57 protein-coding genes (2 of these 57 running past the window's edge) are annotated in these 57671 nt (G+C 38.2%); 38 read left to right on the plus strand and 19 right to left on the minus strand.

From position 1 onward, the window contains the following. Positions 1-332, plus strand: partial view of a sensor domain-containing protein gene (locus EHQ59_RS13610; RefSeq protein WP_135620187.1) — the end only. 2125 nt of this gene lie to the left of the window's left edge; only the last 332 of its 2457 coding nucleotides appear in the window; its start codon lies off the left edge, out of view; its stop codon occupies positions 330-332. 12 nt (positions 333-344) lie between these two features. Next, on the plus strand, positions 345-1319 hold the full coding sequence (locus EHQ59_RS13615) for a M23 family metallopeptidase (RefSeq protein ID WP_135620188.1): 975 nt from the start codon (positions 345-347) through the stop codon (positions 1317-1319). On the opposite strand, the gene EHQ59_RS13620 is transcribed toward EHQ59_RS13615, so the two are convergent. Next, the gene (locus EHQ59_RS13620; protein ID WP_135620189.1) at positions 1293-2339 is read right to left on the minus strand and encodes a hypothetical protein; all 1047 of its coding nucleotides are present in this window, start codon (positions 2337-2339) and stop codon (positions 1293-1295) included. The genes EHQ59_RS13615 and EHQ59_RS13620 overlap by 27 nt on opposite strands. Here EHQ59_RS13620 and EHQ59_RS13625 point away from each other — a divergent pair. Then, positions 2338-2964, plus strand: coding sequence for a hypothetical protein (locus EHQ59_RS13625; RefSeq protein ID WP_135620190.1), 627 nt, complete (start codon positions 2338-2340; stop codon positions 2962-2964). The two genes, EHQ59_RS13620 and EHQ59_RS13625, sit on opposite strands and share 2 nt — an antisense overlap. A gap of 3 nt (positions 2965-2967) precedes the next feature. Here EHQ59_RS13625 and EHQ59_RS13630 read toward each other — a convergent pair whose 3' ends face one another. Further along, on the minus strand, positions 2968-3972 hold the full coding sequence (locus EHQ59_RS13630; protein ID WP_208652395.1) for an MBL fold metallo-hydrolase: 1005 nt from the start codon (positions 3970-3972) through the stop codon (positions 2968-2970). Between the two features lie 78 nt (positions 3973-4050). Beyond that, a complete protein-coding gene (locus EHQ59_RS13635; RefSeq protein WP_135620191.1) occupies positions 4051-4647 on the minus strand; it encodes a TetR/AcrR family transcriptional regulator in 597 nt (198 codons plus the stop codon). 249 nt (positions 4648-4896) lie between these two features. Here EHQ59_RS13635 and fliG point away from each other — a divergent pair, with 249 nt between their 5' ends. Further along, positions 4897-5910, plus strand: coding sequence for a flagellar motor switch protein FliG (fliG, locus tag EHQ59_RS13640; protein WP_004785217.1), 1014 nt, complete (start codon positions 4897-4899; stop codon positions 5908-5910). Positions 5911-5939: 29 nt separating this feature from the next. Here the strand turns inward: fliG and EHQ59_RS13645 are convergent, their stop codons facing one another. After that, complete coding sequence (locus EHQ59_RS13645; protein WP_135620192.1) at positions 5940-6428, minus strand: helix-turn-helix domain-containing protein; 489 nt, start codon at positions 6426-6428, stop codon at positions 5940-5942. 362 nt (positions 6429-6790) lie between these two features. On the opposite strand from EHQ59_RS13645, the gene EHQ59_RS13650 reads away from it, so the two are divergent. Further along, positions 6791-7747 carry a glycerophosphodiester phosphodiesterase gene (locus EHQ59_RS13650; RefSeq protein WP_135620193.1) on the plus strand — a complete coding sequence of 319 codons (957 nt, stop codon included), beginning with the start codon at positions 6791-6793 and terminating at the stop codon, positions 7745-7747. Here EHQ59_RS13650 and EHQ59_RS13655 read toward each other — a convergent pair. From EHQ59_RS13655 to EHQ59_RS13670, 4 genes are read right to left on the minus strand one after another with little or no spacing between them, the layout of a single operon-like run. Next, positions 7744-8088, minus strand: coding sequence for a TRL domain-containing protein (locus EHQ59_RS13655; protein ID WP_135620194.1), 345 nt, complete (start codon positions 8086-8088; stop codon positions 7744-7746). The genes EHQ59_RS13650 and EHQ59_RS13655 overlap by 4 nt on opposite strands. Further along, entirely contained in the window at positions 8085-8465 is a 381-nt protein-coding gene (locus EHQ59_RS13660; protein ID WP_135620195.1) for a TRL-like family protein, read from the minus strand. Before EHQ59_RS13660 ends, EHQ59_RS13655 begins: the two co-directional genes overlap by 4 nt. Continuing rightward, positions 8420-11062: an aminopeptidase N gene (pepN, locus tag EHQ59_RS13665; RefSeq protein WP_135620196.1), complete on the minus strand. Its 2643-nt coding sequence runs from the start codon at positions 11060-11062 to the stop codon at positions 8420-8422. The genes EHQ59_RS13660 and pepN overlap by 46 nt, the downstream gene beginning before the upstream one ends. A 13-nt stretch (positions 11063-11075) precedes the next feature. Further along, the gene (locus EHQ59_RS13670; protein WP_135620257.1) at positions 11076-12500 is read right to left on the minus strand and encodes a peptidoglycan recognition protein family protein; all 1425 of its coding nucleotides are present in this window, start codon (positions 12498-12500) and stop codon (positions 11076-11078) included. Here EHQ59_RS13670 and EHQ59_RS13675 point away from each other — a divergent pair. Genes EHQ59_RS13675 through EHQ59_RS13685 form a run of 3 tightly spaced genes read left to right on the plus strand, consistent with a single transcriptional unit; the run spans position 12442 to position 16227 of the window. Continuing rightward, positions 12442-12948, plus strand: a complete 507-nt coding sequence (locus EHQ59_RS13675) for a hypothetical protein (RefSeq protein WP_208652397.1) — start codon at positions 12442-12444, stop codon at positions 12946-12948. The two genes, EHQ59_RS13670 and EHQ59_RS13675, sit on opposite strands and share 59 nt — an antisense overlap. A 10-nt stretch (positions 12949-12958) precedes the next feature. Next, the gene (locus EHQ59_RS13680) at positions 12959-14566 is read left to right on the plus strand and encodes a GMC family oxidoreductase N-terminal domain-containing protein (protein WP_135620198.1); all 1608 of its coding nucleotides are present in this window, start codon (positions 12959-12961) and stop codon (positions 14564-14566) included. A gap of 44 nt (positions 14567-14610) precedes the next feature. Then, positions 14611-16227, plus strand: a complete 1617-nt coding sequence (locus EHQ59_RS13685; protein WP_135620199.1) for a tetratricopeptide repeat protein — start codon at positions 14611-14613, stop codon at positions 16225-16227. A 9-nt stretch (positions 16228-16236) separates the two neighbouring features. On the opposite strand, the gene EHQ59_RS13690 is transcribed toward EHQ59_RS13685, so the two are convergent. The 4 genes from EHQ59_RS13690 to EHQ59_RS13705 are packed head-to-tail and all read right to left on the minus strand — an operon-like array spanning position 16237 to position 18942. Further along, on the minus strand, positions 16237-16944 hold the full coding sequence (locus EHQ59_RS13690; RefSeq protein ID WP_135620200.1) for a type I 3-dehydroquinate dehydratase: 708 nt from the start codon (positions 16942-16944) through the stop codon (positions 16237-16239). A 3-nt stretch (positions 16945-16947) separates the two neighbouring features. Beyond that, the gene (locus EHQ59_RS13695; protein ID WP_135620201.1) at positions 16948-17922 is read right to left on the minus strand and encodes a KpsF/GutQ family sugar-phosphate isomerase; all 975 of its coding nucleotides are present in this window, start codon (positions 17920-17922) and stop codon (positions 16948-16950) included. Continuing rightward, positions 17919-18458: a UpxY family transcription antiterminator gene (locus EHQ59_RS13700; RefSeq protein ID WP_135620202.1), complete on the minus strand. Its 540-nt coding sequence runs from the start codon at positions 18456-18458 to the stop codon at positions 17919-17921. The genes EHQ59_RS13695 and EHQ59_RS13700 overlap by 4 nt, the downstream gene beginning before the upstream one ends. Beyond that, complete coding sequence (locus tag EHQ59_RS13705) at positions 18445-18942, minus strand: LIC_10042 family TonB-like protein (RefSeq protein ID WP_244245542.1); 498 nt, start codon at positions 18940-18942, stop codon at positions 18445-18447. The genes EHQ59_RS13700 and EHQ59_RS13705 overlap by 14 nt, the downstream gene beginning before the upstream one ends. A 59-nt stretch (positions 18943-19001) precedes the next feature. Here EHQ59_RS13705 and aroC point away from each other — a divergent pair, with 59 nt between their 5' ends. The 12 genes from aroC (at position 19002) to EHQ59_RS13765 (ending at position 28822) form a co-directional block, all read left to right on the plus strand. Next, entirely contained in the window at positions 19002-20138 is a 1137-nt protein-coding gene (aroC, locus tag EHQ59_RS13710) for a chorismate synthase (protein ID WP_135620204.1), read from the plus strand. 15 nt (positions 20139-20153) lie between these two features. Next, a complete protein-coding gene (locus EHQ59_RS13715; RefSeq protein WP_135620205.1) occupies positions 20154-20894 on the plus strand; it encodes a response regulator transcription factor in 741 nt (246 codons plus the stop codon). Positions 20895-20948: 54 nt separating this feature from the next. Beyond that, positions 20949-22397, plus strand: coding sequence for an NADH-quinone oxidoreductase subunit G (locus tag EHQ59_RS13720; protein ID WP_135620206.1), 1449 nt, complete (start codon positions 20949-20951; stop codon positions 22395-22397). Next, complete coding sequence (locus EHQ59_RS13725) at positions 22384-22911, plus strand: NuoI/complex I 23 kDa subunit family protein (RefSeq protein ID WP_100725660.1); 528 nt, start codon at positions 22384-22386, stop codon at positions 22909-22911. The genes EHQ59_RS13720 and EHQ59_RS13725 overlap by 14 nt, the downstream gene beginning before the upstream one ends. A gap of 47 nt (positions 22912-22958) precedes the next feature. Beyond that, a complete protein-coding gene (locus EHQ59_RS13730; RefSeq protein ID WP_425270148.1) occupies positions 22959-24173 on the plus strand; it encodes a hypothetical protein in 1215 nt (404 codons plus the stop codon). A 71-nt stretch (positions 24174-24244) separates the two neighbouring features. Then, complete coding sequence (locus tag EHQ59_RS13735) at positions 24245-25459, plus strand: acetyl-CoA C-acetyltransferase (protein WP_100720297.1); 1215 nt, start codon at positions 24245-24247, stop codon at positions 25457-25459. A gap of 317 nt (positions 25460-25776) precedes the next feature. Beyond that, positions 25777-25977, plus strand: a complete 201-nt coding sequence (locus tag EHQ59_RS13740; protein WP_208652399.1) for a type II toxin-antitoxin system VapB family antitoxin — start codon at positions 25777-25779, stop codon at positions 25975-25977. After that, on the plus strand, positions 25974-26363 hold the full coding sequence (locus EHQ59_RS13745) for a PIN domain-containing protein (protein WP_135620208.1): 390 nt from the start codon (positions 25974-25976) through the stop codon (positions 26361-26363). The genes EHQ59_RS13740 and EHQ59_RS13745 overlap by 4 nt, the downstream gene beginning before the upstream one ends. Before the next feature lie 129 nt (positions 26364-26492). Next, positions 26493-26786 carry a hypothetical protein gene (locus EHQ59_RS13750; RefSeq protein WP_135620209.1) on the plus strand — a complete coding sequence of 98 codons (294 nt, stop codon included), beginning with the start codon at positions 26493-26495 and terminating at the stop codon, positions 26784-26786. Positions 26787-26808: 22 nt separating this feature from the next. Continuing rightward, positions 26809-27096 carry a hypothetical protein gene (locus tag EHQ59_RS13755; protein WP_135620210.1) on the plus strand — a complete coding sequence of 96 codons (288 nt, stop codon included), beginning with the start codon at positions 26809-26811 and terminating at the stop codon, positions 27094-27096. Positions 27097-27204: 108 nt separating this feature from the next. Beyond that, positions 27205-28380: an SH3 domain-containing protein gene (locus tag EHQ59_RS13760; RefSeq protein ID WP_135620211.1), complete on the plus strand. Its 1176-nt coding sequence runs from the start codon at positions 27205-27207 to the stop codon at positions 28378-28380. 67 nt (positions 28381-28447) lie between these two features. Next, on the plus strand, positions 28448-28822 hold the full coding sequence (locus EHQ59_RS13765) for a nuclear transport factor 2 family protein (RefSeq protein WP_135620212.1): 375 nt from the start codon (positions 28448-28450) through the stop codon (positions 28820-28822). Positions 28823-28865: 43 nt separating this feature from the next. Here the strand turns inward: EHQ59_RS13765 and EHQ59_RS13770 are convergent, their stop codons facing one another. Next, entirely contained in the window at positions 28866-29267 is a 402-nt protein-coding gene (locus EHQ59_RS13770; RefSeq protein ID WP_135620213.1) for a winged helix-turn-helix transcriptional regulator, read from the minus strand. A gap of 63 nt (positions 29268-29330) precedes the next feature. On the opposite strand from EHQ59_RS13770, the gene EHQ59_RS13775 reads away from it, so the two are divergent. The 5 genes from EHQ59_RS13775 to EHQ59_RS13795 all read left to right on the plus strand — a co-directional run bounded on the left by EHQ59_RS13775 (position 29331) and on the right by EHQ59_RS13795 (position 33995). Beyond that, on the plus strand, positions 29331-30335 hold the full coding sequence (locus EHQ59_RS13775) for an NADP-dependent oxidoreductase (RefSeq protein ID WP_135620214.1): 1005 nt from the start codon (positions 29331-29333) through the stop codon (positions 30333-30335). Between the two features lie 104 nt (positions 30336-30439). After that, positions 30440-30775: a Zn-ribbon domain-containing OB-fold protein gene (locus EHQ59_RS13780; protein WP_135620215.1), complete on the plus strand. Its 336-nt coding sequence runs from the start codon at positions 30440-30442 to the stop codon at positions 30773-30775. A 21-nt stretch (positions 30776-30796) separates the two neighbouring features. Beyond that, positions 30797-31240: a hypothetical protein gene (locus EHQ59_RS13785; protein ID WP_135620216.1), complete on the plus strand. Its 444-nt coding sequence runs from the start codon at positions 30797-30799 to the stop codon at positions 31238-31240. A gap of 311 nt (positions 31241-31551) precedes the next feature. Then, the gene (locus EHQ59_RS13790) at positions 31552-33300 is read left to right on the plus strand and encodes a hypothetical protein (RefSeq protein WP_135620217.1); all 1749 of its coding nucleotides are present in this window, start codon (positions 31552-31554) and stop codon (positions 33298-33300) included. Between the two features lie 86 nt (positions 33301-33386). Further along, the gene (locus tag EHQ59_RS13795) at positions 33387-33995 is read left to right on the plus strand and encodes a hypothetical protein (RefSeq protein WP_135620218.1); all 609 of its coding nucleotides are present in this window, start codon (positions 33387-33389) and stop codon (positions 33993-33995) included. Between the two features lie 140 nt (positions 33996-34135). Here EHQ59_RS13795 and EHQ59_RS13800 read toward each other — a convergent pair whose 3' ends face one another. From EHQ59_RS13800 to EHQ59_RS13825, 6 genes are all read right to left on the minus strand, one after another. Continuing rightward, the gene (locus EHQ59_RS13800; RefSeq protein WP_135620219.1) at positions 34136-35563 is read right to left on the minus strand and encodes a TolC family protein; all 1428 of its coding nucleotides are present in this window, start codon (positions 35561-35563) and stop codon (positions 34136-34138) included. After that, positions 35560-38769 (minus strand): efflux RND transporter permease subunit, encoded by a 3210-nt coding sequence (locus EHQ59_RS13805; RefSeq protein WP_135620220.1) that lies wholly within the window; start codon positions 38767-38769, stop codon positions 35560-35562. Before EHQ59_RS13805 ends, EHQ59_RS13800 begins: the two co-directional genes overlap by 4 nt. Positions 38770-38780: 11 nt before the next feature. After that, positions 38781-39893: an efflux RND transporter periplasmic adaptor subunit gene (locus tag EHQ59_RS13810; RefSeq protein ID WP_135620221.1), complete on the minus strand. Its 1113-nt coding sequence runs from the start codon at positions 39891-39893 to the stop codon at positions 38781-38783. 120 nt (positions 39894-40013) lie between these two features. Further along, positions 40014-40337, minus strand: coding sequence for a hypothetical protein (locus EHQ59_RS13815; protein ID WP_244245544.1), 324 nt, complete (start codon positions 40335-40337; stop codon positions 40014-40016). Between the two features lie 171 nt (positions 40338-40508). After that, complete coding sequence (locus EHQ59_RS13820; protein ID WP_135620222.1) at positions 40509-42137, minus strand: alpha-glucosidase; 1629 nt, start codon at positions 42135-42137, stop codon at positions 40509-40511. Position 42138: 1 nt separating this feature from the next. Beyond that, complete coding sequence (locus tag EHQ59_RS13825) at positions 42139-44691, minus strand: [protein-PII] uridylyltransferase family protein (RefSeq protein ID WP_135620223.1); 2553 nt, start codon at positions 44689-44691, stop codon at positions 42139-42141. A 30-nt stretch (positions 44692-44721) separates the two neighbouring features. Between EHQ59_RS13825 and EHQ59_RS13830 the strand changes: the two genes are divergently transcribed. The 13 genes from EHQ59_RS13830 to EHQ59_RS13890 all read left to right on the plus strand — a co-directional run. After that, positions 44722-45192 carry a hypothetical protein gene (locus EHQ59_RS13830; protein ID WP_135620224.1) on the plus strand — a complete coding sequence of 157 codons (471 nt, stop codon included), beginning with the start codon at positions 44722-44724 and terminating at the stop codon, positions 45190-45192. A 106-nt stretch (positions 45193-45298) separates the two neighbouring features. Continuing rightward, complete coding sequence (locus tag EHQ59_RS13835; protein WP_341867151.1) at positions 45299-46474, plus strand: glycoside hydrolase family 172 protein; 1176 nt, start codon at positions 45299-45301, stop codon at positions 46472-46474. Continuing rightward, complete coding sequence (locus EHQ59_RS13840; RefSeq protein ID WP_135620225.1) at positions 46467-47381, plus strand: sensor domain-containing diguanylate cyclase; 915 nt, start codon at positions 46467-46469, stop codon at positions 47379-47381. Before EHQ59_RS13835 ends, EHQ59_RS13840 begins: the two co-directional genes overlap by 8 nt. Positions 47382-47526: 145 nt before the next feature. Continuing rightward, the gene (gene hrcA / locus EHQ59_RS13845) at positions 47527-48558 is read left to right on the plus strand and encodes a heat-inducible transcriptional repressor HrcA (protein WP_135620226.1); all 1032 of its coding nucleotides are present in this window, start codon (positions 47527-47529) and stop codon (positions 48556-48558) included. Positions 48559-48569: 11 nt separating this feature from the next. Then, the gene (gene grpE, locus EHQ59_RS13850) at positions 48570-49142 is read left to right on the plus strand and encodes a nucleotide exchange factor GrpE (protein ID WP_135620227.1); all 573 of its coding nucleotides are present in this window, start codon (positions 48570-48572) and stop codon (positions 49140-49142) included. A 23-nt stretch (positions 49143-49165) separates the two neighbouring features. After that, positions 49166-51100 (plus strand): molecular chaperone DnaK, encoded by a 1935-nt coding sequence (gene dnaK / locus EHQ59_RS13855; RefSeq protein ID WP_135620228.1) that lies wholly within the window; start codon positions 49166-49168, stop codon positions 51098-51100. Positions 51101-51122: 22 nt separating this feature from the next. Further along, entirely contained in the window at positions 51123-52247 is a 1125-nt protein-coding gene (dnaJ, locus tag EHQ59_RS13860; RefSeq protein WP_135620229.1) for a molecular chaperone DnaJ, read from the plus strand. Positions 52248-52271: 24 nt separating this feature from the next. After that, positions 52272-53234, plus strand: coding sequence for a Gfo/Idh/MocA family protein (locus tag EHQ59_RS13865; protein WP_135620230.1), 963 nt, complete (start codon positions 52272-52274; stop codon positions 53232-53234). Continuing rightward, positions 53234-53800, plus strand: a complete 567-nt coding sequence (locus EHQ59_RS13870) for a YqgE/AlgH family protein (RefSeq protein ID WP_135620231.1) — start codon at positions 53234-53236, stop codon at positions 53798-53800. Before EHQ59_RS13865 ends, EHQ59_RS13870 begins: the two co-directional genes overlap by 1 nt. Positions 53801-53824: 24 nt before the next feature. Further along, positions 53825-54574, plus strand: coding sequence for an SDR family NAD(P)-dependent oxidoreductase (locus EHQ59_RS13875; protein WP_135620232.1), 750 nt, complete (start codon positions 53825-53827; stop codon positions 54572-54574). Between the two features lie 177 nt (positions 54575-54751). Next, positions 54752-56176: a circularly permuted type 2 ATP-grasp protein gene (locus tag EHQ59_RS13880; protein WP_135620233.1), complete on the plus strand. Its 1425-nt coding sequence runs from the start codon at positions 54752-54754 to the stop codon at positions 56174-56176. Between the two features lie 9 nt (positions 56177-56185). Beyond that, the gene (locus EHQ59_RS13885) at positions 56186-57154 is read left to right on the plus strand and encodes an alpha-E domain-containing protein (RefSeq protein WP_135620234.1); all 969 of its coding nucleotides are present in this window, start codon (positions 56186-56188) and stop codon (positions 57152-57154) included. A 2-nt stretch (positions 57155-57156) separates the two neighbouring features. After that, positions 57157-57671, plus strand: partial view of a transglutaminase family protein gene (locus EHQ59_RS13890; RefSeq protein ID WP_135620235.1) — the start only. The gene runs 2743 nt beyond the window's last position; only the first 515 of its 3258 coding nucleotides appear in the window; the start codon lies at positions 57157-57159; its stop codon lies beyond the right edge, outside the window.

Raw genomic sequence — 57671 nt, forward strand, 5'->3', positions numbered from 1 at the left:
TCAAGGTTTCCATTGATGATTTTGGAACGGGTTATAGTTCCTTAAGTTATCTCAAAAAAATCGATGCAGATGTGATCAAAATTGACAGATCCTTTGTTGTTGATTTGGAACTGAATGAAGATGACCGAGCAATTTGTAAGGCCATCATCAATATGGCCCATTCCCTCGGTTTGGAAGTGATTGCAGAAGGTGTCGAAAACGCTGCGCAAAGGGATTTGTTACATGATTTGGGTTGTCATATGATCCAAGGTTATCTGTATAGCAAACCGTTACCAGTTGAAGAATTTGTTGTCTTTGTAAAAAAATTTAACGAATCCGCTAAAACAAAATAGCCGAAATTGAAGATGATGGTTCGTTATCTTTTTATTTTATCGACTATATTCTTTTTTGTCCAAGTGGTTCCGGCTGAATCCCGTGAGGTCAAAAAGAAATCACCGAAACCAGTTTCTGCACTAGGAAACTATTTTGTCAAAAAGGAAGAAAAAAACTTTTCCTTACTTATGGAAGCTCGTCGTTTCACAAGAGGCGAAGTTATTTTTCTAAAACTCACTCCAAAAGACAAAAAATGGATCAATGAATCATACAAAGTGAGTTGGTTAGGAAAAGATGTGATTCTTACCAAACGGGAAAATAGTATGATTGCTTTTTTGCCCATCTCACCTGATACACCTGCTGGTGCCATGACCTTAGAAATCGTTTCCAAAATTCTATTTGTGAAACGAGGTCAAAAACAATACCAAATCATCTTAGAACCAACCAAGTTCCAAGTGATCAAAAAAAACCAACAAATCAAAGTGGATGAAAAGTTCGTCACCAAAGAACTTCCCAAAGAAATTTTGGATTTTATCCAAGAATGTAAAAATGCAAAGGAAACTGCTTTTGCGAAAACGAGTCCTTTACAATTCCAAAAGAATTTCAAAAATCCTTTAGAAACGATTTATATCACAAGTAAGTTTTATGTTAGGCGAGATTATAATAACAAACAAGGCCGACCTCATGGTGGAGTAGATTTTCGTGGAAAAACAGGAACTCCTGTTTATGCCATCCAGGATGGGACAGTTGTTTTAGCTCAAAAAACGTATTACGAAGGAAATTTTACCATCCTAGATCATGGGAATAAAATATTTTCCTTTTATATGCACCAAGACGAAATCAAAGTCAAAGTAGGGGATGTAGTCAAACAAGGCCAACAAATTGGAACCGTTGGATCCACTGGAATGTCAACAGGACCTCATTTACATTTAGGTGCAAAGATCAATGGAGTGTTAGTTGATCCATTATCTCTCATTGCATTACAATCCATTTCGGAAACGAATTGATGCTAAGAATTCACGAATCACTTGTTCGTGAATTTCACCTTTTTCTAAGTTTTCAGTCATGTGAAATAAAAGTTTGTCGTGGTTGGAGTTTTCCAAAATCATAAAACCTGTTTTGGAATATCTAGGTCGCAAGAGATCATAAAACGTCCAAAACTTAGAAACCAGGATAAAATCTTGGATTTCCTTTTGTTGGATTTCTTGCAGGTCTTCGATATCTCCCTTACTTACTTGGATTTGTAAAAATTCAGAAAATTCTTGGATCGCCTGTTCTTTTCGAAAACCTAAATAATCAGGAAAATAAAAGATCCGAACAAATGGATATCGTTCCGCATCATGATCGCTAAAGGAAAGTATACCAGCGATTTGTCCCACACCCGTTTTGTTTTCTAAGGTTAAATCTTCAGGTTTGTAAAAAAACATCCCTTCTGGTAATGTAAAACCAAATTGAAGTTCTTCGTTCCAATACTCTTTGTCGTTTTTCACTTCCCAGTTGTTTAAATCTTTTTCTTCAATTTGGTATTTATTTTTGAATAAAAGATAAGCAGATAAAATTTCGGCACCTTGTAAGGCTTTAAATGAGATAAGAGCATTACTTGTTACCAAACAAAATGCAAGTAAGAGTCTTGCGTACTCAGTAAGTTGTAAAATCCGAATGAAAAAAGCAATGGTGATAAAGATGAATAAAAAGACAATCCCCGCTTCAAAGAGGATCACTTGGGTCAGCCAAAGGGCAAAAATAAAAAGTAACAAAACTCCAATTTCAATCAAAGGGTGAAAGGTTTCTTTCCAATACAATTGGATAATATATAAACTTATGTAGGTAATGAGAAGCCCAACCACAAGGGAGACTAAACACAAAACTAAAATATAATGCCAGGGCAAATGGGCTTCGTGGTACACGAAGAAAGGCACAACGAGAACAGTATAGAGGATTAGAATATTTCGCGTGGTACTAGGTGTGAGAAATTGAGAAAAGAAACCACTTGCCTGATTTTTGATTTTGCTTAGTTTTTGGTTCATGTCAGCGATTACAGACTTCTTTCAAAAAATCCAAAACCAAATTGTTGAAATCCAAACCACGATCAACCAGATCAAAACGAGTTGGGAGAACTTTCAAAAGTTTTGGGATTTGTTTTTTACATTAGTCCCTTGGGAAGTTCTCCTGTTACTGATCTTTTCTGTCATCCTCCTTTCTATTTTTAGCTCCATCTCACCAAGTACACCCAAAGCCAATTTGACAATTTCTGTTGTGTTTCTGGCCTTTCTTTGGCTTTATTTTTGGAGTTTATTTTCCAAGGAAGTTTCGTATAGCAAGGTAATCTTTTCCTCGTTATATATCCTGATACCATTACATGCGATTGGTGTGGGGCAGTGGGTCTATGGTTTTGGCAAAAAGATGTATTGGAAAAAACGAAGAGTCTCTCCTAAACAATGGGAAGCTGCCCTTCATCAAATTTCTTTGGACTACCATAATTTTATGGGAAAGGCACATGGATTTCACAATGCCATTCCCGAAAATCGAGAAACAATCGAGTTGGAGCTCAATCGACTAGAAACTTCGTTACAAGGAATCAAAACCTTACTATCGAATCGTAAGTCAATGGAGGCAACAAAGGGAGATTTAGATTCGAAGACAGTTTCTTAAGGATTAAAAAATTAATTTTGGATAAAATCCATAAGGCTCTTGTGTATCGTGATCATGTGCAGGAATTACATGTAATTTAGGATTCTTTTGGAGGAGATGGTGCACTCGAGAAATTTCTTCTCCAAGAGACAAAACATCATAATCAACGATCCATCTCGCACCTCTTGGTTTGTGTTTGAGATCCAAAAATCCCTCTTTTCTCCAGACAATATCACCGGTTAAAAAATACACTTCTCCGTTTTCGGTATGCAAAAACAAACCCACGGAGGCTTCACTATGGCCTTTCATCGGAACGAACACGGCCGTTCCATCCCCAAACCAATCCAAACTCTTCGCATAAGTAGCGTAAGGTTTGTCAGAAAATTGAAGATGATTCCATTGGACATTTTCCCCATCATACTGAGAAGGAATATAACCTAACTCAATTTTTGCATGATTCAACTCGTCTTTCCCGCTATGGATTTTAGCATTGGGAAAATCTTTTAATCCACTCGCATGGTCCCAGTGTAAGTGAGAAAAAAATACATCTCGAATCGAATTGGGATCAACACCATTGTTTGTGAGTTGTGATTTGGCAGTTTCAATTAATTTATATTCCATCAAAACTTTTAAGTACAAGGGAAATACTTCAAACTGTTCTTTGACGTTGGTTCCAAGACCTGTATCAAATAAAAAATTACCTTTTGGGTGTTGGATGTAAAATGCAGAATGGTTGACTGTTACCAATTTCAAAACAGATCCACCTTCAATCACAAAGGCTTCTAAGGTTTTTGCTTCCCCCGTTTTGAGAATGGAAAACACCAAATTGGATTTTCCATTTGGTTTGGGAATGAGTTCTGGATTTTCCTTTGCATTAGCTGTTACAATCTCATTTTTATCTTCAACTTGTTTGGAGAGATCGAAACTTGGAATGGTTTCTCTAGGATAACCTAGAAAGTACATGGTAAAACTGATTGATACAGCTAATATAAGTAAGGTAATTCCTTTTTTTCCTGAGATAGATTTCATTTTAGAGTTTCCTTTTGTTCAATTTGTTTGTGAATACGATTGCAAATGTTGTCATTTTATTTCGAATTTAAATTTTTGTTATGACGACATTGTTTGATTCCATTTATGTCGGAGAAGAAGTTCGGCCGTTTTTTCTGCCATTCGTAAGGGCTCAGGTGACTTTTGTAATTTTGCAAGTAACAAGGCTCCTTCCCAAAGTGAGAGCAGAGAAAGGGAAACCTGTTTGGCGATGCGGTTGGAAAATCCATTTTGTACTAAATACGTTTCAAAGGTTTTTAACCATAAAGTATACACTTCATGACAAGCAAGAGAAACCCATTGGCTACTATTTGCGGTTTCCATAGCCGTGGTGGCAATGGGGCATCCTTTTTGGAACTGACTTGCCACAATCCTTTCTTCTAAGACATGAAACACTTGTTTGATGGCATGAATCGGTGATTCTGCTTTGCTGAAAACAGATTGGAAAAAACCATTCAGCTCTTCTCCCGAATGACGGATGGCAAAACTGGCAAGTTCCTCTTTTCCACCAGGAAAATGGAAATAGAGGGAACCTTTGGGTGTTTCCGTTTCTTTGCCTAGTTCCGTAAGCCCTGCTCTCTCATATCCTTCTCGTTCCAGAAGTTCTGCCATGGCCTCGATCATTTTCTGTTTGGTTTCTAAACCTTTTTTACCCACAAAACCATTTCATTCAAAAATAATAGACCGGTCAACATAAAAATAATGGGTACCGTTTCCGTTCCCAAGGCGGAAGATCCAAGTCGGGAATTTGATTCTATGGGAAGGCGAAAACAAGGAAAGTCAGGGAATCGTTTTTCATTATGAGTTTCTTTCTTTTCGATTTCTCCCATTTCTCTCTAGAATAAATCTCATTGTTTTTTTCAGAGTCCGCCGATAAACTAAGTAGTACGGATTTCGGGACGAAGTATGATCAATAAGAAGCCATCGCTCACAGGAAGACAAAAGGCCGCCATCTTTTTGGTTGCGGTTGGAAACGAAGTGGCCTCCGAAATCTTTAAACACCTTCGTGAAGACGAGATCGAACAAATCACGTTCGAAATTGCTCGTTTAGATAAAATCACTCCAGAAGACAAAGAGAAGGTGCTCGTTGAGTTCAATGAACTCATGATGGCACAAGAGTTTATCACCAATGGTGGTATTGACTTTGCACGGGGACTACTTGAAAAAGCTCTCGGGAACCAGAAAGCCATTGATATCATCAACCGACTCACTTCGTCTCTGCAAGTTAGGCCCTTTGACTTCATTCGTAGAACGGATCCGGCTCACCTTCTCAACTTTATCCAGGGGGAGCACCCTCAGACGATCGCACTCATTCTTTCTTATTTGGATCCGCAAAAAGCATCCAATATCTTGTCCAACCTTCCACACCAAATCCAAGCGGAAGTGGCCAAACGGATTGCAACCATGGACCGTGTGTCACCAGACGTACTTCGCGAGGTAGAACGCGTGTTAGAGCGTAAACTCTCTACACTTGCTTCCGAAGATTATACTTCTGCTGGGGGTATTGATTCTGTGGTGGAAATTTTGAACTTAGTAGACCGGGGAACAGAAAAGACCATCATCGAAGCCTTGGAAGAAGAAGACCCGGAACTTGCAGAAGAGATCAAAAAACGGATGTTCGTATTCGAAGATATCGTTCTTCTCGACGACCGCGCGATTCAAAAAGTGATGCGCGAAGTCGATAACACAGATTTGGCGAAAGCATTAAAGTCTGTGGATTCCGAAGTACAAGATAAAATCTTTAAAAACATGTCCAAACGTGCAGCAAACCTACTCCGAGAAGATATGGACTTTATGGGACCTGTTCGTTTGAAAGACGTAGAAGATGCGCAGCAAAAAATTGTAAACATCATCCGTAAACTGGAAGAAGCGGGCGAGATCGTTGTGGCACGTGCGGGAGAAGACGAACTTGTGGTTTAGTCCACAGGTTTCGATTTCTTTCCTTTCCCTTAGTTATTACGGTTACTGAATTTTCCCCATTTCGGTGGGAATTCGACTAGAGCATCTTTCGGACTGATTTCCCCTCGTTCCAATTTTTGGTTCAGGGTAATGAGTTTGTGTAAACTTCCCATGGAAAACGAAAGTTCCGTCACATCGAAATCATCCAATCTTACCTTCGCATTTCGGCAGAATAATTTTAGCTCGGAAAGGATCAAAGTCACCCTTGCATTGGCATAACGAGCCACAATTTCCTCAAATTCTTCCTCATTGAAAAACTCTCTCTCTAAATCGTAATCAAATTCGTGTCGAATCAGTTCGATGAGTGAGAGTCCTAGTTCTTTTGCGACCAAAACGACATAATCAAACTTGGATCGCATCCAATCTTCGGTTTCGAGTAACTCTATGGCCGAACGAGGAATATTCAATTTTTCTGATAATTGAATGCGTGTGAGATTCCTTCGTTCTCTATAATTTCTGAAATGATTTACTTTTTCCATGTGCTCCAAAAAAAAATTTAAAAAAACCGTTAATAACGTTCTGAAAAGGCTCCAAAAACGTTGGGAACGGTTTGGATCTATAAGATTCGCATGGATAAGGTTGACTTCGGTAGGAAAGTTTGCGTTACGCTGAAATTACGCTAAATTTCCTTTCTGGAGCCACCACCGATGTTACCGTAGGTGGTGTGCTCGTTTTTTCCATCCTTTTCTAATTGGGGGTGATCAAAAGCATTCAAAAAGGAACTAGTAAGTTCGTTCCTCCGCTTAGTGAATTTTCTACTTTTTTTAACAAAACAAAACTTTTTTCTTACTTGATGCAATAAAATCTCGGGATGGAATTTTGCCCAAGTAGGTATCTCTCCATGAATTTGAATCGTTCGAATCACAAACTGTATGTACTTGTCAGTTTGTTTGTATTGGCACTTGTTAACTGTGCAACTGTTGAAACCCCAAATCGTTTGCGTAAGGAAATCGACTTACAAGGTCATCGCGGAGCACGTGGTTTAAAACCAGAAAATACATGGCCTGCTTTCGAAGAAGCCATTCGCTATAAAATGGTGACTTTGGAATTGGATACTGTTTTAACGAAAGACAAACGAATTGTCATTCATCATGATTCTGATACAAACCCAGTCATTTGTCAAAATGTGGATGGATCTCCCATTCAAAAAAAATCTTTGTATGATTTGACTCTTGCCGAATTACAAGCATTAGATTGTGGATCAAAACAAAACCCAAGTTTTCCCAAACAAATTCCCGTTCCTGGAACCAAACTTTTGTCCTTAGAGGAATTTTTTGAATTGGTTCAGAAACACGAAAAAAAATCCAAAGAAGTTTATGAATTCAATATTGAAACCAAATTTCCGGATGATGGATCTGCTCCAGATAGTTTAGTTAAAGAACATACAGAAAAACTAATCCAAATCATCGAAAATTACAAGGTTGTAGATCGTACGACGATCCAATCCTTTGATTTAAGAACTCTCACTGTTTCCAAACAAAAAAATTCTAAAATCAAAACGAGTGCTCTCTTTGTCCCAACTTATTTCCAAGGATTTTTAATGACCATTGGATTTGGAAATGGGTATCGTGAATCCATTCTGACAAATGCAAAAGAGAAACAAGCGGATATCATTTCCCCATATTTTTTATATGTGACACCTAAGTTTGTGAAAACATCACATGACAAAGGTATGATGGTAATTCCATGGACAGTGAACTCGGAAAAAGAAATGAATCGTTTGATTTCTTGTGGAGTGGATGGGATCATTTCTGATTATCCAGATATGTTAGACAAAGTGGTTCGTAAAAAAAACTAAATCCCCCAAACAATCGTACATAAAGTAGAATAGAGAGAGAGGTAGTTACTTGCCTCTTTTTCAATTCGAAATACTTCTTGGATGTTTCCATCACTTGCCGCAGCCGTTATACTTGCATCTCCTGTTACATAAAAAAAACCAATTCGTTTGAGGCAGGATTTGCCTTGTTTCAAAGTTTGTTTGGGAAGTGGTCTTTCGGAAACCGCAAGTGTGTAAGACGCATACAAAAAACCCGTTGGTCCAAGTCCTTGTGGTTGGCCTAAATTAGCACAAGAAATTGTGAATCCAAGAAGGAGAAAGACAAAGCAACAAAAGAGTTTCTTATGCAAAAGTTCTTTCATTCGTTTCCTGAGATCTCAACGCAGAGATTTGCATACAATCCGAGTACGGCAAAGGTGGTCCAATTGGTTTCTGTTACGGTTTGGATTTTGGATCGGGATTTTAAAAAAGCAAAAGAGGCATCTCCAAAGGAGATAATTCCTAAGAGGGAATGAACACAGGAAGTCACTCGTCGTTTTGATGGCTCACCTGTCCCATACACTCCTATTTTTGTTTTGGTCCATAAGAATCCCCGTGGTCCAAACCCGGGGCTTGCACAACTCACAAAGAAGAAATGAATCAAAATCAAAAATAGAAAATGGAAAATCGTTTTGCGAACCAAATCTCTTTCCTTTACATTTCTACTAAACTTTTGTGTTTCTGCTTCATTTGGATACATTTCCCTTCTAAATCAATTTGTTTGAAGAGAGTTTTTTTCACAGCCGCAGGAAGTTTGGGATGGTTTCCTGTGAATTTTTTTAAAATGAGGAGAGTTTCATCGGTACAAAAATCTGGTGCCATACTTTTGGCAAAGGCATCTAAGTAGTTTTCATCATCCGTATGTTGGAACTGGTCCAAAGCATCAAAGTACAAATCCAAAAATTGAAGTTGGATGTCCTTTTGGTATTCAGGAAACAAAGAGTAGGAAACCACTCGTAACGTAGAAGTAGAATAGGAACTCGATTTTGGATTTAATAAAATCTGAATCCATTTTTCTTTTACCTTAGCATTCGGTTCTGCTGCTTCTGCCGCCAAACTTGCGTTCACACCTCGACTGGAAGGATCAAGTTTTTTTTCTCGCTCGATGATGGATTGAATTTTACTTCTATCCTTTTCCAAAGAACTAAGTTTTGTGATGATGTTCCAACGTAAGTCTTGGTCTACTTTGAAACCAGGAAACGTGAGTTTGTTTTCTAAAATTTCATACAAACGTTTTTGGTTTGTTTCTGTATAAGAGGAATCGACAAGAGATAATAACAAATACCTTTGTTCGTCTGAACCAGCTTTTGCCTTTGTCAATTCTTCTAATAGAAATGTTTGAAGTGATTCAATACCTTCGTTTCGTTTGTTTTCAGGAAACCAAAACCGACTGGTGAAATAAGAAGAACCAGAATCACTTGCCAACCTGGATAAAATCCATCGTTTGATTTTTGTATCGGATTCTGTTTTGTACAAACGAAAGGCACTCTCTTTGAATTCATCAAAGGTGAGATTGGCAAGTGTGACTTGTCTAAAGTAGTCTGTCCATAAAATCAATTTTCGCATTGGATCTTTGTCATGTTCCAATACATATTCTAAATCTTTTTGATTGGTATTTGTCCATTTCCAAATGGCAAAGTCATGGTCTTCTGCATTGACCAAAATAAAATTTGGACAAGTAGATAGAGGGATAATGGCTTCACTGGATCGACCTGAGTATACTACGGGGAACTCTTCGAATCGTAAGGATTGATTTGTTAAATCAAAATAATAAAGTCCCAAATTGGTTTTATGGTCTCGGAATTTATTTTCAGGACCTTGTGCGGATTGGACAATTTTTCCATACAAATGATTGTCAGCACAAATTGTCGTGAGTTCAATTTGATTGGTTCCTTTTGTTTCTAACCAATCCTTTGACCACTTTTTCATGGAGAACCCACTGACAAATTCGAGTTCTTTTAAGAAATCGGAAAGAGTCGAATTGGAATAGGAGTACTTTCTTAAATAGTTTTGAACCCCTTTTTGAAAACTTTCTTCCCCAATGAAAAACACCAATTGTTTCAATACTGAAGCACCTTTTCCATAGGTGATCCCATCAAATTGAGTGAAGGCTTCTTCTGTATCATTTACCTTGGCTTCGACAGGATGGTTTGTGCTAAAACTATCTTCTTCGTAAGCCCATTGTTTCATTTTTTCAAAAAAACTAATCCATGTTTCTTGGAATTCGGAATTTTTGGCTTGGGCTAAACTTGCCATGTACGTCGCAAAACTTTCGTTTAACCAAAGCCCATTCCACCATTTCATAGTGACAAGGTTTCCAAACCACATATGAGCCATTTCATGTAAAATGACATCCGATAAATTTTCTCTTTGAGAACGAGTCATGATCGAACGAGACACAAATCGTTCCGAAAAGGTAACGGCTGCTACATTTTCCATTGCCCCAAAATTAAATTCAGGTACAATGATTTGGTCGTATTTTTCGAAAGGATAAGGGATACCAAAATAAGAATTAAAAAAAGCAAATCCATCTTTGGTAAATAAAAACCAATCTTTGGGATCCACGTACTTGGATAGTGACTTACGAACAAAAAGGCGAAGGGGAATGGATTCAAACTTGTCTTCCCAAACTTGGTACGGGCCTGCGTGTAAAGAAAACACATATGTTGAGATTTTTTTGGACTCTGGAAAGTCATGTGATAACTCATTTGGATTTTCAGTTTGATTCACAGCAGTGGGAAGGGTTGAGGAGATCACTTTCCAATTTTTGGGAGCGCGCACTTGGAGTTGGAATGTTGCTTTAAGATCCGGTTGATCAAAACAAGGAAACATTTTGTTTGCATGGAAAGCTTCGAATTGGGAGTAGACGTAGGTTTCTTTGTCGTCTGGGTCTACAAATTTATGAAGTCCATTCCCTGTTTTGGCATAGGGAGTTTCAAAACTGATGGAAACTGTGTTGTTTCCTATCATCAAACGATTGGAAGGTAGTAATACTTGTCCATTTTGGTATTCAAAGTCATTTAATGGTTCTTCATTAAAAACGATGGATTTGATGGAACCTTGGAAATAATCCAATCGTAAATCTCTGATTTTTTTTCCCACAAATTGTATGTCCACTTTTCCGACAAAACTTTCGTTAGTTGTTAAGTGAACATCTAATTTGTATTTTATATTTTCAATGGTTTCATAACGGGATTCAGCTTCTTGTAATGTAAGATGATAATTGGGTTTGGTAAACCGACAGCTGACAAAGGATAATAAAATTCCTAAGATAAATATGGTTTGAGTTTGTTTCATAAAATCTCCCGGTTTATGGTTGAAAATTGCGGTATAAAATGGCCCAGTCCATGGTCCTTCGATTTTTCCATTCTGGTTCAGGAAAGTATTTTCCACCAATCGAATTTAAAATGAGTTCCATATATTCTTCCCCAGGATCAAAGTCCTTTGCATTCAGAAAGATGGAACCACCCCATTTTTTTTTGGCTTGGGTATGACTAAAGACCCCACTTAAGTCTTCCAACTTTTCATTGGATAAGGGGATTTTGTATTTGGTTGTGAGTTCTAAAACTAGATCTTTGACCTTCTGAATTTGTTCTGGTTGTTTCAATAATTCTTCAGTGTCTTTGGCAACAATTTCAATTTGGATACAATTGTCATTGGTACCAGTCGCAGCAGCGGCGCGGTCTTCAATCACATCCACAAGTTGGTATGCCTTTCCATTCGAATCAATCATGATGGAAGCAGTCAGATTCCTTGCTTCTAAAGTTCGTAGAGAGCGAAAGTAATCGGAGATTGCCGTATAATGTAGAACCACACAACTGGGTTTGATTTTCCCACGAAACGTGTACTTCACACGATATTCTTCTGGTGTGAATCCTTTGTCTGTTTTTTCCAAATGAGAAAAAATCAGTTTTTCTGCTTTGGTAATCCCTCGGCCATTGGTGGGATGAAAGGAATCTTTGAGTAAATCTTTGTTTTCTTTTTTTAAGACCCAACCGGTCACAAACCTGTCTTTCCAATCCTCTTCTTCATAAAACTTGCCACCAATTTCTTTTAGAATTTGATTGAGTGCCAACTCACTTCCACAAGGGGAAAAATCAACAAATCCACCAAACCTACGTTTGGCTTGGTTATGAGTGAAAATTCCTTTTTTGGAGATGATGTCATAATTGGTTTTGGGAATGTACAACTCTTCTGCTAAGGTATCGATCGTGTTTTGTAATACTTCTTTTTGTTTTTTCTGGTTATACAGAGTTTCTTGAGTGCCTTCATAAACGATATGGATTGCTTCGGTATCGATTCCTGGAGCGGCCGTCCATTCCTGAGTTAAAAACTTGGGATCACCATAAATGGTTCCGTTGGCATCTATATAAACATGGAACAAAAATTGGTTTTCCACCGACAAACGAAAGAAGTCTAGGAACTTACGTTTGCCCGAGTTGTGTACGATGATGGCCGAGATGGCATTGGGATCTCTAGGTTTTGCCAATTTCTGCCAAGATTGTTGTTTGATCCCTTCCACTTCCGTGAAGGGAACTAAATTTGGAATTTGGATGGTTGCGAAGTTTGGTGTTCTATGAAAAAAACTACTACATCCTGTCGAAATAAGGAAAATGAGTGATATTTTTACAAGATTCTGACACAATGGGTTCAAATCTAACCGAAGGAAATGAGATTTGGAGCCGTATACACCATTCCTACTTTCACGAAATCGTTTCTTAAAATTTTCTCTCAAATGTTTTGCCTTAACTGCTGTATCCATACAGGGAGTGAATTGTGGTCCAGGAGTGAACACTCCCAGTTTACGGGGAATTTCTCCAGAACAATACCATAGTTTTCGCAGTTTGCAAGAAGTCTTCTTACAGGACAACCCCATTCCCAATTTTGATTTAGGTCTTGCATTAGATAATTATGTATATGGACATCCATATCCAATCGAAACAGAAAGCGTTATACAGCTGTTAGCGAGTGTTCCTTCTTCGATTTTAGCGGCAATTGCACTTGATTTTTCTTTTACACCAATTGTCAAACTTCCTCTTGAAGAACGAATCAAACGTTTGCAAGAATGGAAACATTCCTCCCTTGGACTCAAACGAGGTGTGTATGTTATCCTAAGACAAATTTCATTTTTCCTTCTCAGTTCCGACAAAGAGTACCAAAAATTTGTCGGTTACATCCAATAAGGCGGACCACATGGGAATTCCTACATTTAACGAAAAAATCATTACTCCAAAAAAACACGCAGAGACAATCAAAACCCATCAAATCCAAAATGGAAAATGGGAACTGACGGCTGATGTAGTCATCATCGGTTCCGGAGCTGGTGGTGCTGTAGCGGCAAGAGAACTTGCTTCCAATGGTTGGAAGGTTGTGCTCATTGAAGAAGGGAGTTATTTTACACCTGCGCAATTTAGTTCTGATGAATTTTTATCACAAGCAAGACTATATCGTGATGCTGGGTTTATTGTCACCGAAGAACAAACGTTATCGATTTTACAAGGAAAGTCGATTGGTGGATCCACTACCGTCAATTGGCAAACATCTCTGTATCCTCCAGATTATGTAACGAATGAATGGAATGAACGATTTGGTTGGCAAGGGTATTCCAGAGAAGAAATGGATGCTTATGTGACGGAAGTGCATGAAAGGCTTGGTGTTCACGAAGTTCCAGATAACTTAATCAATGCGAACAATAATGTGTTACGAGTGGGTGGGAAAAAACTAGGTTTAACTCCACAAGTCTTACGAAATAATAACCGAGGTTGTATTGGTCTTGGTCGCTGTGGACTTGGATGTCCCATCAATGCTAAACAATCTACATTCCTCACTTGGATCCCCGATGCAATTGAAGCTGGGGCAACCGTTGTTTCCAATATGCGAGCTGTAAAAATCCGCGATGGAAAACTCAAAACAGTCATTGCCGAATTCACACCAGATGCTTATGAGAAAGCGCCAGATGTGATCATCGAAACTATGGAGATCAAAGCTCCCGTTGTCATTGTGAGTGCTGGTGCCATCGAAGGACCTGCTCTTTTGCAAAGGAGTGGGATCGGAAATGGTTGGGTCGGAAGAAATTTAAAAGTTCATCCTACTTCTACCATTTTTGGTAAATTTGATTCGGAAATCAAAATGTTCCAAGGCCCACCACAATCCATTGTGATCAAAGATGGTCATAATCAAAATGGTACTGGCTACGGGTATTGGTTAGAAGCGGCACCTTACCGACCAACCCTTGCTTCTTCTTTGGTTCCGTTTTACGGCAAACAACAGTTTGATGTGATGAAAGATTTCACTAAATACAATGCAGGGATAGTTCTTGTTCGAGATGGTGCCGATGGAGAAGCAAATGCAAGTGTGAAGTACAGCCTTGGTCGAAGGAAGGTGTATTTTGAGCTCACTCCGACGGATGGATTGAACATGTTAAAAGGTTTAAAAGCATTAGCAGAAGTCACAGTCGCTGCTGGTGCCAAAGAATTGATTTTTCCATTCACTCGTTTTACAGAACCATACAAAGTCACAGGTAATGATAACTTTGATTGGATCTTAAAAGAGAGTACAAAACCTGGTGACTTATCTGTTGGATCCGCACACCCACATGGATCGATCCAATCGGCAAATGATCCAGAGAAGGGTGCAGTTGATTTAAATTTGGAAATTTATGGTCATAAAAACATATTTGTCATGGATGCCTCAGTTTACCCTACAGGACTTTCGGTGAACCCACAAATAACGACGATGAGTATCGTTCTCAGAGCTTCGCGAAATTTGGCTTCGCAAAAAGAAGAAAGAACGAAGATCTAACTTTTTTCCAAAAATCCCTTTCATTCCCATGGGTTCCAACTAGTTTGGAATCCGTGCGGAAATATCTTTCCTTTCTATTCATTTTTGTCCTCTTTCAAACTACAGTCTTCGCAATCGACAGCGATGCTATGAAAGAAGGAAAAAAAGCTTTTTCCAAAAAAGCATATGGCGAAGCCATTAAAAAATTTACCAAACACGCCGACTCACACCCGCAAGACGGGGAAGCTTATATGTATTTGGGATATATCTATGAATACAAAAAAGATTATCCGAAATCCATTCAAAATTTTCGAAGAGCAGCCGATTTGGATTTGGATAAAGACCAAAGAAAAACTGTTCTTTTGAAATTAGCGTTATTTTTTAATTACCACCAAGATTGGAATTTATCTGCAACCTACTCAGCTCGTTATTTGAAGTATGATCCGAAAAACGAAGAAGTCCAAAAAATTTATAACCGAGCAGTTGGAAATAAAGGGAACCCTTCTTCCAACACTCCAACATATACTCAAACTACAAAAGTAGAACCAAAACAGGATACCAAACAATCCGACTCGAAACAAACGGATTCCAAAAAAGACCCAAACAAAAAAGCGGATGATCCTGTAGAAGATAAGGAAACCACGAAACCAAGTGAGTCTTACGAACAAATTTTGGCCAACCAACCGAATTTAGAAGATGTTCGTTGGGATTATGTATTGGCTCTGTTTGAAGAAAAAAAATACGATAAAGCCGAATCCAATTTAAATCTTCTCATTGAAAAAAATCCAACACGATCACGTTATCATTATAAAATGGGAATCATTAAACTAAGGTTAGATGATCCAAAGTCGGCGATCGAATCATTTGAAAAAGCTAAAAAAAATCCATTTTCAAAAGATACAAATGTGTTTTTATATTATGTTTACTTAAATGAAGGGATTGCGTATCAAAAATTAGCCGAGATCGATAAGGCCGAATTTTCCTTTTTGGAAGCTTTCAAACAAGTGCAAAAAGACACACCACTACTTGCACTCGCAAGGCTTTACGAACAAAAATCAGATTGGGAAAAATGCATTCAATCTTCTGACAAAGCACTTACCTTTAATCCAAACCAAATCGAATCCCATATGTTCCGATTTATTTGTTTATTTGAGGCGGGAAACAAAACCAAAAAATTTGAAACCAGTTTTTCCAAATATTCCGAATTCATTAAAACTAAATTCCCTGATCCAACTCAAACTCCTGAAAAATTCCAAGTTGGGTTTTTGAAATTGGCAAGAAAACATACGGAAAACAATGCTTTTGATTTGTCTGAAACCTACTTTTCCGTTTTAGAAAAAGACCAAACCATCTCCAATGGAAGAGAGTATCTTTTCTATCGAGGAAGAAACTATTTTTACGGTGGGAAAATTGATTTAGCAATTCCATTCTTACAAAAAACAACTGGCTCTTCGGCAGCACATTACCTCCTAGCGCGTTGTTATGCGAAGAAAAATGATATAACTAAAACCAAGGAACAGTTTCAGTTAGCAGCAGATTTGAAACCTGAATATTGGACATCCACCAGTTTAGAAAAAGATTTTAAGGAAGTTTGGAAAGATAATTCCTTTCGCGAGTTTTTGAATACAAAAGGTGGGAAAGTGACAAATCCAAATCCGATTCCTGCTCCACCCACGCAATAACTTGATCCATTAATCTTCTTTTGCAGACTGAGGGCTTTTGAATAGATCCGCACGAAGTTTTTTAAACGTATCCACAGAAATTTGACCAGGTGCTTTTGGTTCACCGAGAGTCATATAGGTGAAAGAAGAATTAAATTTATCTCCAAACACTCTGGAAATGATTCCCAGTTCTCCCATACAAATACCAATCATGGTGTGAGTTTTTGATAAGAGTTTGATATCATTTAAAAAATCGGCCGTTTCCTCAATGTTTTCTGGAGTAATGGCGAATTTATAAATCGGATTTTTCTTTTTCACGGGTTTGGATTTTGCGATGAACTGGTTCATCTCATTGGCCAAAATTGATTTTTTAAAAGAATGATAAGAGTAAATGATTCGATAATTTAAATTTTCAAAGTTTTTAAAAATTGTATCCTCTCTGTTCAGTTCAATATCCAAATAATTGGCATTGTCATTAAAATCTTTGATGATACCTTCCACATCTTCTGGGAAAAGTTTTACATACGAACGAACACTGCTATCTTCTGCCCTTCGGTAGGTAAATAACACTGGTAAACCAAGTGCTTTGATCTTTTTTTTCATCTCTTTTTGGATGTAATTTCTAGAAAATAAATCCAACCGAACTTCGATTACATCTACGTCTTTTACGTCTTTTTTTTGTAAATGGCGAAGTTCATCTTCTCCAACGGAAGCTACTATCTTATAGGAATCTGGCATAAATTATAATCCTTTTTGTAATAAATCGTGGAGGGAAATCATCCCAACAAAAACCCCATTTTCATCCACAACGGGAGCAACAGAAATCGGTCTTTCTCGTCCTTCCATTTTGATGAGAACATCATAAGCTTTTTCATTGGGTAAAAAACTATTGGGCTTTGGATTCATCATCTCTTTTGCGGTAACATTTGGAGATAATGTATGTTTGGTGAGATATTTACGAATATCAAAATCAGTAATGAGCCCAACAAGTTTAGATTGGGAATCTATAACACCTGTGGCGCCAATTCCTTTCTCTGTGATTTCTTTTAAAATCAACTCTAAGTTCGCGTTTAAGGGAATGGAGGCATTTCTTTCCCCTTTTCGCATAACGTCTGATAAATACAATGAAAGTCGTTTTCCCAATCGACCAGCTGGATGGTACAAAGCAAAATCATCCGCCTTAAATTCTTTTAATTCCATGAGGGCAACGGCAATCGCGTCACCGAGAACAAGGGCGATTGTAGTACTGGAAGTCGGAGCAAGGTCCAAAGGACAGGCTTCTTTTAAAACGGGTGTGAGGATCACGACGTCGGAAAGTTCGGCTAATTTCGATTTGGCGTTAGCAGTGATTCCTACGATTTTTGCTCCAATTTTACGAAGAGTTGGTAAAATATAATTGAGTTCTTCCGATTCCCCACTTTTTCCAATGGCAAGAACAACATCATCTGGTCCAACGATACCTGAATCACCATGAGATGCATCTGTAGGGTGTAAAAAATAAGCAGATGTTCCTGTAGAAGATAAGGTATGTGAGATCTTTTTGGCAATATCACCTGATTTGCCAACACCAGTAACTATCACTTTCCCTTTTGATTTTAAAATCAGTTCAACACAATCTTTAACGGAAGGATCCAAATTCTCGCGAAAATGAACCAATGATGAAATTTCATCATCTAGTGCTTGTTTGACGATACCAAGAGTATCTTTTTCCTTCATTGTAATAATTCCTCCCAAGCTAAATGATCCATATTGATCTCATAAGAAAAAATCGTTTCCACACCTGGAATTCGACAGACCACAAGAGTTTTGTTTTTCACTTTTAAAATTTCCATGGTTTTGCCAGCAAAAGAACCATCGACGATGCGAACCAATTTTCCTTTTTGGAATAATAGTTCTGGGTTCATTTTGAGGGATTCCGCATACTTTTTTAAGCCTTCTTCCAAAACATCTAAATCATTTTGTTCCACGATTGCAGGTTGCCCTTTATGGAAAACAAAATGTAAGGATCCTGGCAGTTGGAGGACTTTATTTTTGTCCCTCCAAAATACAATTCGCACAAAGAGATACGAAGGAAGGATGGGAACATGAATCCATTTAAAACGATCCGTCCATTTTTTACGTTCCTTTCGAATGGGTAAGTAATTTTCGATATTGTATTTTCGAAGAAGTTCGCTGAGTTTTTTTTCCGTGCGCGGTTTCGTATAAACGATATACCAAGCACTTTCTTCAATTTCTGGATTAGTCTCGGACATCTAAACGGAACCTAATGGGTAGTACAAATTCTTTGCCTTTGGAATACGAAAATTGCCATTCAGCGAGTTGGCGACGTACCTGTTGATCAAAAACCGCATACCTACATGCGGTGACCACTGCAATTTTTTCCAAAGAACCATCTTCTTTTACGGAGAGACGGTAAACACAATCATCCTCTAATTTTTGTTCGAGAGCCAAACTGGGGTAACTGAGACAATTTTGAAAATCGGAGATTTCGTCTTTTGTGGTTTTTGTTCCCTCACTGGGAGAATTGGTTTGGGAAAGAGATTCCTTTTTGTCACCGAGCCCAGTCGAAAGTAATAACTGGAAGGAAGAAACACTACTCCCATCTCGTAAAGAGATTGGATTCGGGTCTATGTCGCTTTGGTAGGATTTGGCAAAAAATGCCAAAAGGACCAAAAGATGAAGTCCCATACTAAGGGTGATTGCCTTATATTTGGGTCCATCAAAGAGAGAGTGCATTCCAAGTTCATGAAAAACTTTATTGGAGAGAATGCAATCTCCATTTTCATTGTCCGTATATGCCATCAAGTTGGGGAAAAATTTTTCGAGTATCGACCTATGGAGAGTCCCACGGAACATCCGTTGGAGTTGTTGTGGATGGAGTGCCAGCAGGCCTTCCGTTTCCCGAAGAAGAAATCCAAAAGGATTTAACACGACGTAGACCTGGTCAAAACGATCTCACAACTCCAAGAGACGAAAAGGACCGAATGGTCGTCGAGTCTGGAGTCTTCGAGGGTAAAACCACTGGAAGCCCCATTCTCATGAAGGTGAATAACCAAAATACCATCGGCAGTGATTATGATGAGATGGCACATGTGTTTCGCCCATCACATGCCGATTATACTTACTCAGAAAAATATGGACATAGAGCACACGTGGGTGGTGGAAGATCATCGGTACGTGAAACCATTGGTCGCGTTGCGGCGGCAGGTCTTGCCCGTGTGATTTTAGAAAATGAATTGGGAATCTCAACCGTTGGGTTTGTGGATTCCATTGGTCCGATTGATTCTTTGATTTCCGAAGATGAATACCCAATTTCAAGAGACGTAGTTGATCAGTTTCCCACACGTTGTCCGAAACCATCTGCCAATGACGAGATGGAAACTCTCATCCGTAAACTCCGGGATGAAGGAGACTCTGTTGGGGGAGTGGTTAAAGTTGTGGTTCGCAATTTACCTCCAGGACTTGGAGATCCCGTATACGATAAGTTAGATGCTGATTTAGCAAAAGCAATTTTATCGATTTCTGCTTGTAAAGGTTTTGAAGTAGGATCTGGATTTTCTGGTACTCGCCAAACAGGCAGTACACACAATGATGAATTTTACATCGAAGAAGGAACTGGCAAAGTCAAAACAAGAACCAATCGTTCTGGTGGAATCCAAGGTGGGATTTCCAACGGGATGGATCTTGTGATTCGCGCTGCGTTTAAGCCAACCTCTACCATAAAAAAAGAACAAAAAACGATTAACGATCAAAACAAAGAAACCATTCTCAAAGCAAAAGGTCGTCACGATCCATGTGTACTTCCAAGAGCAGTTCCGATTGTAGAAGCTGTCGTCAATTTAGTGTTAGTTGATGCGTATTTGTATCAAAGAGCCTTACAACCAAAATGGTTTATGAAGTATGCGAATTTAAACGCCATTCCCAACCAATAAAGGAAATTGAATTTAATGAATCGCCCCAAAGTTTATAAAATTTTACTCTTAGAAGATGATGAGAGTAGTGCCAAACTTTTATTACATACTTTAGAGAGATATAACTTTGATGTGACTCATGTTGCAGACGGTATGGCTGGACTTACGAAAGTCAGAAACAACAGTTATGATTTGGTGATCAGTGATGTGAATATGCCTTATTTGGATGGAATCAGTTTTCTCGAAAAAGGGAAAGAGATGTTGAAGCTGACTCCCGTCATCATGTTAACTGCTGTTGGGGAAAAAGACCAAGTGAAACGTGCTGCCTACAGCCATGTGACAGCTTATTTATTAAAACCCATTGCCAACCAAGCTCTTCTTGAAAAAATTGCACAGGTTTTACAACTCAAACCAGAAAACATCATCGATAAAAAGGAATTTCCACTCCAAGTGAATGTGACGGAACTTTCCATTTCCCAGATGCAACTCGACATCAAAGGTTGCCCAGGGAAAAAATCCGTCGAAGAAATCTATGATCGATTTATGTTGACTCTCGCTGGCCGGGGGAGTTTTACCAATTTGAGAATCAATCTCGATAACCCTTTCTTTTACGAAGTGAAGGCCTTACAGATTTTAGATGAATTGATCGCCAAAATTCTAAAACAGACCAATATCCGTGCCAGTTCCCTGTTTGTGGATTCTGAATTTTTTAGTAATCATGTTGTGGACTTACAACCATACGCGTATCTTTCCGAGGTAAATATAATTTCCAAATGAAGGTTTGACAAAATCAAAAGACCTAAGTCTAATCAAACCTAGGGGGTCTGTTCTTTGGTTAAGATAAAGATAGACGGAGTCGAATACGAAGTCGACGAAAAGAAAAACCTCATTGATGCAACAAAAGAAGTAGGAGTCGAAATTCCTTACTTCTGTTACCACCCAGCTCTGAGCATTGTCGGAATGTGCCGCATGTGTCTCATTGAGATTGAAGGGGTGCCGCGTTTACAAGCCGCATGTAATACTCCTGTAAAAGAGGGAATGGGTATCATTACCAAATCCGATCGTGTGAAAGAAGCACGAGCAGGAACCATGGAATTCCTTCTCGCCAATCACCCGTTAGATTGTCCTGTCTGTGATAAAGCAGGCGAATGCCGTTTGCAAGACAATGCATTTGGTTCTGGATCTGGCCATTCTCGTTTTGAATTTGAAAAACGAAATATCCCACAAGAAGAAATTGGAACGAACTTAATCATCAATCACAATCGTTGTATCGTTTGTTATCGTTGTGTTCGTTTTGAAGAAGAAAAAGTTGGGGAATCTAACTTAGGTCTTTTTGAAAGAGGGAATCATTCCATCATTGGTCTAGCAAAATCAGAACCAATTAATCACAACTACCAAGGTGCCCTTGCAGACATTTGTCCTGTAGGAGCCCTTCTCAATAACAAAACATTATTTAAGTCACGCGTTTGGTGGTACAAATCACACAAATCCGTTTGCCATGGTTGTTCCACCGGTTGTAATGTAACAACGAATGTACGAGACAATAAAATGTATCGTTACATGGTGAGAGAAAACTATGATGAGGGAATGTTTTTCCTCTGTGATAAAGGTCGCTTTGACATTGATTGGATGAACGAAAATCGTTTGTTCAGTTATATGGAAAATGGAAAAAATTCTACTTCACAAGTGGTGGTTTCCAAAATCATCGATCGATTGAAAGAAGCCAAATCCATTGCCGTTCTCGGTGGTGCTCACGAATCCAACGAAACTTTGGCAACACTCAAACAAAATCTAAATTCCCTCTCGCAAGCATTAGGTGGTAAATCCATCCAATGGGAAACTCGTGTGACGGATGCACAAAATAAAGAAACCGAACAAGTAGACTTTTTACTCACAAAAGACAACCACCCGAATACAAAAGGAGCAATAGACTTAGGTCTTACAACTCCTTCTGGAATTACAGGAATTGTTTCTGCAGTCAAACAAGGTTCGGTGGACTTAGTGATCCTGATCAAAGAATCCATTCCAGATGGAATTGATCCAAACAAAGTCATATGTTTTGATACGAATTTGACTGATGCGGCAAAGAACGCGAGTTTGGCGGCACCAATTCAGATTTTCTGTGAGACTGAGGGAAGTTTTACCAACAAAAACGGACTCAAACAAAACTTTGAAAAGTCAATGAATCCTATTCAAGGTTTATTAACGTCTGCTGGTGTTGTGGAGCTCATTCTCAATACCATGACAAAAAAAATGGAGGCATCCGTTGGGAACCGTTAATGTCGTCAACGTAGCCAAAAAACACCAGTTTTCTTGGTATGAGAAATTTTACTTTTGGTCCATAGGCAAAGGCCTTTGGATCACTCTTAAACATTTTGTAAAGGTGGCTTTGTTTAATAAACAAGTCACAATTGAATACCCTGACAAAAAACGTCAGTATTCCACAAGGTTCCGTGGCATGCACTCCATGAAACGAGATGAACAAGGGCGGGAACGTTGTACGGCTTGTTTTTGTTGTATGTGGATTTGTCCTGCCAATGCCATTCACATCGAAGCTTCGGAAGTGCCAGCAGAACGCCAACACCTTCACCCTGAAGACAAATATGCCAAAAAATTTGAAATCAATTTACTTCGATGCATCTTTTGTGGTTTATGCGAAGAAGCATGTCCGAAAGGTGCCATTTATTTGGATGGAACGGGTGAGATGGCGGCCGATAACCGAGAAGATTTGTTTTTAACCAAAGAAAGAATGATGGAAAAAACAGGTGGTCCCATCCTCGGCCAAAGGAATTAAGATTTCACTCTATCTACGAAACAAAAACCCGGACTTGTATGTTCGTAATACATCCGGGTATTTACTCTAATCATTTCATTCCAGTATTTGTGTTTTCTAAATTTTTCTCATATACATCGAACTTAGAAGCAGAAGAACGCATTCATTTAAAAGAACTTTGGGCCATTACAGATTCAGATCGATTGCATTGGTCGTTTCGAAGCCAAGTGAGCAGAAGGACATTCGTTTCGAATGCTTTTAAGTTTTCTTTTACTTTGAGGTATTGGATCTATCTGAATATCTTCCTTTTCCAATTTGGAATGGGTTTTGGACTAATCTCTCCATTGGTTGCAGAAACCACCATCATTGAAAACGAAGAAGATGAGAAACGGGTTTTAGAAAACCATGCATTTGAAAAATTACGTTTTGGTCTTGCCAATCATATCCACTATTACAAAGTCAAAAAAACAAAAAATACTGTCGTCGAACAAAGGTCAGGTCGCAAACGATTGTATGACCATAATTTGATATTACGATCTATGTTTCGAAATCGAATTTTGCACCACAAGTATGGTTCCATTGGACGACTATTAGATGGTGCTAGTTTTATCGATTTTGGAAGTGCCATCTTGTATGAAGAAGGTGCCGTTACGGTGCGAGATTTGTACGAAGACCAGTTTCTCTCTCGTTACATCCGTAAAATTGTCGCCACCGATATCAATGACCCCGAATACGATCACACTCGTTACATTGAAATTCATTTAACAGAACGAGATCCTTTTCCTTTTGCCTTCAATGAAATCCCTTATCGTTTGGATGACCCTTCCTACATTCGCATTTTGACGAAACTTTACACACCGAACGAATTTTCGCCTGTGATCTTTCGGAGCACCAATTCTGGACCTGATTTGTTTTATACTGTCGAGGAGATGAAGGAACATTTTCGCTCGGTTTTGGATGCCAATCCTCACCGGACCATTTTGTATTTCTTCAATCGTTACATTTTCTTCCGAACTCCCTGTGAATCCAAATTCCAACTCATTGGAACCATCGATGAAAAGGTCGGTGTGAACCATAGTTTTAGTGCCTGGCGCTATGTGGACTGGAACAAACGGGAATTTGCGGAGGCAATCGAACCCAATTTTCGGTACATTCGGATCGCCGACGAACGGACAGAAAGCAAGGCGGACCGGTTTGATGCGATGATTTCCGGTTATTCTTGCCAATTCCAGGCGAAAATGAAGTACTACCGTCACAAATTCACTAAAACTATGACGAAATGATGATTTTTTTACTTTTCTTGTGAGGCGAACTCTGTACGTTTTTCCTAGAACACCCAGAGAGAGGTAAACCCATGGGGAATTCCTATATTATTGATGCTGTCCGAACTCCGAGAGGAAAGGGCAAAAAACGTGGGACACTTGCATCCGTCCATCCACAAGAATTAGCTGCTGCCACATTAAAAGCCATCCAAACCCGAACAGGAATCGATCCAAAAACGGTAGAAGAAGTTGTAATGGGTTGTGTATCCCAAGTTGCTGACCAAGCTGCATGTATCGCGCGTTATGCGGTTATGGCGGCTCATTGGCCAAAAGATGTTCCTGGTTATACAGTAAACCGTTTTTGCGGATCTGGATTACAAGCACTTAACAACGTAGCAAACCATGTTGCTTCCGGAGCAATGGAAATTGGCGTTGGTGGTGGAGTTGAATCCATGAGCCGTGTGAAAATGGGTGATGATATGCTCGGCCGTGATTTTAACGTAGGTAACGATAAAATTGCAGCACACTACAATCTTGTTCCTCAAGGAATCTCTGCTGACTTAATTGCAACAAAGTATGATATTTCTCGTGAAGAAGCAGATCGTTTTGCAGAATCTTCACAACAAAAAGCACATGCAGCAATTCAAAATGGTTACTTCAAAAAATCTGTGATCCCAATTACATTGGATGATGGAACGGTTGTGACTGAAGAAGAGAACCCACGATTGGAATCCGATTATGCATTCCTTTCTGGACTTGGCCCAGTGTTTAAAACGATTGGGGAAAAAGAACTCGATGCAATAGCACTTCGTTCTTATCCAGAAATCAAAAAAATCAATCACATCCATACACTTGGTAACTCATCTGGAATCGTGGATGGTGCTGCTGCGATTTTAGTAACCAATGATGATGGATTAAAAAAATACGGTTTAAAACCACGTGCAAAAATCCTTGCGACTGTTGCTACTGGGGAAGATCCAACCATCATGTTAACTGGTCCAGTTTCTGCTTCACAAAAAGCATTAAAACAAGCTGGCCTTAGTGTAAAAGACATTGACCTTTGGGAAATCAACGAAGCTTTCGCATCTGTTGTGTTATACGTAAAGAAAACACTCGGAATTGATGAATCCAAAATCAACGTAAACGGTGGTGCAATTGCTCTAGGACACCCACTCGGAGCAACAGGTGCAATCCTTACAGGAACTGTACTTGACGAGTTGGAAAGAAGAGACCTTCGTTACGGACTCATCACTCTATGTATCGGTGGTGGTATGGGTATTGCGACGATCATCGAACGATTGAAGTAAAACCAAATTCTCTAAAAAAATCAGGTTTAGGCTCCAATTTCATTGGGGTTTAAACATGATTCTAGTTTCCCTCTTTAAAATCAATTCTTACAACAGAACAAACAATACATTCCATTTCAATTAATCGACTTAAAATGTTTTAAGGGTGGTGTTATCTGTAATACGGAAATGGTGAGCGAATTTGGATGTTAAGCGTAATGACCTAAATATATGCCTCAGGACATGGGTAACACCAAGATAAAGGAAAAATATTCCTTAAATTTTACGATTAAGTCTGAAAAACGGGACTTGACTTATGCATACAAAACAGTAAAATTATGCATAAAATGAGAACAACGATAGATATACCAGAAGAATTAGTTTTAGAAGCGATGAAACTTACACACATCAAAACTAAAACAGATGTAATCAAAGAAGGTTTGAATACATTAATTAGAAAAGAAAAGTTGAAAAATCTAAAAAATTTCAAAGGAACAATCGATCTTGAGATAAACCTTAATGATTTAAGAAAAAGATGAATCAGGTTTTATTAGATTCTTCCGTTTGGATCGAATATTTTAGAGATTATAATTCTAAAGTCTCTTATGAGGTTGATAAACTGATCGATATTGGAAACATTTTTACAAATGATTTAATTTTGACTGAGATAATTCCATATCTAAAGATCAAAAAACAAAATCAATTAATTCAAATTCTCGGCTCTATTGAATGTTTTGAAATGAATATAGATTGGAAGCAAATTATCGAATTTCAGACAACAAACCTTAAAAATGGAATCAATAAAATTGGTATTCCAGATTTACTGATTCTTCAAAATATAATTCAAAATCATTGCTCCCTATTCACTTTAGATAAACATTTCAAATTAATGAGTAAAGTCCATAAGTTTGATCTTTATAATTAGGTCACTACGTATAACAGCAACTATCGGCCATTATGTGAGATATTCACCTTGGCTCGAACTTCGCAATATAGGCTTCTGGCTCTACCCTTGCTAACGGAAGCTACATAAAAATAATAGCAAATCGTAATCATGGAACATAAAATAAACAATTTGCTAATTGTATTCTTTCCTCTAGTTTTAAATTCAGAAAAAATAGTTTATGGTGAGAATTCCATAGGCTCAAATGAAATGATTCTGCAATTGGAAAATTCCAATGCTTTCTATTTTCTAAGTGGTGAAGGAGATGGCTGTGATGGTTTTACTGCAAGTTTCTCAAATACAGAAAATTTTTATTATTTCTATCATGTTGTTTCGAATTGTAAAAACAAAAAATTGAAAGATTTCAAATGTATTACTAAAGTAGATGAAGATTCGATCAAATGAGTATGTGTTTAATTTTTATACAATGTTAAGAAATAAAAAAATCATTTCCCTAATCTTTATATTTCTTACACTCCTATTTTTTTCTCTTATCGGATTCTATTCAGATAGAGAATGGGGAGGAGTTTATATTTTCGTTAAACATCGACCAATGTTTAAATTGTTTTTTGCATCTCCTATCGGAGAAGCAGATCCAACTGATATACCGGGGAAGGAAGGTTATTTATCTTCAGAAGGTAAAGAAGAAGAAAATCTTTTTATCGAATTCGTAGAAGAAAATAAAGGTTACGAACGTAGTTTTAGATTATTTTAATAGGGTTTCCACAATACATAACGACACACAAACGGTTTTGATTTCGCAAATGAATGCTAAATAAATCGATTGATTGAATTTTGAAATCAATGCTATCATGCGTTATCCATGAGATCAAAGATTTATTCAATCATCCTATGTTTTCTAATTGTTTGTTCAGATAAAAAAGGGGAAACCGAGCAAGGTCCCATCCATCGTTTTGTTTCCCAAATTCCAGCTACCGAAGTTTACGATTCCATTGCCTTAAAAAAAAGCACTTTGACACTTCCTTGGAAAACGAAAGTGACGATCAAACAAACGATTCAAAACAATGAATCGATTCATGTGATCCAATTTTCATATGAGGGAAAAGAGTATTACGGAAAGGATTCTGATTTTTCTTCTATGGAACCAGAATTGTTTATGAGAGTGAATGTAAATTCCAGACTTCGTCTTCGCGAAAAACCGAACAAAGATGCAATTGTCTTGGAAAAAATTCCCAATGGTTACGTATCAAGAGTTTTAGCAATCGATCCTAAACTGGTTACCATCGATGCAATCAAAGGGTATTGGTTTCAAATTAGTTATAATGGATTGAATGGTTGGATATTTTCAGGATATACGATCACATCTCGAAGTGAAGTAAACTTAAGTTGGGCTGATTCCTTACATTTAGAACCTGAAGAACTATATAGCAATCTTTCAGATTTAAAAAATGAATTAAATGATTATGATGTTAAAGAAAGGAAATTGATCAATGGATATGACCTAATTCTTGCACGACGGAAAAATCAAACCGAAATGGAAGAATGCATTGAAGGCGAAAAACTCTTCATATACAATCAAAAGGAAGATTTTCTATATAAATCTGAGGAATATTCTACTTCCATCCAACTGGAAGACTATCCATTTAAAAATGCGATCGTTGTGAGAGAAGAACACTGTGGGTGTTGTTGTCCGAGCGCAAGTGACAGTGTTATCTATTTAGGTAAGGTTCCTAAAAAAATGAAAACATTTTTGAATGATAGTTCAATGAGTTGTTCCTTTATGTATGGTGAGACTTCATTCCGATATGAAATTACAAATAAATACACTGATAACCAAGAGAATTTAAAGTATGTAAGAACTCCGGATTGTTACGAATTTTTTAATACTTCCAGTGATCTTGATATGGACTCAGAAGTTACCATCATTCCACCCAAAATATCCAGTGAGTTTTTTGTTTATAGTAAGTATGGAAAAACATTGGAAGTGGAAGTGTATAAAAATGAAGGAATTCCAAAAAAATTTAAAACTCTTTGGTAAAATTCTAATTCTCAATTAAAGTAAAAGCCGTCTAACCGATATCAAATGAAGATGGTAACTAATGGGAATGGAACACAAGATAGAAAAAATAGATATTGAAAAATTAGAAAGTCGATTGATAGAAGCAATTCAATCGAGTGACCTTTCATTTTTACAAACTGTTCTCCATGATGATTTAAAATTCGTTGCACCTAATGGGTTGGTTGTAACAAAACAAATGGATTTGGAATCACACCGTAACAAATCCATGGTCGTAGAATCCATTGAATCAACCATTGAGGATATACAATTGATTGCTGATACAGCAATCGTTGTGGTGGTATATGATACAAAAGGAGTGATGTTAGGAAATCCCATTGAGGGAAGGTTTCGATATTTACGAATTTGGAAGCGAATCGATGGTCATTTTAAAATCATAGCTGGTAGTTCGACAAAAATCTAATAATAAATTCTAAAGAGTAGAAAACTAAAGAAGTAGAAACAAATTAACTTGCCATTTGTTTTTTTAGCTTTTTTATCATCGTGGTAATGTATTCTTCTTTATTTTTCTTTGCTTCTTTGATTTGAGTTTTGATTTCAGTTGGAATCTCCATATATTTTTCTGCCCATAATTGGATTTCAATCAGGATCGGTAAAAGTTCGATTGCTTTGTTTGTTAGTTTGTACAAAACCTTTGCTTTGCTTGTCGGATGATCAAGTTTTTCGATGAGTTCATGTTCTTCCAAATTTTGAAGTCTTGCTGTTAAGATATTTGTGGCAATGCCTTCAGCCGATTTTGCAAAATCACCAAACGTAGATTTATGAAAGAACATCATATCTCTGATAATCAATAGTGACCATTTGTCACCAAAAATGTCAAGAGAAGAGCTAAGAGGGCAATTCAACATTTTGCTTACAAATTATTTGTAAAATCTATCATAAAGAAGATAAACCAATTTAAGGATTAAACGATGAAAGCATTTCAAGTAAATCGTTATGGGAAAAAAGAAACATTGGTGCTTTCCGAAGTTCTAGAACCAATTATCAATGATCATGAAGTTTTAGTGAAGGTACATGCAACTGCTGTCAATTTGCTTGATACATTGATCAAAAATGGTGACTTCAAAGTTTTCCTTCCTTACAAAACTCCTTTTACCAATGGACATGATATGGCTGGCGTCATTACGAAAGTAGGAAAGAAGGTTTCGCGATGGAAAGTAGGTGATGAAGTGTACGCGAGGCCTTCCGACTTTCACATTGGTACGTTTGCTGAGTATATTGCAGTGAATGAAGATGATTTAGCATTTAAACCCAAACATATTTCTATGGAAGAGGCTTCTTCCATTCCACTTGTCGGACTCACATCCTGGCAAGCTCTTGTGGAAATTGCGAATGTCAAAAAAGGTCAAAAAGTATTCATCCAAGCTGGATCCGGTGGTGTGGGAACATTTGCGATCCAATTGGCAAAACATTTAGGAGCCTTTGTCGCCACAACGACAAGTACTTCAAACTTCGAATTGGTAAAAAGTTTGGGTGCAGATCTGATATTTGATTATACCAAGGAAGATTTTTCCACGATCTTAAAAGAATATGATGTCGTATTGCATAGCAATCGAGATCCTTTGATTCTTAAAAAATCCTTGGGCATCTTAAAACCAGGTGGGTACTTAGTCTCTTTAACAGGTCCACCTACACCAAAGTTTGCTAAAGAAATTGGACTTGGTTGGCCTTTCCAAATTCTAATGCAGTTGTTAAGTTTGTCGGTGAGGAATGTCGCTAAAAAACTGAATGTACATTTCGAATTTCTCTTTATGAAAGCGAATGGCAAACAACTGACAGAAATTACATCCTTGATGGATGCAGGAATCATTCGGCCAGTCATCGATCGAGTTTTCCCTTTTGAAAAAACAAATCAAGCTATGTCATACGTAGAAACAGGTCGCAGTAAAGGTAAAGTTGTCATCAAAGTAATTTAGTGACCAATGAGTACAAAAACAATGTGGGTCAAATTTCTGTGAAACGACTAAATCATTGTCAGAAACAGTTTGCATTTAATTTTGCTAAATTCGAGTAATGTCTTATGAGCCCAACGGAAACCTTATCTGGCATTGTTTGCCACAAATGCCAATTCAAAGTAGCAGAAGTGTTAGATGGTTGTCCTTCTTGCGGTAGTGAGTCGATCGAAACTGTGGAACTCAAACAAACAGGAAGTATACTATCCTTTACAGTTGTCCATGTCGGATTTGGGCATATGGCAAAAAGAGCTCCTTACGTACTTGCCATTGTGCAAACGGAAGAAAATGTAAAATTGACAACCGTGATTGATGGAGTTTCTGATTTCAATTCTGTCAAAATAGGTGATAAAGTTCGATTCAAAGGCATGGATGAAAAAATCGGACCTGTGTTTCAATATTAACCACAATAAGATCAATATTCAATGAATGTTAGATCCAAATTGAAATTTGCACTCCCAAGTGAAGAAGTAACTTCCTATTATTTTAATTTATCACCAAAAATGTTTGATAAGTTTATGGAATTGCGGAATTGGATTTATGAGTTATCAGAGTCCAACGAAACAATTGGAGAAATAGAGGAGTGTTTGAAATGGGGAGAGCCAAGTTTTTTAACTCCAAAAACGAAATCAGGATCCACCATACGAATTGCAAAAGTTGATGATTCAGAATTTGTACTTTATTTCAATTGCAAAACCACGATTGCAAAAGAAATTTCGATAGAATTTCCAGAATTGAAATGTGATGGGAAAAGGGCTTTGTATTTCGCCACAAAAACGAAACTACCAAAATCGAAATTGATTGTCTGTTTAAAGAAAGCTTTGTTGTATCATAAACGAAACACTGAAATTTCCCGCGCCACCGATTGAAGCGGAAATCCTTTCCCGTTCAAATTTCATTTTGATTGAAAATGATTTTGGGAAAGATTGCAGCGGAAAGCGGGATCGCTTTTAGTTGGATCTGCCAAAACAATCCAATGCGAGGCGCCAAAAAAACAAATCGTCCTGATTTATGATTCCATACAAAAAAGTTTTTGTTCTTACGTATCTGAATATTTCCTTCTCATTCCTTTATCTACTAATTAGTATATAGTGCAATTGAAACCAAATTTGAATTTTCATTGACTCGTCAATTTATTTCTGTTTAAGATTTCTGACAATCTACAGAGAACAGGATCCCTATGAACACCAAATCTTTTCTTTTGCGATCGCTGATCGCAACTTCTATCCTTCTTTTGGCATTTTCCAATTGTGCCAAACGGAAAGTGAAAGCATTTGAGCCATCGATGCGTTTTTACTTTTTCCAACCGAATTTAGAATTGGAATTAATTAAAGAAACAAAGTTACCAGGAAAGGTTGTTGGCAAAGTGAGTGCCAAAGATAACATCGAAGTCACTGCCTATATCGAAATCATTGAAAAAGAACAGACACTTACTTTTTTTGAGGTGAATTGCCCAGAAAGATTGAAGAGCCAATGTGATGATGGAAAGGCATATTTTCCGAGCCATATGCGACTTGGGGCCGACGCAATTTCCAATTTGACGCAAGACGGTCGAACGATTGCACCAGACAAAACCGTTGGAACCATCGTTGGCAAAAACGATTTTGAAGTATTAAATTTACTTAGGGATTGGCTACGAACACCTGATAAGGTTAAATCAATTGATCTAACCAATGTTAAAACTGAATTATTCAATACGGCATTAGCACTCGAATACCCGAAATCAGATGATCGATTAAAAGTTGTCAATGAGTTGGTATTATTACCTGAGTTGGTGAATCAGACAAGTTCCAAAGATCCAAGGTTGGAATTCGTAGTTAAAAGATATCTTGTTCTAAGGGAAAGTGGTAAGGCAGGATCTGGATTGAGTTTAGCTGCGAATGATACAAATGGTTTATTCGAAAATTTACGTTTGCAAAAAGAGAAACTCGAAACTCAATTATTTTCTGAATTTGCCCTGCGCACCGATTCTTATAAGGGTTTAGTTTCTCAGTTCAACAAATTCAAAAACCATTATCTGATTCCGGAAAAGGTATTCCAACTCATTGCTAAAAACGGTGCGTATTCGGCAAAAGGCCTTCCATTTCAATATTTTTCTCTTTCTGAATCTGCGCAATCGGCTTTGGATATCATCAAAAAGTTCCAACCTAACTTTAATACGATGGAAGTCGTAGCCAATGGAAAACTTGAGTTTAAGGAAAACGAAGGTGTATTTTTAAAAATCTCACAAATGGATGGTAATGGAAATTTAGGTTCCGATGAGTCTTTAGAAGTCCTTTCCATCACTGCCGAAGAATCAGGTGGGTCTGTAGGGTTTCGAATCAAACTGAAAGCGGGAGAAGTGATTTTAACTCCACTCGCAACAACTGATTTCCTATTAACATCAGGACAAGGATTTAAAGAATTTTTAACAACAATACCAAAAGATTATAAAGAGATATTAAAAACCAATCCATATGAAAGGGCAGTCGTTCTCATTGCAGCCAAATTTGGTGAAGGTGGGTTCAATGAAGAATTAGGCGAAATGTACTATCGATTGTCAACAAATGATCGTTATTGGTTGATTTATGAATTGGTGCGCCAACACCCTAGGATCAAACGTGATAAAGAGTCCTCTGGTACATTTACGAGCGATTATGGAAGTTCTAATGATGGAACTTGTTATTATAGTTTCCAATGGAGGCAACCGAAAGGAGAATTCTATGTTTCTGGAAAGCCAGCTGCGTGTCATGGTGATTTAGAATCGACCCCAGAAAGAGAAGAAGAACTTTGTTTTTCTGAAAATGGAGGGAATGATCTTTATATTAGTTTTTTACCAACAGACTTAAGATCAGAGAATCCAAAAATCGATATGGATTTTAATATCTCCGGGGTTGTTTGCCAATACCTCAATGCCACAGTATTCCAATCAAAACGTATGTTAGAATGATGATAGAGACTTTGTGTCAATGAATCGAACCAACAAAACAAAGTAAAAGAAACAAATTAAAAAAAATTAAAAGAGCAGAGTATAAAATGAATCAAACAAATTTTAAACCGAAATCGCTGAAAGTAATTACTGTAACCTTTGTTACATTAATTACGATTGTTCTATTGACAATCGATTGTAAAAAAGAACCAGAAGGACCTACGGAAGCAGAAAAGGCAGAAGCACTGAGGATCCAACAGGAAAAAGAAAAACGAAACAAAGCAATCATCGCAGGATTGGAAAAATTAAATGAACCGATTTCCTCTGATGACATTGAAAAAACTTTGAGTGGAATTCGAATGACCCCATGGGGATCTTCTTCACTCGAGGAAGTGAAAGATTTTAAATTCTTCTGTGCTTCTTCTACTGTAAACTACGATACAAAATTTAGAGAGGATTATTCTGTCAAAGCGCAATCCGATTATACAGAACCTGAATACACAGGTGAATGGAAGGTTTTGGCAAAGTCGAAAGCATCATTTCATTTGGAAGATAGTTTCGGAACGAGAACCGTTGAGCTTACAGAGAAACCCCAAGTGTTAAAAATAACGTTTAAACACAAAGGTGAGGAGCATGTAGGATTTCATACCTTTTGTTATGAAGAAACACACCCGTATGCCGTTGAGGTTGTAATTCCAAAACTTCAGTTGCCGTAAAAAAAATTCGATCCTATTTATAAGGAAGTGATGATACCAAAACTTACCTTATAGATTTCGAGTTGATTGGGTGCGCTCTAATAGGGAGCGCCCAATTTTTTGGAAAAGAGAACTTTTAGTTCGAAGGTTTACGTTTTGAATTAAAAATTTCCATTTTTTCTTTGTTCCTCTTCTTCTGGTTGCCCACGCCATCCACCACCCAGTGCTTTGTACAAACCAACATTTGCTTCCAAAAGACTATACTTCAATTCAAAGGCTTCGACTTGCGCTTCTAAAAAGTCTCGTTGGCTAAACAACACATCAATATAATCGATGCGACCTGCTTTGAAGAGGATATTGGATATCTCTACCGATTCTTTTAGATTCTGAACTTGTTTATTTTTGGCATCGTACTTTTGAGAAAGATTTTTAATTTTTACAATTTGGTTGGTGACTTCCGTGAATGCTTTCAAAAGAGAAACTTCATAATTGTAAATGGCTTGGATTTGTAAGTTGTTTGCCGTTGCATAATTGGCTTCTATCGCCTTTCGGTTGATGAGTGGTGCGATGATTCCCCCACCTAAGCCATACGCTAACGAAACCGGTGTTCCTTTAAAATGTTTGGAATTAAAGGCTTCATATCCAATGTTTCCATCAATTGTGAGTGATGGATAAAATCGTGCTCTTGCAACTTCAATGTCAAGTTTCCGAGATTCCAATAACAAAGAAGCTTGTTTGATATCAGGCCTGTTCTCTAAAAGATCAACGGGAACCGATTTTTGAATTTCCGGTAGAGCGATTTCTAAAAAATCTTCTGACTTACGATTGATTTTTTCTGGAAATCTTCCTAAGAGAAAATTAAGTCGATTCTCTGTGATTGCGATTCTTTGGACGATATCATACTTACGTGCTAAGTTTTTGGAAACTTCCGCTTCAAAACGTTTTACCGCAAGAGAAGTGGTTCTTCCTGCTTCTCTTTGTAAAACTACGATTTCTTTTACCTTAGATAGAACTTCGATATAGTTTTCAACAAGAGCCAGTTGGTTATCAAGTGACTTCAGTTCAAAGTATGTGTCTGTAATTTCCGCAACTAAATTTGTGACAACGTATCGTTTTCCTTCGATACTAGCTAGATATCGTAAGTAAGCAGACTTCGTTGCATTTCTAAGTTTTTTCCAAATATCAATCTCCCAACTCATTACCAAACCAGCGTGGGTAAACAAGGTCGGTGAATTGGCGTTAGGTGTGCTAAATCTTTCTTTCTGTTCCACTCCGCTATCGGCTTGGAGTGATAGTTTTGGTAAGTATTCCCCTTGTCTTGCAAATACTTCGTTATTCGAAATACTAATTTCCTGTTCTAATACTGCAAGTTCCTGATTGTTTTCGATTGCTGTTTCAATCAAAGAAATCAGTTGTGGTTCATTGAAAAATTGGTTCCAAACTTCAGTTTGTAACTTTTTTGCTTTTTCAGATGTCTCCCAATTTTCAAAATTCTCTGGGAATTGTAAATCTTCCTTATCTCTTTCGTAAAGAGCAGGAATACAAGAAATGTTCCATAAAAGTAAAAAGAAAATTCCTAATCGTTTCATTTGATTTCCTTCCTTGCTTTTCTATTTTTTTTCTTTTCCTGTTCAGAAGTAAGAATGCTATAATCTGATTCAGATAGAGGCATATGATCCTCTTGATAAATGAGGCTCTTTCCTTTTGCGATATTGGCAAAGATGATGTAGAGTCCAGGCACTACGATGACACCAAAAATGGTTCCAAAGACCATTCCACCTAACGCACATGCTCCGATGGTATGGTTTGCAATCGCACCTGGTCCTGTAGCCAATACAAGTGGAATGAGTCCTGCCACAAATGCGAAAGATGTCATGAGAATCGGTCTAAACCTTGCTTTTGCCCCTTCTAAGGCAGCGTCAAACACACTGAGCCCCGCTTCTTGTCTTTGTCTGGCAAATTCTACGATCAGAACCGCATTTTTACCAAGTAAACCAATTAACATAATCATACCAATCTGGGCATAAATATCATTGGCAAGACCGAGCAATCGTAACAAGAAGAAGGAGCCGAAAATACCTGGTGGTAGAGAAAAAATCACCGAAAAAGGAATGATGAAACTTTCGTATTGAGCAGATAACACAAGATAAACGAAAACAATCACCACAATAAAGATATAAATGGCTTCATTTCCTCTGGAGGCTTCATCATAGGAAAGTCCTTCCCAACCCACTTCAAATCCTTTGGGTAGGGTTTTGGATACTTCTCGAATGGCATCAATCACATCTCCTGTGGTATAGCCATCACTCGGTAGTACATTGATCACTGATGATGTGTAGGCATTGTATCTTGTGATCTCATTAGCACCTTGTCTTTGTTCTAATGATAAAAAGGATGAGTAGGGAACCATCTCTCCTTTGTCATTCGGTGTGAAAAGACCCAGAATATCAGAAGGAAGTCTTCTAAATTCAGGAGAAGCTTGGACGTATACCTTAAAGAATTGATTGAAGCGGATAAACCCTTGTTCATAAGTACTTCCAACTAAGATATCTAAGTTGTCCATTGCCTCACCGATATTCACTCCTTTTTGCATGGCGAGTTTTCGATCTAGTTTCACTTCGAGTTGCGGAAATTTTGCTGAATAAAAAGAAAAGAGTCCTGTGAGTTCTTCTCGTTTTTTTAATTCCGCCATAAACTCTTCGTGGACTTTATCGAATGCAGTATAATCTCCACTATTCGTTTTATCTAATAAACGAAACATAACTCCTCCAGCAGCTCCAAAACCAGGAACCGCTGGTGGTTCAAAAAATTCGATGATGGCACCGAAGTTTTTTGTTTTGTGTTCGAGTTCTTCCATCACATCATGAACTGAGTTTTTCCTTTCGGACCAATCTTTTAAACTGATAAGACAAGTTCCCGCGTTAGATCCTTCCCCTTCAGTTAGAATTTCATAACCTGCAAGCGATGCCACGGAATCAACACCTTCAATTTTTAACGCAATCTCTTGCAGTTTACGTGCGACATCATTTGTTTTTTCAATTGTAGATCCAGGTGGAGTTTGTATGACCACATAGATCATCCCTTGGTCTTCTCCAGGTACGAAACCAGAAGGAACAAGTTGTGATAAAAATACAAACCCAACTGAGAAAAACAAAAGTAGTGAAACAATAAATACTTTTGAACCAGAAAAACGGTGCATTAGATTCACATATTTATCTGTTACAATTTCGAAATAAAAATTGAACTTCTCTAAGAAGAGATCGATTGGGTTATGTGTTTTTTTGTTATGCACATGCGGTTTTAAAATCATCGCTGTGAGTACAGGTGTCAATGTTAAGGCAACTAGTCCTGAAAGTACGATGGAAGTTGCCATGGTGATCGCAAACTGCCTGTAAAATACTCCCACTGGACCGGGTAAAAAAGTTACAGGAACAAAAACCGCTGTCATCAGAAGTGTGATGGCGATCACGGCTCCACTAATTTCACCTAATACCGCTTTAACGGACAAATAAACACTCAGGTGATTTTCCGCCATTTTTGCGTGAACGGCTTCTACCACAACAATGGCATCATCTACTACAATTCCGATGGCAAGAACCATTGCAAAGAGTGTGATCAAGTTGATAGTAAGTCCAAGTGCCATCATAAAGGAAAAGGCACCGATGAGTGAAACGGGAACGGCAATGATGGGAATTAAGGTAGAACGCCAATCTCCTAAAAATATAAAAACTACGATGGCGACGAGAATAAAGGCTTCTACGAGTGTATGGATCACCTTTTCAATGGCTGCATCGATGAAACTTGAAACATCATAACTCAATTTGTAATCCATCTCAGGAGGAAAGGTTTCTTTGAGTTCCTCCAATTTGGCTTTGATGTCTTCGATGACAACTTTGGCATTACTACCTTCAGTTTGTTTGAACATGATGGCTGCAGCGGGATGACCATCCACGTCTGAATAAATATTATAAAACTCACTATCAAGTTCTACTTTTGAGATATCCTTGAGATAAAGTAACTCTCCTCCATTTTTAGCACGGATGATGATGTTCTCATATTGACCAGGTTCATTGAACCAACCTTCATAGGTTAATGTGTATTCTAATGATTGTGCTTGTTTTCCCGAACTCTGTCCAAGGCGACCAGGTCTTGCGATGATACTTTGGTTTTCAATGGCTTTCATCACCTCTTTTGTTGTAACATTGTAAGCACGCATACGATCTGGATTTAACCAAACACGCATTGCATACTGCCTTGTTCCTAAGATCTTTGCTTGTCCAATACCGTGAATTCTCTTGAGTTCTGGTAACAAAAAGACTGTTGCATAATTGTATAGAAATTTCTCACTCGCATTTGGATCTTTGCTATATAAGTTCACATAGAGTAACATACTCGGTTGAACTGGTTGTACAAATATCCCTTCTAATCGAACAAGTTCAGGAACTCGATACATCATCTGGTCAACTCTTGTTTTTACTTGTACGAGAGCATCATTTGGATTGGTTCCTGGATCAAATAATACTTGGATGATAGCATCCCCAGAACTAGTGGAAGAAGAAATCATATATCGCATTCCTGCCACACCATTGATTGCTTGTTCGAGGGTTGTAATCGTTGATTGGACGAGCACCTGTGCGCTGGCACCAGGAAAAGAGAGTGTAATGGTCACACGTGGAGGTGCAATTTCTGGAAATTGCGAAACTGGAATGTTTTTAATGGAGATTAAACCAACAAACACCACCAAGACGGAAATGACGATCGCGAGAACGGGTCTTTGGAGAAATTTTGCAAACATAAAAGAATCTCCTAGTGAGCCGATAACTCGAAACTTTTCATGACATTCTCACGCGTTTCGATGTTAAATTTAACAGTTTCACCATCATGAACTTTTCCAAGTCCTTCTAAAAGGATGATGTCACTATCACTGATACCTGATTCGACAACAAACAAATGGGGAATTTCATTGGAGATTTTAATCTCTTTTGATTTTAATACTCCCTTACTTGAAATTGTATAAACATAACGTTTATCTAATACTTCAAATGTTGCTTTTTGTGGAATGAGTAATGCATCTTTTAAAATTTCTTTGATCACAACATTTCCCGTTTCTCCATGACGAAGTAAACGTTCTGGATTGGGAAACGTAGCTCGAAACGGTATGGTTCCAGTTTCGCTATCAAATTCACCTTCGATGGTGTCGGCGATTCCTTCGTGGTGAAAGAATTCTCCATTTGCCATCAAAAATTTTACTTTAAGTGGTTTGTCACCTGATCTTCTCGCATTGGAAAAGTTGAGATAATCTTTTTCGGAAACATTGAAGTAAACCCAAAGTTTGGAGATATCAGAGATGGTTGTTAAAAGAGTTCCTTCTTCTACCAAACTTCCGAGTCGCACTTGGAATCGATCTGTAATTCCCGTGAAGGGTGCGGTCACAGTTGCTAAATTTAAATGCGCTTGTGCTAATTCCATCGCTGCTTTATTTTTTTTCAATCGAGCTTTGATGAGTGAAAGTTCTGTTTGAGAAACAACATTTTCTTTAAACAGTTTCTCCGTATTTTCATATTCGATTAAAGTAGATTCATATTCCGCTTTTGCTTTTTCATGTTGTGCAGTCACAAGCATTGGCATTACTTGGAAAAGTTTTTGCCCTTTTTTTACAATTTTTCCTTCATCCATATAGATATGGGTGAGATATCCTTTTTCAAATGCTCTCACTTCGATACGTTGAATGGCTTTTACTTGAGCTACATAGTTTTTATCTATGGTTACCTCTTGCCTCCAAGGATAAGTAGCCATAAGTGAATTTTTATCCTCATGGTTTTTGGAATGGCAATTGCTGAGCAGTAATGTCGGAATCAAAAATACCAAAAATAGAATTTTTGAAAGTATAGAGTCTTTAAGACCTGTAAAAAATTTCATGGTGTCCCCACTTTGCCTAACCGAAGTTAGTCAAAATTTAAATGTTCTTCGAACGCGAATTGAATCGTGTGTAATCGAGAAAAAATTTATGTTAAGTGGAGATTGGTGGTGCGCGGTTCTTTAGATTTTGGTGGAGAGTAAATGTAATGGGAAAAGAGTATGAAACAGAAATAAATTCAGAAGTAAAGGAAAGGGGAAGGTTTTGAAAGAATGAAGAAATACTGAATTTCTGTTGGAATTGATTTCGCTTTCTTCTTCACTTGTTTCCGTGACTTCTTGGATGACATAAGAAAAATCATATAAACTACTATGTTTGTAGGATTGGTTTTCTTGGTAAGAATCACGAAACGATGCGTAACCTTCCGTATTCGTACTAAAGAATACGAGAGATAGGAGAATGACGGCCAATCGGCTAATGAATGTATTTACCATCACGAATCGCATCTATTGTCAGCGAAATCCCCAATCAGTTATTGTCAACAGTTTAAGCAAATGCTTCTAATTCTCATTTAATTACGATCACTAGACACCACTACCAACCCCAATTACACACATATGCACTTTCACAAGGACACTGAGTGTATCGAAGTGTCGATGTTCGCAGAAATCCTTTCTTTATTTTGCAAAGATCACTGCTTCGTTGGGAAACAAACGTAAATCCCCAGTATCCAATTCTTTATCCAACTCAAAAGATGCGTCACGTTTTTTGGAACTAAACAAAATTTCATTTAGAGACCATTTTCTTGGGTAAGACACACTGACAGGTTTTGTTGAAAAGTTTAAGAAGATATAGGTTTCTTCTTTTCCTTCCCTTCTTCTGTAGTATAAAACCTGTTTGTCGGCACTTAGATGTATTCTTAGTTTTCCTTTTCGTAACGACTTTCTTTCCTTTCGGATTTGTAAAAGTTTTTGATAGGTATAAAAGAGAGAATTGGGATCTAGTTTTTGTGCTTCAACATTTCCTGTCTGTGCATCTTCGTACAAAGGAAGCCATGGTTTTCCCGTTGTAAATCCTGTGGTTTCCGTTCCATCCCAAGGCATGGGAATTCGTTCCGGATCACGTCCTGGGTGGAATGGCCAATATCGTTTGCCAACAGGGTCTTGGATTTTGTTGAATGGAACTTTTTGGCGTTTCATCCCAATTTCTTCCCCATAGTATAAAAAAGGAGTACCACGTAACGTTAACATCATACAGGCAGCAAGCCTTGCTCTGTCGAGAGTGTGTTCTCCTTTTTCATAACGGGTGATATGCCTTGGAAAATCATGATTGGAGAGAGTATAATTCGGCCAATTGTCTTCGCCTAATGCTGATTCAAAATCTTTTACAATTTGAAAAAATCGTTCAGCTTTCCAGGAAGAAAACAAAAACATAAAATTAAAAGCAAGATGGAGTTCGTCATTACGGCCGCAATAGGTAGCAGGAAGTAATACATTTCCTGGAAAATCTTGCATGATCTCACCAACAAACATCCGTTTTTCGGTGTAGGAATCCAAGAGTTTTCGCATTCTCCGAAGGATACCATGCATCTCTGGTCGATCACGATCATAGGCATGTACTTGTTTGTCGTATGGCCTAGGTCCTTTCATAAAATAGGAAACGTTATTTCGATAGAATTCGTCTTTTACGTATAAATTGACAACATCCAATCGGAATCCATCTACTCCCATATCAAGCCAGTACTTCATCATACGAAAGATGGCATCTTCTACTTCGGGGTTACGCCAATTGAGATCGGGTTGTTCTTTTAAAAAGGAGTGAAAATAATATTCCCCTGTTCGTTTGTCGTACTCCCATCCCGAACCGCCAAAGGCCCCCAACCAATTGTTTGGTGGTCCATTTTGTTTGGATTCTTTCCAAATGTACCAATCCCGTTTGGGGCTATTCACAGAAGATCGGGATTCAATAAACCAAGGGTGGAGATGGGAAGTATGATTTACCACTAAATCCATAATGATGCGAATCCCACGTTTGTGAGCTTCCTTTAACAGACGTTTGAAGGTTTGTATGTCACCGAAAACAGGATCAATTTCTTCATAATCAGAAATGTCATATCCAAAATCAAACATAGGAGATGGATAAACGGGTGATAACCAAATGGCATCAATGCCAAGGGAATCTTTGGATCCAGCTAAATAATCCAAACGTTGGATGATTCCTTCTAAGTCACCAATCCCATCCCCATTGGAATCTAGGAAACTACGTGGATAAATTTGATAGATGACTGCTTCTTTCCACCATGCCATATTAAAAACTAATCTCCATAATACCTTGGTTTTCTTTAACTCTTGCGACTGAGAGAATTTTTTCTTTGATCGCAAGTAGAAGGCCAGTATCTTCTATTTTTTTACCATTTTTAGTTTGGATGTGAAAGGAGTCATATGCAAAATCAGCACTCGTTGAGATTCTAACAAAGATTACTTCCAATTCAAAATCAATTAATGTTTTTAAGATACGATAGACTAACCCGATTGAGTCGGGAACTCTCACTTCTAAAACGGAATATGTTTCGGATAAATCATTCGCAAACTTCACAAGTTCTTCTACCATGCCATCTGGGATTTGAGGTAAGGTTTTCCAAATATTCGTTGTGGATGCTAAATCTTCAATATTGATATTTCCTTCCATACACTGTCCAAGTGTGGATTCAATTTCGTTAATTTGGGTTTCGGCAATTTCACCACTTCCATACTCATCCGTGATTTGTGCTTGTAAGATCAAATGTTCGTTTTTCGTGCGAAAGAGTCGTAATCCTACTAAATTTAAACCCAATGAGGAAATAATTCCAGAAAGATACAATAACATTCGTTTATCGGCATTGGCAAAAATAGATAGAGTTACAAAAGCAGGTTCTTTTTCGGAGATCAATCGGAAACTAGATCCAGACTGCATCCATTCATGTAACAAAACAAAATGTTGGTAAACCCTTCGTGGTGTATTGTAATTTAGATAAGAATTTGGACGAATTTGCATTCCAAAGGAAACAATTTGTTCTGTTTGTTCGGTAGTGAGTCCTTCTTTTTCGACAAGATACGTTTCTAATGTAGTTTCGATTCTATCTTGTGTATCGGAAAGATTCGATTTGTTTTGCAAATGGGTGAGTGTTGAGGTAAATAAAAAATGTAAAATTTCCTTTTTCCAATTGGTAAGGACTGCTTGCCCAACGGATTTTGTATCAATGATGGTCATTACATATAACAATCGCAAGGTGTTTTCATTGGAAAATTGTTTTGCAAAAGCAGAAATTAAATTAGGATCATAAATATCTCGTTTAGAAGAAAGTTCTGACATCACGATATGTTCTGCTACCAAAAATCGTAAGAGTTCTGTATCTTCTTCAGACAAACGGAATCGTTCGGCAATGATAAGGGCAAGTTCGGCTCCGTATTGGCAATGGTCCCCTTCCTTTACTTTTCCAGCGTCATGGATGAGGATGGCTAAAGCTAAAATTTCAATTTTTTCACAAGAATTGAATACTTCTTGGACTTGTGGGTCTTCCCAAAGATCGGCAATCAGGACATCTAACTCACGTAAGATGAGTAATGTGTGTTCGTCTACCGTATATTGGTGGTGGTAACTAAAAAGGGGAAAGTTGGTACAAGCTCCGAATTCAGGAATGAGTTTTCCGAGTACGTTACATTCGTGCATGAGAGTCAGTGTATGCCCAATCCGTTTTTTATGGCGTAACATTCCTAAAAATCTATCTAACACTGATTTTTGATTTTTAAAATCATCATCTAAGAAATGAGAAGCAAATCGAATTTCGTTTAAATCAATACGAGAAGGTTCTTCTTCGTTTGTTTGTGACTCTGCAAAAAACTGAATGATGTCATCATACAAAGTGTCTGGATTGGAGAGTTCTTTGTGGATCCGCTTTTTGTTTAGATTTGTTTTTTCATCCAAATAGGTTCCGATGTAAAAGTACACATCCTTTTGTGCTTTGTAAAACTGACTCATAAACCGTTCCAAGGTTTTGATTTCGTTTTTAGGACCAAATCCTAAAAATTCAGCCACCTCTGCTTGCAAACCCAAATCCAAACGATCATTTTTTCGACCACTGATGATATGAAGTGCTGACCTTGTCAGGAGTAAAAAATCATAGGCTGACAAAAGGGTTAAACTATCACCGATGAGATAAAAATCAAAAATACCTCCGTCAGCACTATCTGTGAGTGGATTTGTTTTTTCGATCCAATACATTTGTTGGATATCACGAAGGCCTAAGGGATCGTTTTTGATATTGGGTTCAGAAAGTAAAATTGGATTATATGAATTGATGATCCTTTCTCTCAGATAGGAAAGTTTCCATTCATTGTATTCTTTGATGGTTTTCTCTGGAATTTTTCCGAGAAAATCGGTTTTGAATTTTTGAAAGAGGACTTCGGATCCAACAAGATAACGGGCATCTAAAACGGCATGGTAGGTTTCAATTTGGTTTAAGTATAAAAACGATTCTTTGATCGTACGACAACTATGTCCCACTTCCTTATCATTGTTATATAGGAAGGTGTTGATTTTGGAAATGATTTCACTTAAGATTTTGTCAGAGAGTTTTCCATCGTGAAGGTATAATAAATCAATATCGGAATAGGGAGCAAGTTCCCTTCTTCCATATCCTCCAACGGCGATGAGACAAAGGTGGTCTTTGATGGGAATTCCATTGGACACTTCTAGAAAGACCTGTCGTAAGGAATCGTCGACAAGGTTACTCAACTGACGGGTAAACAACCTTCCAGAAGAGACTGTTTTGGCTTTTGGAAAGGTCCGTTGCAGTTTTGCCTTGAGTTCTGATTTCATCATGTAAAGATTACCTTATTGGACAACTTTAACATGAATCCGAAGATTAAAATCACAATTCAGTTTATTTTCAGCCATCTTTTGGCTTATCTCCTCGTTTCCATACCTTACTTTCAATTGGTGATGAAAGGGTATTATGAAGGTGAGTCTGCGGTATTCCCTTTGTTTTTAGTGACCTCTGTTGATGGAGCGGCGTGGACAAGAGCAATGACTTGGCTTTTCCCGGCACTCGTCTTCCAAGCAATCCTTCTTGTGAGTTTTTTACATCTCATTTGGGATTGGTTCCGAGAACAGACTTTCGGTAAACAAATGTTAGTACTCGTTTGGATGCGGACGGTAATTGGTGGACTTGCCTCGATTTCTCCATCTGTGGGAAGTGTGGAAGGAATGGTATTTATGATTTCTGAAATTACCATTTCCATTCACATTTACGTTCTATTTGAAATCTTCCTACAATCACTTGTCCAGGCTGGAATTTTCCTTTGGTTCGTGAGAAAGGCATAGGAAGGAAGTAGTAGTGAATTGTTTTCCTTGTAACAAAGAAGGTTTGATGCAAAACCAAATGAAAAACCAGACCAAATTCCAAACCCTAATTTCGTTTTTGAAGCAAATGTTGTTTCCTTTGACTCTCTTCTCTTTGACGATTGTATGTTTCACATCACAAATGTTTGCTGACGGATGGGAGAACACCATTTGGAAAGAAAAAACCTATCAAAACAAACGAATCTCAAGTGCGGATCCCACAAATGGCAATGATGATTTTATCAAAATTCCTAAAAAGAAAACCATCACTATTGCCGAAATCAAAGGACGAGGCATCATCAAACACATTTGGATGACCTTGGCAAGTAAAGACCCCATGGCGCGTAAAAATGCCGTGATTCGGATGTATTGGGACAATCATGAACATCCGTCCGTAGAAGTTCCGTTAGGCGAATTTTTTGGACAAGGTTGGGGAGAAGAATACATAGTGAATTCTTTGCCTCTCGTGGCGGCACCAAAAAAAGGAAAGTCGATGAATTCTTATTTTCCGATGCCATTTGAATCAGGTGCGAAAATTCAAATTGAAAACGAGTCGGAAGAAGACATCAGTAATTTTTATTTTTACATTGATTATGAAGAATGGAAATCTCCACTCGAATCGCAGTTACGATTCCATTCTCAATGGAGCCGAAGTATCACCAAGCCGAACACTTCGAACCAAAGAGAAAATGAATGGTCTTTATTCGGAGAAATGGAGAAAACCAAATTTCAAAAAGAAAACTTTTTCTCAGTTCTCGAAACAGAAGGAAAAGGTCAATTTATTGGGCTTAATTTGTATGTAGACTCTCCTACACCATTGTGGTATGGCGAAGGTGATGACTTAATTTTTATTGATGGCAACCAAACGACCGCTACACTAAAAGGAACAGGAACCGAAGATGTATTTAATACAGCTTGGTCACCCAAAGAAGTGTTTATGCATCCCTATTTTGGATATCCCAGGGTATCGGATTCGATTGGTTGGTTGGGAAGAACTCATTTGTATCGTTTTTGGGTAGAATCCCCTATTCGTTTTGAAAAAAATTTCCTATTCTTACTGGAACATGGTCATGCAAATTCCTTGACCTTAGATTTGATTTCTGTTGCTTATTGGTATCAGAGTCTGAATCCAAAACCAATGAAGGTTTTGCCGAAAAAAGAAATGAGGGTGAACCAACCTGAGATCAATTTTCGTCACATCCATAAGTGGCGGGATTCATTCCGAAGTGAAAAAGGAAATGGGGAAATTTGGGGAAATGAATGAATTTAATACCGAACTGGCAAAGGAAATAGTTTCCCAATCCATTGATGCGATTGTCGTTTTAGACACGGATCAAAAGATTTTATTTAGTAACGTAGCCTTACAATCATTAACTGGTTATACAAAAGAAGAATTATTTCAAAAGTCATTTTCGTTTTTATTTCCTCCCAATGAAAAAGGGGAACAATCTTCGATCGAAGCGTTTGTGAGTTCCAATGAAGCTCATTACATTGCAGGATTTTTAAAGGAATTAGAACTCATCACCAAACCAAAAGGCACTATTCCAGTGGAAATTCGTGCGTTTACCATCCACAAAGAGAACAACGCGTACTATGCTGCCATCATCCGTGATGTGAGAGAACGAAGACGCCTTGAAGAACAAAAAAATGTACTCATCAATAGTTTGAAACGTTTGGCTTTTATGGATGAACTGACGATGCTTCCAAACCGACGTTCTTTTGCAGATTCATTACAAAAAACCATCGCCACCGTCAAACGCCGTAACCGTGAGTCAGTGCTTGCGGTAATGGATATTGATCATTTTAAAGTGATCAATGATACCTACGGCCATGACATCGGTGACCTTGTTCTCAAAAAAATGGCCAATATCTTTGTGGATTGCCTACGGGAAGAAGACACGGTCGGAAGGCTAGGGGGAGAGGAATTCGGTTGTATCCTCCCGGATACCACCACTGAAGGTGCCACCATTGTACTCGACCGTCTTCGGGAATCGGTTGCCTCACACCGTTTTTTTATCTTTGATAACTATTATCTGAACGTCACCCTAAGCATTGGGTATACCAAGGTACATCCTCTGCAGAAACCAGAAGAAACGCTGAAATTTGCCGACATTGCGCTTTACCAGGCGAAAAACCAAGGTCGAAACCAAATCCAAGTGTATCCCGTATGAAAAATTTTAGCAGTTTCCCAGAAAGTCTGCTAAAATTCCTAGCTTCGATTAGCATCTTGCTTGACGAAAAAAACCTAAATCCGTAAACTTTAAGCATAGATTAGCACTCTAATGATCAGAGTGCTAAAGGAAGTGCTTGGAGGCTATGGACCTTTCCCCTAGACATCGTTCCATTTTGAAAGCATTGGTTGAGGAGTTTGTTTCAGACAACAAACCTGTCGGCTCTAAAACCCTTTCGGAAAAATACGATATTGGACTATCACCAGCCACCATCCGTTCCTGCCTCGCCGAACTGGAAGACATGGGTTACATTGTAGCTCGTCATACTTCGGGTGGTCGAGTGCCAACGGAACGTGGGTATCGGTTGTATGTGGATAATCTTGTGACGCTCTTTGAGCTCACAATGCGGGAGAAACAAAGGATCCAGGAAGAGTATCTTCGGATGCAATTTCGTTTGGACCAAGTTCTCATTGCAACCTCTAAGGTTTTAGCTTCCCTTTCGCAATCTGCAAGTGTGGTGTTAGGTCCGGAAGGATCACTCGACACATTGAAACATATAGAACTCATCCATGTAAATGGAGGAGAAGTTCTTATGATCCTTGTGATGCGATCAGGAACTGTGCTCAATCGAAATATATTTTTCGATTTTCACATCTCGCAAGAGAGCCTGTATCAAATTTCAAGGTATTTGAATGATAACGTCAAAGGTTTTGATGTTCATGAAATTCAAAGTAATCTGATTCCTCAGATGATGTTGAAAAAAGAAGGCCCAGAAGGATTTTCTTTGTTCGCTCCATCGATTGCGAGAGCAATGGGAACAGATAGTATGTCTGTTGATAACTTGTATATCGATGGATTAAAAAACTTATATGAAAACTTTAAGGATGAAGAGGAACAATTAGAAAACATCCTGCATCTATTTGATGAAAAACAGTTCCTCAAAGAGTTTTTTAGTGATTACGTTCCGATGGATGGTGTTTATACCATTATTGGAAAAGACGGTAATGAAAAGTTAGGTGGTGTTACCATCATCACAACAAATTACCGTATGGGTGAAAAGAGGATCGGTTCTATGGGAATCATAGGTCCTCAGAGGATGAATTACAACAAAGCATTACCTTTGATTGAATTCACTTCGAAGTTAGTTTCAGAAATGATAACGAAATTGAGTAGGTAGTAGGAGGAGAAATGGCAGAAGAAACGAACCAATCCCTGGAAGATCAAAATGTGCAAGTGGAAGAAGGGCAAACCATTTCTGATGAAGCCATTGAACAAGCGGTAGAAGGAGCTGAAAAAGAACTCGATAATGCAAAAAAAGAAATCGAATCTTTAAAGGACTCTTGGCTGAGAGAACGTGCGGAGTTTCAAAACTACAAACGTAGAACAGCTAACGACTTGTTAAATGCAAGAAAAGAATCCATCAAAAAGTTTGCTGAAGGACTCACAAGTGCTTTGGACAACTTGGAACGAGTATCCAATGTTCCAAACCAAACTCCAGAAGTGGTCGCTTTCGTAGAAGGGATCAAGATGGTACAAAAGGAATTTTATTCCGTATTGGAAAAGGAAGGAATCAAACGATTAGATCCGAAAGGAATGCCGTTTGATCCAATGTTAATGGAAGCAATTGCTTCCGAAGAAAGTGCAGAGTATACAGAAGAGACTGTTGTCGAAACTTACCAAGCTGGTTATTACCATGAAGAAGGTGAGATGAAACAATCCATTCGTCCTGCACGTGTGAGAGTGGGAAAACCACAAAGTTAATATAAGTAAGAAGGAGAAAGACTATGTCTAAGGAAAAAATCATAGGTATCGATTTAGGAACCACTAACTCATGTGTGGCGGTAATGGAAGGTGGTGATCCAGTTGTCATTCAAAACTCTGAAGGGGCAAGAACCACTCCTTCGATCGTTGCATTTACAGCCAAGGGTGAAACCATTGTTGGTCAATTTGCAAAAAACCAAGCGATCACAAACGCGGTAAATACGATTCGTTCTGCGAAACGTTTTATTGGCCGTCGTTTTAACGAAGCTGGTGATGAATCAAAAATGGTATCATACAAAGTGATCCGTGCCGGAAATGATGGTGTGAAATTTGAAACCGTTGCTGGTGAATTCACTCCACAAGAAATTGCGGCTCGTGTTCTTCAAAAAATGAAGAAAACGGCGGAAGACTTTCTTGGTCATGAAGTAAAAAAAGCAGTCGTTACAGTTCCTGCTTACTTCAATGACGAACAAAGACAAGCAACTAAAGACGCTGGTCGTATCGCTGGACTTGAAGTAGAACGGATCATCAACGAACCAACTGCTGCGGCTCTTGCATACGGTTTTGATAAGAAAAAAACCAACGCAAAGATCGCTGTATACGACTTAGGTGGTGGAACATTTGACGTTTCGATCCTAGAGCTTGGTGACGGTGTTTTCGAAGTGAAATCTACTAACGGTGATACTCACCTTGGTGGTGACGACTTTGATAACGTGGTCATGCAATGGATGATCGACGAATTCAAAAAACAAACGGGAATTGATATTTCTGGAGATAAAAACACAGTACAACGATTGAAAGAAGCTGCTGAAAAAGCTAAAATCGAGTTGTCTGGAACATCTTCTACTCAAATCAATCTCCCATTCATCACGGCTGATGCGTCTGGTCCAAAACATTTGGATATGACACTCACCAAAGCAAAGTTTGATGAAATCACAAGATCTCTTGTCGAAAGAACTCGTATTCCATGTTTGAATGCATTAAAAGATGCAGGTCTTTCTGCGAGCGAAATTGACGAAGTCATCCTTGTGGGTGGATCCATTCGTATCCCAGCTGTGCAAGCTCTTGTAAAAGAAATTTTTGGGAAAGAACCAAACAAATCTGTGAACCCTGATGAAGTGGTAGCAGTGGGTGCGGCAATCCAAGGTGGAGTTTTAGCTGGTGATGTAACAGATGTATTGTTACTCGATGTCACTCCGCTTTCCCTTGGAATTGAAACACTGGGTGGTGTGATGACAAAACTCATCGAAAGAAACACAACCATTCCTACAAGAAAATCCCAAGTATTCTCTACTGCGGCAGACAACCAAACAACTGTTTCCGTTCACGTATTACAAGGGGAACGAGAAATGGCAAGTGCGAACAGAACTCTCGGTCGTTTTGACTTAGTGGGAATTCCGTCTGCACCACGCGGCGTTCCACAAATCGAAGTGACTTTTGATATCGATGCAAATGGTATCGTTCACGTATCTGCAAAAGATTTGGGAACTGGTAAAGAACAAAAGATTCGTATTGAATCTTCTTCGGGACTCTCTGAAGAAGAAATCAAAAAGATGGTGAAAGATGCAGAAGCTCACGCAGAAGAAGATAAAAAACTTCGCGAAGCTGCTGATACGAAAAACGAATTGGAAGCAATTGTTTACCAATTGGAAAAAACCATCGGTGAATCCGCTGACAAACTCGACGAATCAGAAAAACAAAGAGCTCAGGACGAAATCAAACGCGGCCGTGAAGCAATGGAATCTGGTGACCTCGAACGTATGAAAGCATCAAGAGATTCCATCCAACAAGTTGCGATGCAAATTGGACAAAAAATCTATAGCCAAGCAGGTCCTGAACAAGGAGCTCCTGGTGCAGAAGCTGGTGCGGGTGCAAACCAAAACACAGCTGGTTCCAATGCAGGTGGCGAGAAGGTAGTCGATGCTGATTACACTGTCGTGGATGAAGACAAAAAATAAATAGAGATAAAGAAGTAAAACTATGAGCGACCGTGGTTACTACGAAGTATTAGGCGTTTCGAAAGGTGCCTCTGATGATGAGATCAAGAGCGCCTATCGTAAGTTAGCCATCAAATATCACCCTGATAAAAATAAGGGTGATAAAGAAGCGGAAGAAAAATTCAAAGAGGCTACTGAAGCCTATGAAGTGTTACGCGATCCGCAAAAACGCCAAGCTTATGACCAATTTGGAAAAGCTGGTGTGAACGCAGGTGCAGGAGGAGGGTATGGAGCTGGTGCTTATACCGACTTCTCTGATATCTTTGGAGACTTTGGTGACATCTTCAGTGAATTTTTCGGAGGCGGAGGTGGTGGTAGCCGCGGTGGTGGAAGAAGGTCTGGTCCTCAAAGGGGATCAGATCTCCGTTATAATTTAGAAGTCAGTTTAGAAGATGCTGCTCTTGGAAAAGAGTACAAAATTGAAATCCCTAGACTAGAAACCTGTGTTGATTGTACGGGTACTGGTGCTTCTAAAGGATCTTCTCCAACCGTTTGTCCTGATTGTTCAGGCACAGGCCAAGTGAGAAGGACCCAAGGATTTTTTAGTGTCACAACCACTTGCCCACGTTGTAAAGGAAAAGGGAAAGTCATTTCCAATCCTTGCAAAACTTGTAAAGGCGAGGGTCTAACAGAGAAAAGACGAACCATTCATATCAAAATCCCTGCGGGTGTCGAATCGGGCAGCCGACTCAAAGTTTCTGGGGAAGGGGAATCCGGTCCAAACGGTGGCCCAAGTGGTGATTTATACGTAGTCACTCATATCAAAAAACACCCAACGTTTGAACGCCAAGGAAATGACCTCATCGTTCAAAAATCCATTTCCTTATCCATGGCTTGCCTTGGTGGAGAGATTGAAGTGCCTTCCATTGATGGAAAAACCATCCAATTGAAAATCCCGGAAGGGACGGAAAGTGGACAAATTTTCCGCTTAAAAGGACATGGAATCCCATACCTCGGTTCTTATGGAAAAGGGGACCAACATGTGATCATCAAAGTCGAAATTCCTAAGAAACTTTCTAAAAAACAGAGAGAACTGATGGAAGAATTTGCTCGTGAGTCCGGCGAAAAGGTCGGCAGCGGGGGAAAATCGAAGTTGTTTTTCCGCTAAACCTTTAAAATATTGAGAGCATCTATGGATAAAAAAGTCCGACTCGGAGTCATTGGTACGGGCCATATGGGTCAGTACCACGTAAACGTTGCCAAACAATTAACCGATGCAGAACTCATCGGTATATTTGATGCCAATGCGGAACGTGCCACACAAATTGCTGAAAAACACAAAACAAAAGCATTTGCAACGATTGAAGAATTACTGAAAGTTACCGATGCAATCATCATTGCCGCGCCCACTTTCTTACATCACAAGATCGCAAAACAGGCGCTAACTGAAAAGAAACATGTTTTGGTGGAAAAACCAATTTCCCAAACAGTCGAAGAAGCGAAAGAACTCGTAACTTTAGCAAAACAAAACAAGTTGATTTTGCAAGTGGGTCACGTAGAACGATTTAATGGTGCGGTACTGGAGTTAGGTAAAATAGCCGAACACCCAATCCTCATTGAATCAAGAAGGATCGCTCCTTACAACAGTCGAATCACTGATGTTGGTGTGGTACTGGATATGATGATCCATGATATCGACATCGTACTCAACTTAGTGAAATCAGAAGTGACTGAAGTTAAGGCAGTTGGATCATCCGTTGTATCGAATCACGAAGATATCGCAAGTGTGGTTTTAAAATTTGCGAATGGTTGTGTTGCTTCCCTCAATGCATCTCGTTCTTCCCAAGCAAAAATCAGAACACTTAATATTTCCCAAAAAGATTCCTATGTATTTTTAGATTTCACAAACCAAGAGATTGAACTTCACAGACAAGCAAGTTCAACCACACAACTGGGAAGTGGAGAAATCAAATACAGACAAGAATCGATTGTAGAAAAAATCTTTGTTCACAAAGATAACCCACTCAAACAAGAACACGAACACTTTGTAAAATGTATCAAAGGAGAATCTGATCCGATGGTGAAAGGTGACTCCGATATCAAAACGTTAGAAGTGGCATATCGTATCTTAGAAGAAATTCACGGCAAAAAATAATGACAGATAATCCTGATTCAACTCGTGGGAAGTTACTCATTTCCAATTCTAGTGTGATTCAGGATTTTTTTCATAAATCCGTTGTCCTCATGGTAGACCATGATGATGATGGAGCCTTTGGTTTAGTTTTAAACAAACCTACTGATCAAACCATGGAATCACTCATCAAAAACTTACCAGACACAGTGCATTCCAACAAACCAGTGTATGCTGGTGGACCTGTAGACAATTTATTTGTTTCGATTTTGCACAATGGAAAACAAACCGTTGATCCTGGTGTAGAAGTTGTTCCAGGAATTTATATGGCTCGTAGTTTTGATACGATGTTAGAAGTTTTATCTTCCGATCAAATCCAATTTCGTGTCTTACAAGGTTATGCCGGTTGGTCTTCAGGACAATTGGAAAGTGAATTTGACAGGTTGTCTTGGGTCGTTTCTGATGTAGTAGATGAATCCATTGTTTTTAAAGAAGATGATTCGGAAGTCATCTGGCGAGAAGCGCTAAGAAGCAAAGGTGGAATTTATAAATACTTTGTAGATCATACAAAAGATCCATCCCTTAACTAAATAAAGTATCATCACTCAACAATTATGAAACTTGCTTCCAAAAAAATTGTATTAACCAGTGGTTCTTCTCCTTTAGGAAAAGAATTGTTACCAATTTTACTTGCGGAAGGTGCACTTATTGTTGTGGGTGATACAACACCAGAAGAAGTTCCAAATCATGTCAATTTACAAAAATATAAAATAGATCCATCCAAACCAGACCAAATGGAACGATTGATTGAGTCTGCCATTGAAACCTTAGATAAAATTGATGTTTTTATCATCAACGCGGAAGAGTTTTCCTATGCAGAAGATGAAAAAGAAAATTGGGCAGAACTCAAATATCTTTACCAAACCAATGTTTTAGCACCCATCTTCGCCATTCAAAAATTAACCAATTTGATTTCAGTTGGTCTTCACATAATTGCTGTTAGTTCCGATCTTGGTAAGTATCCCACACCAGGTTTTGGATTGTATGGATCTTCCAAACGAGCGTTTGATTATTTTTGGGATTCCTATCGAAAACAGTCAGGAAAACGATTTCATTTCTCTCGCGTAGTCGCTGATGTTCCAAGGAACTCGAATCCAACTCGTTTGGCTAAAAGAATTCTAAAGGCAATTCTAAGTCCAAAACAGAACCGGTTTGAAAGTTTCAGACAGGGTTTTCGAAATGATTTGATGAAAATTCTGCCTTTTTCCTATTTTTTTCGGACTCTTGCCTATGGATTTCGTTTAAAAGAAGAGAAAAAGAAGAGAATTTCCCAAGTCACACATCCCACTTCTAACGAAGTTTAATCATTCTGTAGGATTCTTACACAACCAAAAATCTTGCTCCCTATGCCTGCTTAAATATTCAGCATAATTTCCTCACTCTCTTGCTTTCTTATGTCGTAAGAGCGTAAAAGTCCTGGTTTCCCGACAATTTCTCCATTTGGTACAAATATTGCTAATTAAGTTAGCAGAGGCCAACCCATGTTTATCGCAGACTATAGCGCAAAAAATATCTATGATGAGATGTTTTCCAATGAAGGATTTCCCCGTAAAAGTTATGATTTTGTGAAAACAAAAATGGAAAGTTTAGGTGGGATAGAACTTCTGAAACGGAGCAGTTCCGCCGAACGAGCATTAATGTCCCTTGGGATCACCTTTACTTTGTATGGTGATGGTGGCGAACAAGAACGAATTATGCCTTTTGATGTGATTCCTAGGATTGTTCCAAGTGAGGAATGGATTCATATCGAAAAAGGACTGAAACAAAGAATCCTTGCACTGAATTTATTTTTAAATGATATATATGGAGAACAAAAGATCCTAAAGGATAAAATCATTCCATTGGATATCATTCAATCTAGTACGGGTTACCTCAAACAGTGTATTGGATTAAAACCTCCAAAAGATATTTGGATTCATATTACAGGAACTGACCTAGTCAGAGATGGGGCGGGTGCTTTCCATGTTTTGGAAGATAACTTACGTTGCCCTTCAGGTGTGTCTTACGTATTGGAAAATCGCGAAGTGATGAAACGCACTTTCCCGGAACTTTTTGAAAAGTTAAATATCCGCCAAGTGTATGATTATCCTTATCATTTACGATCGATGTTAGAAAATCTAACAGACGCACAGGATCCTGTGATTGCTGTATGGACACCTGGTGTCTATAACTCTGCCTATTACGAACATAGTTTTTTAGCACAAAAAATGGGTGTGTATTTGGTGGAAGGATCAGACCTCGTTGTGGAAAACCATAAGGTATACATGAAAACTACAAAGGGTCTTCGGAAAGTAGATGTTATCTACAGAAGGATAGATGATACCTTTATGGATCCATCCAGTTTTCGTGAAGATTCTTTACTTGGTGTGAAAGGTATCTTTGATGCTTACAAACGAGGAAATGTTGCTCTAGCCAATGCACCAGGAACAGGTGTCGCAGACGATAAGGTAATTTATTCTTATGTGCCAAAGATCATCAAATATTACTTAGGTGAAGATTCGATCATTCCTAATGTTCCTACTTATCTTTGCTCAGAAGGTACAGATCTAAACTATGTTTTGGATAATATCCATAACTTGGTTGTGAAAGCGGCCAATGGTGCAGGTGGATATGGCATGATCATTGGACCAAAATCTTCCAAACAGGAACAAGAAGACTTTAAGGAACTCATCAAAGCGGATCCAAGAAACTATATCGCGCAACCAGTTTTAAATTTATCTACGGTTCCCACTCTAATTTCAGAAAAAATTGAATCGAGACATGTGGATTTAAGACCGTTCATTTTGTACGGTAAGGATATCTATGTAATGCCAGGTGGTTTAACACGTGTGGCTTTACGAAAAGGTTCTTTAGTTGTGAATTCATCCCAGGGAGGCGGTTCAAAAGACACCTGGGTTTTAGGGTAAGGTGTTTTTATGTTAAGCCGAGTTGCCGAATCTGTTTTTTGGATGAACCGCTACATTGAAAGAGCGGAGAACTATTCCCGTTTTATCGATGTCAATCATCAGTTGTCATTGGATTTGAATGAAGAAGTTCCAAACCAATGGTTACCACTAGTGCATACAACTGGGGATTATGAATTGTTTGCGAAAAAATATTCAGATCCAACACCGGTGAATGTGATTCGATTTATGACTTTTGATGAAGAGAATCCAAATTCCATTTTTCAATGTTTATCGAAAGCACGTGAGAATGCCCGTACCATTCGAGAAAACATCTCTACTTCCATGTGGGAGGTGTTAAATGAGTTTTATCTTTATGTAAAAAACTATCGTAAACTTTATATGGAGTCCATTGGAGAACATGGTGATACTTTATCCATTGATCTTTCCGATTTCTTAAGTACGGTTCGCAAAAGTTGCCAAAGTTTTTATGGATGTTCCGATGCGACCATCTCTCATGATGAGGTTTGGAATTTTGCGTTACTTGGTAGATTTTTGGAACGAGCTGATAAAACTACTCGGATTCTGGATATGAAATATTTTATCCTTTTACCATCCGTTCATGATGTAGGTTCCACATTAGATTTATTACAATGGCTATCGTTATTAAAATCCGCCAGTGCACATGAGATGTACAACCGAAGGTATAAAAAAGTAGATCCAACGGAAATAGCTGAGTTTTTAATCTTAAACGATACTTTTCCAAGATCGATTATTTTTTGTATCCAAGAGATGCAAGAAGCATTGGAGAAGATATCAGGACTAAAAGAAGGTTTACCTCGTAATTCTGCGCAAGATGCCACAACCGTGTATCTTAATCGATTACGTTCTGAAAATATCAAATCCATTTTTGACAAAGGATTACACGAATATCTGGATGATATTCAAATTGAACTCAATCAAATCGGTTCCAAAATTGTGGAAAGATTTTTTACCAACTAATTATGAGTATACGAGTTGCCTTAACCCATATCACAACATATCAGTATGACAAATCGATTTCGCTTTCTCCGCATGTAATTCGATTACGTCCTGCACCACATACAAAAAATCATATTGTATCGTATTCTTTAAATATTTTACCGGAACAAAAGTTTCTAAATTGGCAACAAGATCCATTTGGTAACTACCTAGCGCGTTTGGTTTTTCCAGAAAAAACCAATATCTTACAAGTAGCCGTTGACTTGGTAACTGATTTGAAAGTGATCAATCCCTTTGATTTTTTTGTGGAGGAATATGCTGAAAACTATCCATTTCAATACGATAAAATTTTAAAAAAGGAACTTACTCCTTATCTGAAGCCAAAAAAACCAGGTAAACTTTTAGCTTCGTATTTAAAAACAATCAATCTCAAAAAAAAGAGAATTATAGAATTTCTCGTAAGTCTAAATGCAAAACTGTACCATGACATCGGTTATGTGATCAGGATGGAACCTGGGGTTCAATCAACTGAAGTTAC

It is taken from the genome of Leptospira kemamanensis, assembly GCF_004769665.1.
GTDB classification, from domain to species: domain Bacteria; phylum Spirochaetota; class Leptospiria; order Leptospirales; family Leptospiraceae; genus Leptospira_A; species Leptospira_A kemamanensis.

Excerpts from the sequence above, each read along its gene's own strand:
- EHQ59_RS13835 (WP_341867151.1), top strand. The coding sequence starts at position 45,299 with ATGTTGTTTCCTTTGACTCTCTTCTCTTTGACGATTGTATGTTTCACA.
- EHQ59_RS13790 (WP_135620217.1), top strand. The coding sequence starts at position 31,552 with ATGAACACCAAATCTTTTCTTTTGCGATCGCTGATCGCAACTTCTATC.
- EHQ59_RS13680 (WP_135620198.1), top strand. The coding sequence starts at position 12,959 with ATGGGAATTCCTACATTTAACGAAAAAATCATTACTCCAAAAAAACAC.
- EHQ59_RS13625 (WP_135620190.1), top strand. The coding sequence starts at position 2,338 with ATGTCAGCGATTACAGACTTCTTTCAAAAAATCCAAAACCAAATTGTT.
- EHQ59_RS13760 (WP_135620211.1), top strand. The coding sequence starts at position 27,205 with ATGAGATCAAAGATTTATTCAATCATCCTATGTTTTCTAATTGTTTGT.
- EHQ59_RS13840 (WP_135620225.1), top strand. The coding sequence starts at position 46,467 with ATGAATGAATTTAATACCGAACTGGCAAAGGAAATAGTTTCCCAATCC.
- EHQ59_RS13660 (WP_135620195.1), bottom strand. The coding sequence starts at position 8,465 with ATGTATCCAAATGAAGCAGAAACACAAAAGTTTAGTAGAAATGTAAAG.
- EHQ59_RS13765 (WP_135620212.1), top strand. The coding sequence starts at position 28,448 with ATGGAACACAAGATAGAAAAAATAGATATTGAAAAATTAGAAAGTCGA.
- EHQ59_RS13785 (WP_135620216.1), top strand. The coding sequence starts at position 30,797 with ATGAATGTTAGATCCAAATTGAAATTTGCACTCCCAAGTGAAGAAGTA.
- EHQ59_RS13795 (WP_135620218.1), top strand. The coding sequence starts at position 33,387 with ATGAATCAAACAAATTTTAAACCGAAATCGCTGAAAGTAATTACTGTA.
- EHQ59_RS13885 (WP_135620234.1), top strand. The coding sequence starts at position 56,186 with ATGTTAAGCCGAGTTGCCGAATCTGTTTTTTGGATGAACCGCTACATT.
- EHQ59_RS13650 (WP_135620193.1), top strand. The coding sequence starts at position 6,791 with ATGAATTTGAATCGTTCGAATCACAAACTGTATGTACTTGTCAGTTTG.
- EHQ59_RS13770 (WP_135620213.1), bottom strand. The coding sequence starts at position 29,267 with ATGTTGAATTGCCCTCTTAGCTCTTCTCTTGACATTTTTGGTGACAAA.
- EHQ59_RS13825 (WP_135620223.1), bottom strand. The coding sequence starts at position 44,691 with ATGATGAAATCAGAACTCAAGGCAAAACTGCAACGGACCTTTCCAAAA.
- EHQ59_RS13815 (WP_244245544.1), bottom strand. The coding sequence starts at position 40,337 with ATGCGATTCGTGATGGTAAATACATTCATTAGCCGATTGGCCGTCATT.
- EHQ59_RS13775 (WP_135620214.1), top strand. The coding sequence starts at position 29,331 with ATGAAAGCATTTCAAGTAAATCGTTATGGGAAAAAAGAAACATTGGTG.
- EHQ59_RS13830 (WP_135620224.1), top strand. The coding sequence starts at position 44,722 with ATGAATCCGAAGATTAAAATCACAATTCAGTTTATTTTCAGCCATCTT.
- EHQ59_RS13735 (WP_100720297.1), top strand. The coding sequence starts at position 24,245 with ATGGGGAATTCCTATATTATTGATGCTGTCCGAACTCCGAGAGGAAAG.
- EHQ59_RS13820 (WP_135620222.1), bottom strand. The coding sequence starts at position 42,137 with ATGGCATGGTGGAAAGAAGCAGTCATCTATCAAATTTATCCACGTAGT.
- EHQ59_RS13645 (WP_135620192.1), bottom strand. The coding sequence starts at position 6,428 with ATGGAAAAAGTAAATCATTTCAGAAATTATAGAGAACGAAGGAATCTC.
- EHQ59_RS13740 (WP_208652399.1), top strand. The coding sequence starts at position 25,777 with ATGCATAAAATGAGAACAACGATAGATATACCAGAAGAATTAGTTTTA.
- EHQ59_RS13800 (WP_135620219.1), bottom strand. The coding sequence starts at position 35,563 with ATGAAACGATTAGGAATTTTCTTTTTACTTTTATGGAACATTTCTTGT.
- EHQ59_RS13870 (WP_135620231.1), top strand. The coding sequence starts at position 53,234 with ATGACAGATAATCCTGATTCAACTCGTGGGAAGTTACTCATTTCCAAT.
- EHQ59_RS13630 (WP_208652395.1), bottom strand. The coding sequence starts at position 3,972 with ATGAAATCTATCTCAGGAAAAAAAGGAATTACCTTACTTATATTAGCT.
- EHQ59_RS13780 (WP_135620215.1), top strand. The coding sequence starts at position 30,440 with ATGAGCCCAACGGAAACCTTATCTGGCATTGTTTGCCACAAATGCCAA.
- pepN (WP_135620196.1), bottom strand. The coding sequence starts at position 11,062 with ATGAAACAAACTCAAACCATATTTATCTTAGGAATTTTATTATCCTTT.
- EHQ59_RS13620 (WP_135620189.1), bottom strand. The coding sequence starts at position 2,339 with ATGAACCAAAAACTAAGCAAAATCAAAAATCAGGCAAGTGGTTTCTTT.
- dnaJ (WP_135620229.1), top strand. The coding sequence starts at position 51,123 with ATGAGCGACCGTGGTTACTACGAAGTATTAGGCGTTTCGAAAGGTGCC.
- EHQ59_RS13805 (WP_135620220.1), bottom strand. The coding sequence starts at position 38,769 with ATGTTTGCAAAATTTCTCCAAAGACCCGTTCTCGCGATCGTCATTTCC.
- EHQ59_RS13715 (WP_135620205.1), top strand. The coding sequence starts at position 20,154 with ATGAATCGCCCCAAAGTTTATAAAATTTTACTCTTAGAAGATGATGAG.
- EHQ59_RS13695 (WP_135620201.1), bottom strand. The coding sequence starts at position 17,922 with ATGAAGGAAAAAGATACTCTTGGTATCGTCAAACAAGCACTAGATGAT.
- EHQ59_RS13690 (WP_135620200.1), bottom strand. The coding sequence starts at position 16,944 with ATGCCAGATTCCTATAAGATAGTAGCTTCCGTTGGAGAAGATGAACTT.
- EHQ59_RS13705 (WP_244245542.1), bottom strand. The coding sequence starts at position 18,942 with ATGCACTCTCTCTTTGATGGACCCAAATATAAGGCAATCACCCTTAGT.
- EHQ59_RS13750 (WP_135620209.1), top strand. The coding sequence starts at position 26,493 with ATGGAACATAAAATAAACAATTTGCTAATTGTATTCTTTCCTCTAGTT.
- EHQ59_RS13875 (WP_135620232.1), top strand. The coding sequence starts at position 53,825 with ATGAAACTTGCTTCCAAAAAAATTGTATTAACCAGTGGTTCTTCTCCT.
- hrcA (WP_135620226.1), top strand. The coding sequence starts at position 47,527 with ATGGACCTTTCCCCTAGACATCGTTCCATTTTGAAAGCATTGGTTGAG.
- aroC (WP_135620204.1), top strand. The coding sequence starts at position 19,002 with ATGCCATCAAGTTGGGGAAAAATTTTTCGAGTATCGACCTATGGAGAG.
- EHQ59_RS13745 (WP_135620208.1), top strand. The coding sequence starts at position 25,974 with ATGAATCAGGTTTTATTAGATTCTTCCGTTTGGATCGAATATTTTAGA.
- EHQ59_RS13880 (WP_135620233.1), top strand. The coding sequence starts at position 54,752 with ATGTTTATCGCAGACTATAGCGCAAAAAATATCTATGATGAGATGTTT.
- EHQ59_RS13655 (WP_135620194.1), bottom strand. The coding sequence starts at position 8,088 with ATGAAAGAACTTTTGCATAAGAAACTCTTTTGTTGCTTTGTCTTTCTC.
- EHQ59_RS13615 (WP_135620188.1), top strand. The coding sequence starts at position 345 with ATGATGGTTCGTTATCTTTTTATTTTATCGACTATATTCTTTTTTGTC.
- EHQ59_RS13700 (WP_135620202.1), bottom strand. The coding sequence starts at position 18,458 with ATGTCCGAGACTAATCCAGAAATTGAAGAAAGTGCTTGGTATATCGTT.
- fliG (WP_004785217.1), top strand. The coding sequence starts at position 4,897 with ATGATCAATAAGAAGCCATCGCTCACAGGAAGACAAAAGGCCGCCATC.
- EHQ59_RS13755 (WP_135620210.1), top strand. The coding sequence starts at position 26,809 with ATGTTAAGAAATAAAAAAATCATTTCCCTAATCTTTATATTTCTTACA.
- dnaK (WP_135620228.1), top strand. The coding sequence starts at position 49,166 with ATGTCTAAGGAAAAAATCATAGGTATCGATTTAGGAACCACTAACTCA.
- EHQ59_RS13810 (WP_135620221.1), bottom strand. The coding sequence starts at position 39,893 with ATGAAATTTTTTACAGGTCTTAAAGACTCTATACTTTCAAAAATTCTA.
- grpE (WP_135620227.1), top strand. The coding sequence starts at position 48,570 with ATGGCAGAAGAAACGAACCAATCCCTGGAAGATCAAAATGTGCAAGTG.
- EHQ59_RS13865 (WP_135620230.1), top strand. The coding sequence starts at position 52,272 with ATGGATAAAAAAGTCCGACTCGGAGTCATTGGTACGGGCCATATGGGT.